This window comes from Nocardia sp. NPDC023852, from assembly GCF_040639505.1.
In the GTDB taxonomy this organism is placed as follows: Bacteria; Actinomycetota; Actinomycetes; order Mycobacteriales; family Mycobacteriaceae; genus Nocardia.
This window is the reverse complement of the sequence record NZ_JBFAAB010000034.1, coordinates 1-46,492: the sequence shown is the minus strand read 5'-3', so window position 1 is coordinate 46,492 and position 46,492 is coordinate 1. Positions and strand designations below refer to the sequence as shown.

General features: G+C 65.2%; 40 protein-coding genes and 5 pseudogenes. 19 read left to right on the top strand and 26 right to left on the bottom strand.

The features are described from left to right. Positions 1-4,494 (bottom strand): IPT/TIG domain-containing protein (locus AB0H00_RS29070; protein ID WP_357272509.1); only part of this gene is annotated, 4,494 nt, incomplete at its 3' end. Between the two features lie 222 nt (positions 4,495-4,716). Here AB0H00_RS29070 and AB0H00_RS29065 point away from each other — a divergent pair. Continuing rightward, on the top strand, positions 4,717-4,890 hold the full coding sequence (locus AB0H00_RS29065) for a hypothetical protein (protein ID WP_357272507.1): 174 nt from the start codon (positions 4,717-4,719) through the stop codon (positions 4,888-4,890). Between the two features lie 667 nt (positions 4,891-5,557). Here AB0H00_RS29065 and AB0H00_RS29060 read toward each other — a convergent pair. From AB0H00_RS29060 to AB0H00_RS29050, 3 genes and pseudogenes are all read right to left on the bottom strand, one after another. Then, entirely contained in the window at positions 5,558-5,959 is a 402-nt protein-coding gene (locus AB0H00_RS29060; RefSeq protein WP_357272505.1) for a MerR family transcriptional regulator, read from the bottom strand. A 3-nt stretch (positions 5,960-5,962) separates the two neighbouring features. Then, a pseudogene (locus tag AB0H00_RS29055) lies at positions 5,963-7,075 on the bottom strand (SulP family inorganic anion transporter); the annotation flags it as partial. Between the two features lie 157 nt (positions 7,076-7,232). After that, positions 7,233-7,679: an SgcJ/EcaC family oxidoreductase gene (locus AB0H00_RS29050; RefSeq protein ID WP_357272503.1), complete on the bottom strand. Its 447-nt coding sequence runs from the start codon at positions 7,677-7,679 to the stop codon at positions 7,233-7,235. Between the two features lie 262 nt (positions 7,680-7,941). Between AB0H00_RS29050 and AB0H00_RS29045 the strand changes: the two genes are divergently transcribed. The 3 genes from AB0H00_RS29045 to AB0H00_RS29035 all read left to right on the top strand — a co-directional run bounded on the left by AB0H00_RS29045 (position 7,942) and on the right by AB0H00_RS29035 (position 11,176). Continuing rightward, on the top strand, positions 7,942-9,951 hold the full coding sequence (locus AB0H00_RS29045) for a polyprenyl synthetase family protein (RefSeq protein WP_357272500.1): 2,010 nt from the start codon (positions 7,942-7,944) through the stop codon (positions 9,949-9,951). Positions 9,952-10,407: 456 nt separating this feature from the next. After that, positions 10,408-10,830: an HSP20 family small heat-shock protein gene (locus tag AB0H00_RS29040; RefSeq protein WP_357272520.1), complete on the top strand. Its 423-nt coding sequence runs from the start codon at positions 10,408-10,410 to the stop codon at positions 10,828-10,830. 34 nt (positions 10,831-10,864) lie between these two features. Then, positions 10,865-11,176 carry a hypothetical protein gene (locus AB0H00_RS29035; protein ID WP_357272499.1) on the top strand — a complete coding sequence of 104 codons (312 nt, stop codon included), beginning with the start codon at positions 10,865-10,867 and terminating at the stop codon, positions 11,174-11,176. 539 nt (positions 11,177-11,715) lie between these two features. Here AB0H00_RS29035 and AB0H00_RS29030 read toward each other — a convergent pair. After that, positions 11,716-11,772: pseudogene (locus AB0H00_RS29030) on the bottom strand (helix-turn-helix domain-containing protein); the annotation flags it as partial. 84 nt (positions 11,773-11,856) lie between these two features. Here AB0H00_RS29030 and AB0H00_RS29025 point away from each other — a divergent pair. Beyond that, the gene (locus AB0H00_RS29025) at positions 11,857-13,308 is read left to right on the top strand and encodes an amidase (protein ID WP_357272497.1); all 1,452 of its coding nucleotides are present in this window, start codon (positions 11,857-11,859) and stop codon (positions 13,306-13,308) included. Between the two features lie 393 nt (positions 13,309-13,701). On the opposite strand, the pseudogene AB0H00_RS29020 reads toward AB0H00_RS29025, so the two are convergent. From AB0H00_RS29020 to AB0H00_RS29005, 4 genes and pseudogenes are all read right to left on the bottom strand, one after another. After that, positions 13,702-13,839: pseudogene (locus AB0H00_RS29020) on the bottom strand (CBS domain-containing protein); the annotation flags it as partial. 945 nt (positions 13,840-14,784) lie between these two features. Further along, on the bottom strand, positions 14,785-15,066 hold the full coding sequence (locus AB0H00_RS29015; protein WP_357272495.1) for a hypothetical protein: 282 nt from the start codon (positions 15,064-15,066) through the stop codon (positions 14,785-14,787). A gap of 261 nt (positions 15,067-15,327) precedes the next feature. Next, on the bottom strand, positions 15,328-16,158 hold the full coding sequence (locus AB0H00_RS29010; RefSeq protein WP_357272491.1) for a hypothetical protein: 831 nt from the start codon (positions 16,156-16,158) through the stop codon (positions 15,328-15,330). Between the two features lie 209 nt (positions 16,159-16,367). Next, a complete protein-coding gene (locus tag AB0H00_RS29005) occupies positions 16,368-16,589 on the bottom strand; it encodes a hypothetical protein (RefSeq protein WP_357272489.1) in 222 nt (73 codons plus the stop codon). A gap of 275 nt (positions 16,590-16,864) precedes the next feature. Here AB0H00_RS29005 and AB0H00_RS29000 point away from each other — a divergent pair, with 275 nt between their 5' ends. Together AB0H00_RS29000 and AB0H00_RS28995 are read left to right on the top strand one after the other, a co-directional pair. Further along, positions 16,865-16,990 (top strand): hypothetical protein, encoded by a 126-nt coding sequence (locus AB0H00_RS29000; protein WP_357272488.1) that lies wholly within the window; start codon positions 16,865-16,867, stop codon positions 16,988-16,990. Positions 16,991-17,042: 52 nt separating this feature from the next. Further along, positions 17,043-17,234, top strand: coding sequence for a DUF3761 domain-containing protein (locus tag AB0H00_RS28995; RefSeq protein WP_357272518.1), 192 nt, complete (start codon positions 17,043-17,045; stop codon positions 17,232-17,234). Positions 17,235-17,362: 128 nt separating this feature from the next. Here the strand turns inward: AB0H00_RS28995 and AB0H00_RS28990 are convergent, their stop codons facing one another. From AB0H00_RS28990 to AB0H00_RS28960, 7 genes are all read right to left on the bottom strand, one after another. Then, a complete protein-coding gene (locus AB0H00_RS28990) occupies positions 17,363-18,112 on the bottom strand; it encodes a DUF1963 domain-containing protein (protein ID WP_357272486.1) in 750 nt (249 codons plus the stop codon). Between the two features lie 115 nt (positions 18,113-18,227). Beyond that, entirely contained in the window at positions 18,228-18,779 is a 552-nt protein-coding gene (locus tag AB0H00_RS28985; protein ID WP_357272484.1) for a hypothetical protein, read from the bottom strand. A gap of 766 nt (positions 18,780-19,545) precedes the next feature. After that, positions 19,546-19,875, bottom strand: a complete 330-nt coding sequence (locus AB0H00_RS28980) for a hypothetical protein (protein WP_357272482.1) — start codon at positions 19,873-19,875, stop codon at positions 19,546-19,548. A 121-nt stretch (positions 19,876-19,996) separates the two neighbouring features. Continuing rightward, positions 19,997-21,139, bottom strand: a complete 1,143-nt coding sequence (locus AB0H00_RS28975; RefSeq protein WP_357272480.1) for a phosphotriesterase-related protein — start codon at positions 21,137-21,139, stop codon at positions 19,997-19,999. Then, a complete protein-coding gene (locus AB0H00_RS28970) occupies positions 21,136-22,146 on the bottom strand; it encodes a DMT family transporter (RefSeq protein WP_357272479.1) in 1,011 nt (336 codons plus the stop codon). Before AB0H00_RS28970 ends, AB0H00_RS28975 begins: the two co-directional genes overlap by 4 nt. Positions 22,147-22,722: 576 nt before the next feature. Next, complete coding sequence (locus AB0H00_RS28965) at positions 22,723-22,929, bottom strand: heavy-metal-associated domain-containing protein (protein ID WP_357272475.1); 207 nt, start codon at positions 22,927-22,929, stop codon at positions 22,723-22,725. A 48-nt stretch (positions 22,930-22,977) separates the two neighbouring features. Next, the gene (locus AB0H00_RS28960; protein WP_357272473.1) at positions 22,978-24,387 is read right to left on the bottom strand and encodes an MFS transporter; all 1,410 of its coding nucleotides are present in this window, start codon (positions 24,385-24,387) and stop codon (positions 22,978-22,980) included. A gap of 543 nt (positions 24,388-24,930) precedes the next feature. Between AB0H00_RS28960 and AB0H00_RS28955 the strand changes: the two genes are divergently transcribed. The 3 genes and pseudogenes from AB0H00_RS28955 to AB0H00_RS28945 form a co-directional block, all read left to right on the top strand. After that, complete coding sequence (locus AB0H00_RS28955; protein ID WP_357272471.1) at positions 24,931-25,776, top strand: hypothetical protein; 846 nt, start codon at positions 24,931-24,933, stop codon at positions 25,774-25,776. A 144-nt stretch (positions 25,777-25,920) separates the two neighbouring features. Continuing rightward, positions 25,921-27,297, top strand: coding sequence for an MFS transporter (locus AB0H00_RS28950; protein ID WP_357272516.1), 1,377 nt, complete (start codon positions 25,921-25,923; stop codon positions 27,295-27,297). A gap of 79 nt (positions 27,298-27,376) precedes the next feature. Then, a pseudogene (locus tag AB0H00_RS28945) lies at positions 27,377-27,757 on the top strand (HAD family hydrolase); the annotation flags it as partial. Positions 27,758-27,974: 217 nt separating this feature from the next. Here the strand turns inward: AB0H00_RS28945 and AB0H00_RS28940 are convergent. Beyond that, positions 27,975-29,102, bottom strand: coding sequence for a cysteine hydrolase (locus tag AB0H00_RS28940; RefSeq protein WP_357272469.1), 1,128 nt, complete (start codon positions 29,100-29,102; stop codon positions 27,975-27,977). Positions 29,103-29,383: 281 nt separating this feature from the next. Between AB0H00_RS28940 and AB0H00_RS28935 the strand changes: the two genes are divergently transcribed. Then, on the top strand, positions 29,384-29,566 hold the full coding sequence (locus AB0H00_RS28935; RefSeq protein ID WP_357272468.1) for a hypothetical protein: 183 nt from the start codon (positions 29,384-29,386) through the stop codon (positions 29,564-29,566). Positions 29,567-29,665: 99 nt separating this feature from the next. Here AB0H00_RS28935 and AB0H00_RS28930 read toward each other — a convergent pair whose 3' ends face one another. From AB0H00_RS28930 to AB0H00_RS28890, 9 genes and pseudogenes are all read right to left on the bottom strand, one after another. Then, positions 29,666-30,232: an AAA family ATPase gene (locus tag AB0H00_RS28930; protein ID WP_357272466.1), complete on the bottom strand. Its 567-nt coding sequence runs from the start codon at positions 30,230-30,232 to the stop codon at positions 29,666-29,668. A 221-nt stretch (positions 30,233-30,453) separates the two neighbouring features. Then, on the bottom strand, positions 30,454-30,678 hold the full coding sequence (locus tag AB0H00_RS28925) for an ARMT1-like domain-containing protein (protein ID WP_357272464.1): 225 nt from the start codon (positions 30,676-30,678) through the stop codon (positions 30,454-30,456). A 69-nt stretch (positions 30,679-30,747) separates the two neighbouring features. Beyond that, a complete protein-coding gene (locus AB0H00_RS28920) occupies positions 30,748-30,990 on the bottom strand; it encodes a hypothetical protein (RefSeq protein ID WP_357272462.1) in 243 nt (80 codons plus the stop codon). Positions 30,991-32,021: 1,031 nt separating this feature from the next. Next, positions 32,022-32,777 (bottom strand): annotated as a pseudogene (locus AB0H00_RS28915) (ADP-ribosylglycohydrolase family protein); the annotation flags it as partial. Positions 32,778-32,831: 54 nt separating this feature from the next. Then, positions 32,832-35,243, bottom strand: coding sequence for an FAD-dependent oxidoreductase (locus AB0H00_RS28910; RefSeq protein WP_357272460.1), 2,412 nt, complete (start codon positions 35,241-35,243; stop codon positions 32,832-32,834). Between the two features lie 81 nt (positions 35,244-35,324). Then, on the bottom strand, positions 35,325-36,479 hold the full coding sequence (locus AB0H00_RS28905) for a polyprenyl synthetase family protein (protein ID WP_357272458.1): 1,155 nt from the start codon (positions 36,477-36,479) through the stop codon (positions 35,325-35,327). Then, entirely contained in the window at positions 36,463-37,875 is a 1,413-nt protein-coding gene (locus tag AB0H00_RS28900; RefSeq protein WP_357272456.1) for a family 2B encapsulin nanocompartment shell protein, read from the bottom strand. The genes AB0H00_RS28905 and AB0H00_RS28900 overlap by 17 nt, the downstream gene beginning before the upstream one ends. 63 nt (positions 37,876-37,938) lie before the next feature. After that, on the bottom strand, positions 37,939-38,145 hold the full coding sequence (locus AB0H00_RS28895) for a hypothetical protein (protein WP_357272454.1): 207 nt from the start codon (positions 38,143-38,145) through the stop codon (positions 37,939-37,941). A 26-nt stretch (positions 38,146-38,171) separates the two neighbouring features. Continuing rightward, complete coding sequence (locus AB0H00_RS28890) at positions 38,172-38,324, bottom strand: hypothetical protein (RefSeq protein ID WP_357272452.1); 153 nt, start codon at positions 38,322-38,324, stop codon at positions 38,172-38,174. A 730-nt stretch (positions 38,325-39,054) separates the two neighbouring features. Between AB0H00_RS28890 and AB0H00_RS28885 the strand changes: the two genes are divergently transcribed. The 8 genes from AB0H00_RS28885 to AB0H00_RS28850 all read left to right on the top strand — a co-directional run bounded on the left by AB0H00_RS28885 (position 39,055) and on the right by AB0H00_RS28850 (position 46,323). Next, positions 39,055-39,405 (top strand): DUF4158 domain-containing protein, encoded by a 351-nt coding sequence (locus tag AB0H00_RS28885; RefSeq protein ID WP_357272451.1) that lies wholly within the window; start codon positions 39,055-39,057, stop codon positions 39,403-39,405. Positions 39,406-39,581: 176 nt separating this feature from the next. Next, positions 39,582-40,820: a tyrosine-type recombinase/integrase gene (locus AB0H00_RS28880; protein ID WP_357272449.1), complete on the top strand. Its 1,239-nt coding sequence runs from the start codon at positions 39,582-39,584 to the stop codon at positions 40,818-40,820. 2 nt (positions 40,821-40,822) lie between these two features. Next, entirely contained in the window at positions 40,823-43,270 is a 2,448-nt protein-coding gene (locus tag AB0H00_RS28875; RefSeq protein WP_357272513.1) for a site-specific integrase, read from the top strand. Positions 43,271-43,341: 71 nt separating this feature from the next. Then, positions 43,342-44,298, top strand: a complete 957-nt coding sequence (locus AB0H00_RS28870; RefSeq protein ID WP_357272447.1) for an ATP-dependent DNA ligase — start codon at positions 43,342-43,344, stop codon at positions 44,296-44,298. Positions 44,299-44,668: 370 nt separating this feature from the next. Continuing rightward, positions 44,669-45,097 carry a hypothetical protein gene (locus AB0H00_RS28865; RefSeq protein ID WP_357272445.1) on the top strand — a complete coding sequence of 143 codons (429 nt, stop codon included), beginning with the start codon at positions 44,669-44,671 and terminating at the stop codon, positions 45,095-45,097. A gap of 165 nt (positions 45,098-45,262) precedes the next feature. Beyond that, positions 45,263-45,442 (top strand): chitin binding peritrophin-A domain-containing protein, encoded by a 180-nt coding sequence (locus tag AB0H00_RS28860; RefSeq protein WP_357272443.1) that lies wholly within the window; start codon positions 45,263-45,265, stop codon positions 45,440-45,442. Between the two features lie 109 nt (positions 45,443-45,551). Further along, the gene (locus tag AB0H00_RS28855) at positions 45,552-45,848 is read left to right on the top strand and encodes a hypothetical protein (RefSeq protein WP_357272441.1); all 297 of its coding nucleotides are present in this window, start codon (positions 45,552-45,554) and stop codon (positions 45,846-45,848) included. Between the two features lie 175 nt (positions 45,849-46,023). Further along, positions 46,024-46,323 carry a hypothetical protein gene (locus tag AB0H00_RS28850; RefSeq protein WP_357272439.1) on the top strand — a complete coding sequence of 100 codons (300 nt, stop codon included), beginning with the start codon at positions 46,024-46,026 and terminating at the stop codon, positions 46,321-46,323. Positions 46,324-46,492: the final 169 nt, after the last annotated feature.

The window sequence follows — 46,492 nt, the reverse complement described above, 5'->3', positions numbered from 1 at the left end:
AGTGTTTCCGCCGGTCTCGGGCCCGAAGCGCGGAGCCACGCTGGTGAGTGTCGGCGCCGGGCCATATCCGTAAGCCACCGCGTTGCTGGTACCACCGGTCGTGGTGACTGTTACCCCAACTACGCCGGCGGCACGCGCAGGGGCCACTGCGGTGACCTGGGTGTCGGAGACCACGGTGAACGACGTGGCGGGTGTCGTGCCGAAGCGGACGGCGAGGGTTCGGGTGAGGTTCGTACCGGTAAGAGTGACAGTGTTTCCGCCGGTCTCGGGCCCGAAGCGCGGAGCCACGCTGGTGAGTGTCGGCGCCGGGCCATATCCGTAAGCCACCGCGTTGCTGGTACCACCCGTCGTGGTGACTGTTACCCCAACTACGCCGGCGGCACGCGCAGGGGCCACCGCGGTGATCTCGGTGTCGGAGACCACGGTGAACGACGTAGCGGGTGTCGCGCCGAAGCGGACGGCGACAGTTCGGGTGAAATTGGCACCGGTAAGAGTGACGGTATTGCCACCGGTGACCGGCCCGAAACGGGGAGCGACCGTGGTCAGCGTCGGAGCCGGAGTGAAGCCGTAGAGAACACCGTTGCTCCTGCCACCCCGCGTGGTGACGGTGATCGCCACAGTGCCGGTGCGCGCGGGAGCGACAGCCATTATCTGGGTATCGGACACCACGGTAAACGAAGTAGCGAGCGTCGTGCCGAAACGAACCGCGATAGTTCCGGTGAAGTTGGCACCGGTCAGGGTGACCGTGTTGCCGCCGGTCTCCGGCCCGAAGCGGGGAACCGCACTGGTGAGTGTCGGGCGCGGCACGTAGGCGTAGGCCACCGGGTTGCTGGTGCCGCCGGCGGTGGTGACGGTGACATTCACCGAACCGATGCCCGCGGGCACGACCGCGGTGAGCTCGGAATCCGAGACCACGGTGAACCCGCCCGCGGGGTTCGCACCGAATTCCACCGCGGTCGCATCGGTGAATCCGCTGCCGGTGAGGATGACCGTGTTGCCGCCGGTTTCGGGTCCGGAGTTGGGGGCCACCGTGGTGAGCGTCGGGGCCGGAGCGTAGGCATAGCGGACGCCATTGCTGGTCCCGCCCGGTGTAGTGATCGTGACATCCACCGTGCCGGTCCCGGCTGGCACGACCGCGCTGATCTCGGTTCCGGAAACCACCGTGAAGGAAACCGCCGCCGCCGGACCGAAATCAACCGCACTCGCCCCAGTGAATCCGCCGCCGGTCAAGGTAACCGTGTTGCCACCGGTCTCCGGACCAGCGCCAGGATCGACGGAGGCGAGCGTCGGCGCCGGGATGAACTTGTAGAGGGCACCATCGCTGGTACCACCGACGGTCTCGACGGTCACCGCGGCCGTACCGGCACCCGCGGGAGCAACCGCCCTGATCTCGCTATCCGACACCACAGTGAACGCAGGCGCCGGAGCCTGACCGAAGATCACAGTAGTTGCGGTGGCCAACCCCGAGCCGATGATAGTGACCGGATTGCCACCGGCCTCCGGACCAGCATCGGAAACGACCGCCGCGAGCGCCGGCGCCGGAACATAGCTGTAAACCACCGGATTACTGACCCCACCCGCCGTGGTGACCGTAATATTCACCGAGCCCGTCCCGGCGGGCACCACAGCGGTGATCTCGGTGTCCGACACCACGGTGAACGACACCGCCGTGTTCGCATCGAAGTGCACCGCGGAAGTCCCGGTGAATCGCGTTCCGCTCAGGATCACCACGTTGCCGCCCGTCTCCGGACCGGAGTCGGGGACCACCGACGCCAGCGTCGGAGCCGGAACATAGGTGTATGAGACGCCATTGCTGTCACCACCCGGCGCCGTGACCGTGACCGTGACCGTGCCAGTCCCCGCAGGAGCCACCGCAGTGATCTCGGTATCCGAAACCACCGTGAAGGAAACCGCCGCTGTTCCACCGAAATCGACCGCGCCGGCCCCGGTTAACCCGGTGCCGGTCAGCGTGACCGTGTTGCCACCGGTCTCGGGACCGGAGCTAGGGACGACCGTGGTGAGTGTCGGCGCCGGAATGTAGGTATAGGTCACCGGGTTGCTGAGGCCACCAGCGGTGATGACGGTGACGTCGATCAAGCCGGTTCCCGTGGGCACGACCGCGGTGATCGTGGTGTCGGAGACGACGGTGAAAGAGACCGCGGTATTCGCGCCGAAACGCACGGCGGTGACGCCGGCGAGGTCGGCGCCGGTCAAAGTGACGGTGTTGTCACCCGTCTCGGGACCGGAGACGGGGACGATCGAGGCAAGCGCAGGTACCGGGACATAGGTGTAGCGCACCGGGCTGCTGACGCCGCCCGCGGTGGCGACGGTGACATCGACGATGCCGGTACCCGCGGGCACGTCGGCGGTGATCTGGGTATCCGAGACGACGGTGAACGAGATCGCGGTATTCGCGCCGAAACGGACGGCGGTCGCGCCGGTGAAATCGGTCCCGGTCAGGACGACGGTGTTACCCCCGGTCTCCGGACCGGAGTCCGGGACAACGGAGCCGAGTACGGGTGCAGGGACATAGGTGTAGGCCACCGGGTTGCTTGTGCCACCCGTCGCGGTGACGGTGACGGCCCTGCTGCCGGTACCTGCGGGGGCGATGGCGCTGATCTCGGTGTCGGAAACCACAGTGAACGAGGCCGCCGGGGTCGCGCCGAAACGGACGGCGCTGGTGCCGGTGAATCCGGTGCCCTGGACGACGACGGTGTTCCCGCCTATCTGGGGCCCGGAGTCCGGGGTGGTCGAGACCACCGTCGGTGCGGCGACATACGTGTAGAGGACCCCGTTACTGGTGCCACCAGCGGTGGCGACCGTGACGACGACGGGCCCAGCGCTCCCAGCGAGTGCCACAGCGGTGATCTGGGTGTCGGACACCACGGTGAACGAGATCGCCGGTGTCCCATTGAAAGACACGGCTGTGGCACCGGTGAGGTTCGTGCCGGTCAGGGTGACGGTGTTGCCACCGGCCTCGGGACCGGAGTCGGGGACGATCGAGGCGAGCGCAGGCGACGGAATGTAGGTGTAGCGCACCGGGCTGCTGACGCCGCCCGTGGTGGCGATGATGACATCGACGATGCCGGTACCCGCAGGCGCCAACGCACTGATCTGGGTGTCCGAAACGACGGTGAAAGCGATCGCGGTATTCGCGCCGAAACGGACGACGGTGGCGCCGGCGAGGTCGATGCCGGTAAGGACGATGGTGTTGCCTCCCGTCGCCGGACCGGAACTCGGGATGATCGAGGCGAGTGTCGGTGCTGGGATGTAGGTGTAGGTCACCGGGTTGCTGGTGCCGCCGGTCGCGGTGACGGTGACGTCGGCTGTGCCGATGCCGGCCGGTGCTATGGCGGTGATCTGGGTATCGGAGTTGACGGTTAAGGCCATCGCCGCTCTCGCACCGAAGTTCACCGCGGTGGTTCCGGTGAATCCGGTGCCGGTGAGGAGGACGGTGTTGCCACCGGTCTGTGGACCGGAGTTCGGGACAACCGAACTGAGTGTCGGTGCCGAGATATAGGTGTAGGACACCGGGTTGCTGGTGCCGATCGGGTTGGTGACGGTGACCGCGACCGTACCGGCGCCCGCGGGGACTACGGCGGCGATCTGCGTTGCGGAGAGCATCGTGAACGAGATCGCCGCAGCCGCACCGAATTTCACGGCTGTCGCACCGGTGAGATTGGTGCCGGTGAGCACAACGGTGTTGCCGCCCGCCGCCGGGCCGGAGTTCGGGACGACCGAGGTCAATGTCGGCGTGGTCAGATAGGTGTAGGTCACCGCATTGCTGGTACCACCCGCGGTGGTGACGGTAACCGGCACCGTTCCCGTCCCCGGTGGAGCGATCGCGGTGATCTGCGTGGGGGAATCCATGGTGAAGGTGGTCGCGGTCGAACCGAACCGCACCGTGGTAGGCCCGGTGAACCCGGAGCCGGTGATCACCACCGTATTGAACACGGACGGTGGCCCCGAACTCGGCGAAAGCGACGTGATAGTAGGACGGAATGGGACATAGATGTAGGGCAGCGGGTTGCTCATACCGGCCGGGGAGGTGACGGTCACCGCGACGATGCCGGTCCCTGGCGGAACGGTTGCGGTGATCTGGGTGTCCGACACGATCGTGAACGAAGTGGCCGCAGCACCACCGAAATTCACCCCGGTCGCGCTGGACAGACCTGAACCGTTGACGGTAACCCTGACCCCAGTCGGCCCTTGAGCAGGACTGATCGACCTCAAGGAGGGAACCGGCACATAGGTGTAGGGCAGTGCGTTGCTCGTGCCGCCCAGCAGTGCGGTGACAGTGACTGCCACCGTAGCGGTTCCGGCAGGTGCGATGGCCGTGATCCGGGTATCGGAGTCGATGGTGAATGTGGTTGCCACCGAGCCGAAACGGACAGTCAATGGACCGACACCACTGAATCCGGTGCCGGTGACCACCACACTATTGCCCCCCGACGCCGGCCCCGAAGTCGGCGAAAGCGACGTGATAGTAGGCATGGGGCTCCCCTCCCACAGTGACGCAAGATGAAAGTTCCCTGCATCGGCGCCGAGTTCGTTGTGGCACAGCTCTATCCAGTAACCCTCGAGCTACTACCACTTGGCAATGGAATCCCTGATCCGATTTTGTCCGTTATCGGCAGAGCCCGGTCTGGACCGACTGTCGATTCGAACGAAACCCGAATGATGCCGAGCCCCGTCCAAACAAGGTTGTAGAAGCTCATGCTGCTTCCGCGCGCTGATGTAGCTGGTTCGGTGCGATACGCCGAGACCGATGACGTCGAATCGATGGTGCTACTGACCGCCGATCCCGATATGGCCGAGATCGACTGGCCGCGCGATCTCGCGGTGCCGCTGTTCATCGCCTTGCTCACCGGCCGCTGCGGTCGACTGTAGGTCGGCGCCCGCCTGTTGCCTGATAACTATGGTTATCGGGCACTGCGGAAAGGTGTCAGTCCAAACCGCCTGCGGTTCCGAATAATTGCTGATGCAACGGCCGAATCTTTTGCCTCGCATCGCCGTCTGTCATCAGGACGGATTCTGATCCTGGCGTGAGGGGTTGACTGTGTCTGGTATCGGCAAGTATGCAGGTGAACCGTTTGTCCGGCGTGCTGTAACTGTCGCGGGTTCATTGGCAGTGGCCGCGACGGTGGCGGTGTCAGGCATGGCCTCGGCGACTGCGCAAACGATGCAAACCAACCGGCAAGCCTCCTCTTGCCCCGGAGGCTGGAACTACAGCCCTTGGTGGGGAGACTCGGCAGGGAGCAAGTGCTGGAATCCCGCTTACGTCAAAGGCTGGGTCGCAGACAGCTATAGGGACGGTAAATGCGTGCAAATGCGCTTCGACTGGTACCGGAACGGAAAGTGGGCTGGTACCAAGTACTCACCCCGCGTCTGCGACTCCGCCCATGCTAGGGAATTCGAGCTCACGTCGCCCGACCCGCATGCCGACTCGGTGAATTGGGACTTTTACCGCGTCTAGTGCGGTACCGAAGAGGCGACGGCACCCAGGCAACCGACGCCGGTATCAGCGCAAAGATCGATTAGTTGCCGTCGGTGGTGGTCAGGTGTGGGCGCGGGTGTCGAGGAGGTCGCCGAATTCGGCGGCGTAGGCGAGGTGGCGGCGGAGCCGTTCGGCGCTGTCGCGAGTCCGTTGCCGGCATTGCTGCAAAAACTCCCGTGCCTGCACGTGTTGTTCGCCGGTGGCGGTGGGGTCGTCGAGGACCTGGAAGGCGTCGAGGAGCTGCTTCATCTCCGCGAGGCTGAACCCGAGGGGCTTCATGCGCCGGATGATCAGCAGCCGGTCGACATCAGCGGTGGTGTAGAGGCGGAACCCGCCGGCCGAGCGCGCCGAGGGGGTGACCAGCCCGACTTCTGCGTAGTGGCGGATCGTTTTGATCGACAGTTCGGTGCGTTCGGCGACGTGGCCGATCTGCAGGAACCCTTCCCCGCCTGGTTCGCCCATCGGTCAGTGCGCTCCGGCTAGGTGGCCGGAGAGGCGGCCGTGGCGGGCTTCGGAGGCGGGGTTGAGGCCGATGATCTCCACGGTTTTGCCTTTGGCGGCGTATTTGGTGGTGATCGCGTCCAGGGCCGCGACGGTGGAGGCGTCCCAGATATGGGTTTCGGACATGTCGATGACGATATGGTCGGGGTCGGTGGCGTAGTCGAACCGGTAGACCAGGTCATTGCTGGAGGCGAAGAACAACTCCCCGCGCACCTTGTACACCCGTCGGCCCTGTAGGACACCGTCGTCGGTGATGGTGGGGTCGTCGAATCCGGTGACCTGGGTGAAGTGGGCGACGCGGTGAGCGAAGGCGACCATCGCGACCAGCACACCGACGATCACGCCGTAGGCGAGGTTGTGGGTGGCCACGGTGACCGCGACGGTGACCAGCATGACCAGGGTTTCCGCGATCGGCATGCGACGCAGGGTTTTCGGGGCGATGGAGTGCCAGTCCACGGTGCCCACCGACACCATGATCATCACAGCGACCAGGGCGGCCATCGGGATCTGGGCCACCAGCCCGCCCAGGCCCACGACGAGGATCAGCAGGAACACCCCGGCGAGGAAGGTGGAGATGCGGGTGCAGGCGCCGGAGACCTTGACGTTGATCATGGTCTGCTCGATCATCGCGCAGCCGCCCATACCGCCGAACAGCCCGGTCACCATGTTGGCCACACCCTGGCCCCAGCCTTCGCGGGTTTTGTCGGAGTGCGAATCGGTGATGTCGTCGACCAGTTTCGCGGTCATCAGCGATTCCAGTAGTCCGACCAGCGCCATCGCCAGCACATACAGGCCGATGATCTTCAGGGTGTCGAGAGTGAGCGGCACATCCGGGAAGAAGAACGTGGGCAGACTGTGGGGAAGTTCGCCCTCGTCACCGACATTCGGGACGTTGAGCGCGAACACCATCGTCGCCGCGGTCAACGCAACGATCGCGACCAGCGGCGCCGGGACGACGGTGGTCAGTTTCGGCAGGAACACCATCACCACCAGCCCGGCAGCGACCATCGGATAGACGAGCCACGGCACCCCGAGCAGGTGCGGCAGCTGGGCGGTGAAGATCAGAATCGCCAACGCGCCGATGTCGATAAAATGATCGGTTTACCGACATCCCTGAGCTGTCCGGGCAACGAAGTCTCCGAAGTCGATATCGGGGGATGGGAACCAAACCAAGCGAGGTCAGGCGAGTGGGTTGGTCGAGAAGTCGACCTGGCGGCGGGCGTCGGACAGCAGATCAGACTTTGACCGATCCAGCGATGTTGGTGTTGTGCACCGAACAGACCCACCATGCCTCGTTGCGCTCGAGCAGGACCCAGGTGCCTCGGTTGGCGACAGAGAATTCTGCGGTGTGCAGTGTTTGCTCGACGTTGACGACTGCGTGTTCGGGTGTCAGGAGACGTAGGGCGATGAGCTCGAAGTGGGCTCGCGCGTCCGGGCTGTCACCGAGGCGTTTGCGATGGTAGTCGTGCAGTTCGTCCCAGCCGCAGAAGATTGCGCCCGCCGGCGTGATGAAGACGACGTCTTCGGTGAATGGCTGGTCGAAGGCTGCTGCGTCTTTGGCTTCCAACGCGGATTCCAGTGTCCGGAACAGGGCTTCGATCTCGACAGTCGTGGCCGTGTCGGCATCGGAGATCCCGGCCGTGGGGCGGGTACTGGACGGGGCGTGCTCGCGAGAACTCACTCGCCGCACGCTACGCCGGCGTGTCTCCACCTCTGGCGTTCAGGCAACCCACGCGGTGGACCGCGTGGGCACGCTCTCCCCTGACGAATACCGGAGATGTCCATAGATCGTTCGCCTCCAACGGCACTCGCCAACCTACATCACGCGAGTTGTGGAACCATCAAAATTGGCTGATGCCAACCTCTTCCGCGCCGGGTGGTGTCGAATTGCCATTGATCGGCGGTGTTGTCGATGACCGATGTAACCAGTCAGGAGTGCCCGCGTGCCACACGAAATCGATCCGGCTGTCTTCCCGCATCTGGATGCGGACCTCGACCGCGTCCGGGATGTTCTCGGCCCCGTGCGGTTCGAGGGCCGCCCCGAGTTGACCGCACTCACCGACGAGGGCCTGGACACCTCGCGTCGATTGGTTCGTCCTACTTTGACCTTATTGTCGTACTACCTGCTCACCGATCCGGCGGCGCCGGCCGATGACCGGGCGGTGCGCGCCGCTGCCGCGGTGGAGCTGCTGCATCTGGGATCGCTGTATCACGACGACGTCATCGATCACGCGGACCAGCGGCGTGGCCGTCCCAGCGCCAATGCGGTGTGGGGTTCGCACATGGCCGTATTGGCCGGGGATGCCGTGACATCCTCGAGTACGCGCATGCTGGCCGACCTCGGCCAGCGTGAAGTTTCCGCGGCGGCGATCGTGAGTGAGCAGATGTGCGCGGGCATGGTGATCGAGGCCGCCGATCAGTATGTGGCATCCCGCAGCGAGCAGGCCTACCTGGACTCGATCGACGGCAAAACAGCGGCGCTGCTGTCGCTGGCCTGCCGGGTGGGTGCGATGCAGGCCAGTCGCTCCGAGGATCAGGAAGAGGCGCTGGCCCTGTTCGGTCGACAGTTCGGGTTGGCCTACCAGCTGTATGACGACATCCTCGATCTGACCTCGACCGCCGAAGAGATGGGCAAGCCCGTCAACGCGGATCTGCCCGAGGGCATCTACACCCTTCCCGTGATCCGCGCGGCTGCCCGTAACCGGGACCTTGCCCGTCTGCTACGCAGAACGATGACGGCCGAGGAAGCCGCACGCGCCCGGGAGCTTGTCATCGCGTCTGGCGCCGTACAGGAAGCACAGGCAGGCGCCGATGAATTCATGGCCCAGGCCGCTGGTCAGCTTGCCGCCCTGCCGGTTGACCCGAGCGCCCGCCACGCGATGATCGCCTACGCCCGATCGGTACTCGATCGCCGAACTCCGCGTCCTGTCGGCGTCCCGCAGTCGAGGCAGCCACGCACCGACAGTGAGGTGTTCGCGCCGCAGGTCATGTCCTGGCTGAGGAACTGGATGGCCGACACCGGCCTGATCACCTCCCCGGCCGAGTTCGACCGTCACCACCGGTGGGCAGGAGCATTCCGGTTCCCGAGACAGCTCGCCGCTGCGGCGGACTCGCCCCGTGAACAGGCCTTCGTCGGCATGTGCGCGCTGACCGTGGTGTGGGATGACCTGTTCGAGGATCCGCGATTGGGGGATCCCGAAGCCGTCACCGCCCTGCGGCAAGGACTGGTGGCCGTGCTGCGCCAGGATCCGCAAACGTCGCAGCGGCCCGGCGCGATCGCGACGGCGTGGGCGAGTCTGTGGCCGCGCCTGCGCGAGGGCCGCACTATCGGTTGGCAGCAGCGGTTCCTCGACAGCGTCGAAGAATGGTTCGACGCCTGCGAACGCGAAGCGCACCATCGCATAGACTGCTACATCCCCACCACAGCCGACCACCTGCCACTGCGGAAATCGACCTTTGGGACCGAAATCGTCCTTGCCTGCATGGAGGTCTACCAAGACCTCGAACTGCCATCGACGCTGCGAAGTCACCCAGTGATCCGCCGTTTCGAGGAGCTGCTGTTCTGGGTGACGGCCGCGGAGAACGACCTGGCGGGGCTGGAGCAGGACGAGGCCGACCATATCCCCTACAACCTGGTCAGGGCGATCCGCCACGAGACCGGATGTAGCCGCGAGGAAGCCGTCGAGCAGGTGCAACACCAGGTGGCCGAGAAACGCGCCCAGATCGACGCGGTCACCCGCTACATCCCCCCGCTGCTCCGCATGATTCCCGGTCTATCCGGCCGGCGGAAAGAGTACCTGTCGATCTACGAGAACAGTAAGGACACGGCGTTCGGGCTGCATCAGGCCGCTCGGTACACGCCGACCTCCGATTCCGCAGCGCCGGAGTTGGAACGGTTGCGCCGTGAGCTCTACCACTACCCGGCCGCCGATCCGGCGTATACCAGGGTGTAAGTCCCGCATTGCCGGCGAAAGCGGGTGGTCCCGAACGATTCACCAGGGTGCCCGTGCGGGACACCGTTCAATACTCGCCAGCTGTGTGGACACGCCGACGTGCGCGGGAGTGCGCAATGCGTGGTGACACGGTCACGCGCTCCCAGGCCTCGGCCTAATCCGGGCCGGATGCGGCGCAATACCGGAATCTACGCAGGTCAGGCCATGGCAGCGCCGGTTTACGCCGATGCCTGTCAGCTCGGCGGCCACCGAAATCGTGGAGACGGCCTGCCCCGATTCGGGCTGCTGGGCGTGTCGATCCGAACCCGTCACCATCCTCGCTGTCCTCTCGATCACATTATCTACGGACAATGCTTGCACTCTACTGTCGAGAGTGCTAAAAGTTATCTATGTCAGATGACATAAGTTATCTGAGTTACCTTCGATCGAGAATGGAGTGAACTGGAGGTGACGACCATGCTGATGCGCACCGATCCCTTCCGTGATCTGGATCGCCTGACGCAGCAGGTGTTCGGCACGCCCGCTCGTCCGGCGGTGATGCCGATGGACGCCTGGCGCGAGAATGACGAATTCTTCGTCGAGCTGGATCTTCCCGGAATCGAGCCGGACTCTTTGGAGCTGGATGTCGAACGCAACGTCTTGACCGTGCGGGCGTCTCGTCCGGAGCTGGACTCGGACCGGTCGATGATCGCCGCCGAACGCACCCGGGGTGTGTTCAGCCGCCAGCTGTTCTTGGGCGAGAACCTCGACACCGACGCGATCCGCGCCGACTACCGCGACGGCGTGCTGCGGTTGAGGATCCCGGTCTCGGAGAAGGCCAAGCCCCGCAAGATCGAGATTTCACACCACGACCACGAACGTCAGGCCATCAGCGCCTGACGGCCGGCCGACGCTGCCAGAAAGGGGGCCGGCAATGACCGCAATGACCGCATCGATCGGGACCAGAGCGGACGAGCTGTCCCGGCTCGATGCCCGGCTGCTCGTCCTCGATCCCGATCTCGAGGGCCTGTTCGCCGAGGTCGACGCCGCCTTGCGCCCGGCCCGCGAATGGCGGCCACCGCGGACCGCCGCGGTGCCCAGCCCGGGGTCGCGGCGCGCCGGTCATCGGCGAGAGCCTCCTCGGCGACAACGGCGCCCACCGGACCCGCTGCACCCCCGCCAGCGCAGCCCGCCCGGGCGCAGCGGAGCCCTACATGGCCAACCGGAAGCGAACAGAGCGAGGTGATGCCCGTTCCTGCAGAAAGCAAAAGGGGATTCCAGGGGCGGCGAACGGCGCCTGCGCCCGAGAGCATCCTCCGCGACCGTTCGGACCGCATGCACAGCCACCGGACGTGGCACAGCAGGCAGAACCCGTTCCCGCCCCTGGCAGAACCAAGCTGTCCAGTTTGACGATAGGTGAGCCCAAGTCGCGTGTGATGGCGGCGCAGTCCCGGCAGCTCGCTGCGTGGTCGTCGCGCCATCCGGGCAGCAGGCGCACACACGGCCGCAGCCGGGCAGCGGCCGTGTGTGCGCACCGCCCTGGTGTAGCAGGTCCGGCAGATCGGGCCTTCCCGGTTCGCGGCCTTGGCAGCGCGGCGGCCGCGGCGCCCGCAGCGGACGCAGTCGCGAACAAACCAGCGTTCGTACTGCTCTGGCGTGGCGTGTAGGCGGAGTTCGTTCCTCGGCGCGGATCCGGGCGCGTTTGGGCCGGATCGGGGTGGCCATGTCGACCACGTCGGCCTCGCCGGTGGTGACCTGGCGAGCCTGGTTCTCGGCCTTGGTGGCGATCAGTTGGGCCGGGGTGCAGTTGAAGATGTCGCAGAGTGCGGCCAGCACCGGCAGCGACAGCCGGACAATTGAGACATCTGTCCCGTTGTGCGAAGCGGCATTTTATGTCCTCTGCGGCAGATCGATAGCGTCGGATTCATGGAGTGGAATTTTCAGTCGGCCGAAGACCTCGCGGCTGCCTTGCGTGTCGGTGCGGTGACCTCGGTGGAACTGACCGACGAGGCGATCGCCCGTATCGAGCGCGACGACAAGGTGATCAACGCGATCTGCGTACCGGACTTCGACCGCGCGCGAGCCACCGCACGCGATGCCGACCAAGCGCGCGCCCGCGGCGAGGACCGGCCGCTGCTCGGCATTCCAGTGACGGTCAAAGAGTCCTACAACATCGCCGGGCTACCCACGACCTGGGGCATGCCAGCGCAGCGGGACTACGTGCCTGCCGAGGACGCGGTACAGGTGTCGCGGCTGAAGGCCGCCGGCGCGGTGCTGCTCGGTAAGACCAACGTGCCGTTCATGCTGCGAGATATCCAGAGCTTCAACGAGATCTACGGCACCACCAACAATCCGTGGGATCACGGCCGCACGTCGGGTGGGTCCTCCGGCGGTTCGGCGGCGGCCCTGGCGTCCGGGTTCGGTGCGCTGTCCATCGGCTCCGACCTCGCCGGTTCGCTGCGCACCCCCGCGCATTTTTGCGGTGTCTACGCGCACAAGCCGACACTCGGGCTGGTGGCGGCCCGCGGTATGGGCGCGCCGCCCGCGCCGGTCTTGCCGATCGACCTCGACCTCGCCGTCGTCGGCCCGATGGCGCGCACCGCCCGCGACCTCGCGCTGCTGCTCGACGTGATGGCCGGACCGGACCCGCTGACCCACGGCGTCGCCTACGACGTCGCACTGCCGCCCGCGCGCCACGAGCGGCTGGCCGACTTCCGTGTCCTGATCATCGAGGACCATCCGCTCATTCCGACCGGATCGGCGGTGCGGGCGGGCGTGAACCGGGTCGCCGAGGCGCTCGTCGACGAGGGCGCCCGCGTCGAACGGCGCAGTCCGCTGCTGCCCGATCCGACCGAAGCGGCGACGCTTTACATGCTGCTGATGCTGTCGAACGCCGCCGCAGGTATTTCCGTCGACGTGTACGAACAGCTGCAAACCCACGCCGCCGCCCTGAGCGCGGACGACCGGAGTCTCGATGCGGCGCGGCTGCGCGGCATGGTGCTCAGCCACCGCGACTGGGTCGAGGCGAACAACCGTCGCGAACTCCACCGCCACGGCTGGCGGCAGCTCTTCGCCGAGTTCGATGCCGTGGTGTGCCCCATCACGCCCACTCCCGCCTTCCCGCACGACCACAACGGAGGTCTGGAGAACCGGCACATCGACATCGACGGCGTGGAGTACCCGTACTTCGACCAGCTCGTCTGGGCCGGTGTGGCCACCATGCCCGGCCTGCCTGCCACCGCCATACCCGCGGGCCGGTCACCTGAAGGGCTGCCGGTGGGGGTGCAGCTGATCGGTCCGATGTTCGAGGACCGCACCCCGCTGCGGCTGGCCGAACTGCTCGAGCAGACGATCGGCGGCTTCCAGGCACCGAAGTAGGGCGTACTACCGCATGTCCGTCGAGGACGGGGGCCGATGACGAACAGCAAGCTGGTCGCACAGAGCACGGTCGAGGACCTCGACCGGTCAACCAGCACGACCGGCGACGGGAAGGCCGTGACGACCCTGCGGCTGTCGGGACGGTTGGCCCGATGAGTCAGTCGTCGTCGGCGCTGTCTGGGTCGCGTCGCGGCCGATGATTCCCGCTCTGCCAGGAGTTCGTGTTCCCCGGTCGTCTCGGCAGCACCGTTTTCGGCCTGGTCCCGTTACGCACGTTCGATGAGTCCCGCTCGGCGGGGCCTGGTTCGAAAGTACCGCGTTGCCGGGGACCGAGACCGCCGGTGTGGTCATCACTGCACTGACCGTGTCGTGGAGTGCACCGGCCCGCAGGAGGTCACCGCTGGTGAGGACTCCGATGAGGCGATCGTCCTGGTCGAGAACAGGCAACGCCGCATAGCCCGATTCGGTGAGCATCAGCGCCGCCCCGCGTGCCGTGTTGTAGTGCCGCACGGCGATGATCGGTCTTTGCATGACCTCGCACACCGGCAGGTTCTGCTGCCACATACCGAACGGTACGCGCATGGCCGGACTTCCGCGATTTGCGTTGGGCGAGCACCCATCATGGTGCCGGCGGTCTCCGCAGGGACAGGACGGCGGCTGTGTGGGGACGGCGCCGACACGCAGCGTGATGACCTTGACCGTCGATGTGATCAGGGCAGGCGCGCACTAGGGATATGCGCCCGATCGCGCCGCAGGCATCGACTGGTCGATTGATCGACGCCGGCGACAGGAGCCGTAGCGCCGACCGCACCTCCCATGGGGGAGCTGACAGTGTGCCTCGGTGCCGCCCGAAGCGCCCTGCGCAGCGGCCTTGGCAGTGTGGACTATCGTGCGGCGACCGCGGATGTTCAGGTGTGTTTTCCCAACGCGGACAGCGAGTCAAGCGGGATCTATTGACAGTTCCGTTCGTCGGATCCGTCGCCGCAGTCGTCGTCCCCATCGCACAGCCATTGTTTCTGGACGCATCTGTCGTTGTCACATCTGAATTCGTTCGGCTCGCACAGGAATGTTCCGCTGTGGCATTCATTGCGGGCTTCACCTGGGCCGAATTGGAAGGACAGCAGCGTCTCTGCGCCGACGGGTACGGCGAATTCGGCCATGGCCGGCGCCGGCGCCAGTGTCAGCCACACCGCGGCTATCCCTGAAGCTGTTGCGAGGACGGGAACGATACGCATGAGGAACCCTCTCCATAGTGAGATTCAGTCTCTTCGCGTGCGGAACTTCGGTCTCCAGCAAAACGATCGAGCGCTCGTATCCTGCCCACGATCGCACACCACCGCGCCGAACCGGTGCATTGTCGGTGGTCCGCATCCAGACGCGGGAACACGGAATCGATTTCAGAGGGCACGTGCACGCCTCCTGACGGTTAGACCGCAGCTGCTGCCCTGAGTGAGATCGGCCATCGGATGGCCTACATCAGGCCCGGCGCATGAACGCCAAAGTGTAGTAGACGTTCTCGATGTTCCGTTCGACCACGCTGACCAGCTCCCAGCCCTGAGATTCGAGCAGCTCGATTCCATTGACCAGGTGGACGACCGGATCGAAGATCGCACGCTGGTAGCCGGCCGAGCCGAACACGAAGCCGCCAGCCTGAGCCGAGCTCAGGACCAGGTTCCGGCGCGGATAAGACCGCAGGTCCACCACGCCGTTCAACACGGCGATCACATCGAAAACAGGCCCGGGTGCAGGGGTATTCACGTCTCCATCGTTCTGCATACCCGCCGAGTCGCACATAACGGAGGCAAACATCGAGTGCCCCTCGAAGATGGGGTACCGTTAACGGTCGTGTCACCTGGTACATGAAACTCTGCATGGCTAGGTAGTCGCCGGAATTACTCCTGTTCGGTCGCTGACGTGAGGTGACGGTGCAGTGATGTCTTGGGATTCCGGTCTTTGCTGGTGATTTCGCCGAGGCTGCTTCCTTGTTAGCACGGTGTCGCCGGGGCTGGTGGGTAGAGACTACTCGGTGGCTGTGCGGATTTTGTCGACCGCGCCGGCGGTCGCGTCCGCGATGACGGTGTTGGCTGCGGTCTGTGCTGCGGTCACGGTGTCGACACCCGCGGCGAGCGCTTGTTCGGGGTTGCCGGTCGCTGCCAGTTCCTGCGCTGCGGCATCAGGGGCTTGGAATGTGGCGGACAGGATGTGGTTGAAGGCCGGGAAGATGACCGCTGCGCCCACGTCGATCGCCGCCACCACTGCGACCTGCGCGGCGCCCTGCGGGGTGACGGTTGGTGTGGGGTTGGGCACGATGGGCAGGTTGAGCGCGGTGTAGGTGTCTTGGCGGGCGGTCTGGAGGGCCGTGGCGATCGCGGGCGGCCCGTCCGTGGCCGCGGGTACGACGTTGAGCAGGCCGACCACGCCGACCTCGAACGCGTTCAGTGCCCTGGGCGCCACTATGGTGCCGTCGGCGAGGATGGTCTGCTGTGCCGCGGCGTTCGTGGGCCCGGTGATCGATGCGGCGGTGATGCCGATTGCCTTCACCGGGTCGTTCGACTGCGAAGCGGTGAGGAACGTGCTCGGTGCCTGTTGCGTCGTGACGGAGGCTGTTACGGCGGTCTGAACGGCGAGCGGGCAGATGATCGAGCAGTAAATGACTTGATTCCGCAGGAAGCTGGTGATGAGACCGCCGGGCGGTACCGCCTCGGCCGCCGGCCCGACATCCTGCACCACGGTCGGCGGTGACTGAGGCTGAGTGACCGGGGCCGCGGATGCGGTGGCCATGGCGGGGATGCCCGCGACGGCGATCCCCGTGGCTACGACACCGGCGTGCAGGCAGATCGGTATCCGCATTGTGCTCCTCGAGTCGACGGTGACATAGAACCACGATTTGCGCGTGTGGCGCGGAGCAAACGTGTCCCCGGCAAGAAAATTCGAGGGTTGCGACGTGTGCCCCGACACCGGGCTCGCCCGTCTGCCCTACGGCCAGCCCAGCAACTCCTGGATGCCGCGACCTGCGGCGAAAACCCCGCCACGCACCGCTGACTGGGCCGAACACGGCTTCATGTGCCGGGTGACACGATCCTACGCTCGAGGTGGGTGTTGTAGGTCCGTAGCGTGCCCGCCGACAGCCGTGCCCGGACCTTCGGGATCACTTCGCCGAAGGTGAGGACCGCCGCGCCGACGGTGACGAGATCGGCAGGGGAGATGCCCATTTGGGTCAGCAGCAGTCGGGCGGCGGCGACGGTTTCGGCAGTGGCCGCAGGTTGGATGCGTGTCGTCATCGGCGCACCGCTTGGAGCATCTGGCCCTGGTTTGGGAGCGGTCGGAGGGCGGTATCCAGATGCAAAGACTTATGGGTTCCGACCAGGCCGACGCTGAAGATCCGCCACCCATCGGCCGCGCGAATCGGCAACCCCCTGACCGACCATGTTCCACTGTCGGCCAAGCAGACAGTTACGGTCTTAGAGGGCTCGGCGGTGCCAAAGACCCGAGGGAACTGTCCGGTGTTCGTCGTACTGTTCGATGGTGACGTGATCCTTGGAACTGGCAGATTCATTTGTCTCTCCGTACTTTCAAGGCCAGCGAAGTCACCCCCGCCAGCGGGGCGAAGAAGCGTGGCCAGGCTCGGCGCATGCGGACCGCCGTCCTGCTCGCGCTCGACGAGTTCGCGATGCAGCGCTGACGCGTTTCCGCGCCAATAGGCCAGGCGGACACGAAGATCCCCGTCGCCAGTCCTGATTGCTTGCGGCGCGGGTGAATACGCAAACGTGGACAACGACTGCGTCTCGCGTCCGGAGCAGGCTCCAGTCGCCCCGGACGGGGCAACCGACCAGTGCAAGGACGGTACCTACAGCTTCAGCCGACACCGCGCGGGCACCTGCTCGCATCACGGCGGAGTCACCCGATGGTTGGTCAGCCTGCCGTAACCCGTGGTACCCCGTCTCCTTCGTTCTCGACCCGCCCGACGAACTGGGCGCTTCGAGATCACCTGTCCCCACCCAGGATTTCGATCCTCGTTGCCCGCGTGACCTGCGACGCGGACCAAGTTTTCGTACTACATGCAGTTCCAGGTGTATTGAACGGCGGAGAAACGGCGGGCCGACAGGTCGTCCTCGGACATGAAGAAGTGAGCGGCGCCGCCGTCGCCCCATTCCATAGACCCTCCGTCGGAGTCCAACTGGAGCAGCAGCACGTCCTTGGCGGGGTCTCGGTCGTCGTACTGACACAACCAGGGATAGCCGCCTACCCGGCTGCCCAGCTTTTCGCTCACACCGTAGGTGATGTCTTCTTTGGGTGCGTCTGGGAAGAGCGTGTCGAACCGGTCATCGCCGTAGAGCACTGGCATGCGGTCAAGAGTGCCGGTCACCGCGAGCCCCTCTGAGGGGCGGTAGAGCGGAGTGTTCTCCAGTCCTTCCAGGGCCGGCAGCGCACTGCGAGGACTCCAGCCGGCCTCGACGGTGGGATGAAAGCGGATATGGAATTGGTCAGGCGATTCACCGAACCCCAGCCCGAACACATCGTCGGCTCCCACGAAGAATTGCAGCAAACCCGCAGAAGGGTAGCCGCTCAGCGGCGGGAGATCGGCGAAGTTGAGCTGGATGAGGAAGGCCATCTGCTCGCCGTGGCGATCTCGCGGGAACTCCGCGGCGTCAACGAGGTACGGCTGCCCCCCGACCTGGGTCTGCCAGGGCTGAGCCGGGGAGGTATCGGCGATATCGAGACGGATGAACTCTCGCTCGGTGGCGATCAGTTGATCGCGCAGCAGCCCGTGGTCCGGATCCAGTCCTGAATAGTCGGGTGGCACTCCCTGACTTTAGGCTCTTCTTCCCAACGAACGAGCTACTCCCCGGCCAGCCCTGCCCAGGACTGGCTGCGTCCATGATTACGAACCGCGCTTGTCCGTTGGGTCGTGACTGCTCTCACCTGGCTGGGGTGAAGGAATGCTGTTCGGCGTTCTGCAGGTAGCCCAGGTACTTGCTGGGCTCCTGGCCGCGGAGCAGGCGCAGCAGGAAGCTCGTCGCCGTACCCGCATGGAATTCCCAGTCTTGGCCACGGGCGGATTCGAGCGCGATCTGCCACGAGGCGGGGTCGTTATCGGGCCTGGCGACCCAGTGGAGGTAGTAGCCCAGGCTGGAGTAGGCCCATAGGACGGGGCGAACGCCGGGTTCGTTGAAGATCAACGGTTTCGTCTGGTCTTCGGGGTCGTCGTCTTCTTCGTCCTCCCAGATGATCTCCAGTCCGCGCATGCGCTCCTGGTGGATCAGCACCTGATCGTAGTTCTTATCAGTCGCGTACGGCTGCAAAAGGACCGTGTCATTGCCGATCAGGCCCGGACCCAACGCATTGACCAACGCTCGGAAATCGCTGGGGATGCTCGCTCCCAGGGCTTGGCTGGCAGCTTCCCAGTCGGTCGGTGTGCTGCGGTACGGCTGGACTCCCAGGAGGTCGCGGATATCGTCGAGGTCGCTCATTCGTGTCCTTCATATGGCTGTCCGAATTCGTGGACACTACCCTTGTCCGATTTCGTGGTGCCGTCCAAATTCCTGGACAGGCGCCGTCCAGATTGGTGGACGTAGCCACCAGGACGTGCCGACCAGCCAGCGTCTCCACCACGCCCTCTGACAGCCGACGTGCTGTCGTTTTTCGTTTGCACTAATCGCCACCCGGGACGCCGAACGACGCCCAAATTCACCTGGAGTTGCCGCCGGAATTCACCCTTCTAGCCGCGTGGCGAGGCACGGGTGGTCCGGTCAGTTCCTTTGCCTTGCGGCTGACTTCTCGATCCAGTCCATGACGACCTCGTTCGAGAAGGCCGTGCGCACGAGCCGGTCGATCAGCGCAGCGAGCCGCAGTAGGCAGCACGTGATCGCCCTGCGGAACGACGAAGATCGGTTGTCCCAGAAGGCCATTAGGCCGGGCCGTGGTATGCCAAGATTTCGCTGCCAACATCACGCCTAGCCCCTGGAGACACTCGTGACACTCGCCTATCCAGATCTCGAGATCCCGCTCGAGCTTCTCATTGACATGGCCTCTGGCCCGCAGGACGACGACGCTATAGCCAGCGATGACGAGCAGGAGGTCGAAAGCGGCCCAGACCCAATCTGATCTGACGTCGTAACGGTCCGCCGGTTATCGGGCGGACCGTCACACACCCTTCGAGCTGAGTTACCGCTGTTGGGCCACGCCGAGGGATGCCCTCTCTGTCCCACTCGAGTGCTCAGCTGATGTGCGATTCAGCTACTTCTGGACATTAAGGCTGGTCACATTGGTATTGACGGTTAGCGCGCGACTGCCGATGGTGACGCCGGTCCCTTCTTCGGGTGAGAGAGGTTCAACGCTGATTCCGTCCTTGGCAACCGCCGCGGCGGTGTACGCCGCGATCGTGTTTCCCGAGTCGTCGACGACCCGTAGGGCGGCCGGGGCGGCGCTTCCTCCACTGAGTTTCAGGACCGGGACACCATCGGTATAAGTGAGTTCCAGAGTGCCCACGTCATCGGGCTCGACCTGTGATATCGGGGTCAGAACCAGTTCGGTGCTTTCGGGTGTGACGCCTTGTTCCTCGGTCATGTCTGCCTCCTCGGTGACGTCGACACGATGCCGACCATGAAGGCAATCCTAAGGCGAAGAATCCGGGCAGAACTCCGAATCTGCAGGCCGGCGCTAACGAGTTACCGCGCATAGTTACTCGCTATGCGCGCTCTTCGGAGGACAAGTCGCCCGGTCCCCGCTTGGCGAGTTCCCCGCTTCGGCAAAGGTCCGAACTGAGGCCGCACGCTATGTTCAGGGTCTCAGTCTGGTTGTGGCCGGTCAGCATCCGGGCGGGGTTGTCTTGCAGCAGTGTGTTGATCAGTGTGGGGTTGATTCCTTGCGCGGTGAGCATGCCTGCGAAGGCGGTCGGGATGAACACGAATCCGTTTCCGCCGTTGCGGGTCCACATTTGTTTGAGGAAGACGTCGTGGCTGAGCAGGATTTGATCCGGGTGCCGTGTCACGAGGTCCGCGACCGCGGCTGCGATGAGATCGGGGTCCGGTGAGCGGCCTTCGTGAGGGAAGGTGATGTCCATGCCGATCATGTCGAATTCGAGCCAGACTCCGCGTTCGGCGACGCTGAGCTGGTAGGTGGTGTCGGCGGCGGACGGGTCCATGTGGGCCAGGACGACCCGTTGTGGTGCTACCCCGATCTGGTCGACCACGATGTCGAGTACCTCGTGCGCGCGTCGCTGCCATCCCGGGAGGTGGATCATGAGGGCGCGGGTGGGATGGTCGAGTTGTGCCAGCGCTGCGGCGCGCAGCGAAGCGTGTTCGGCTGGGGTGAACCCGGGGGAGACACCGATTTCGCCGATGATGCCGGGTTTCACACTGTCGGGTCCGACGCCGTGGGCCAGCTCGTCGGCGATGGTGTATGCCAGTGCATCGACGGTGGTGGCTGTGATCCGTCGCCCTTCGAATTTCTCGAGGTATGCCCCGCAACCCATCACGATATTCAGCCCTGTTCGCCGCGCGGTCTTCACGAGAGCGTCCGGGTTGCGTCCGATGGCGGCGCTGGATGTGGCGTCGACGATGGTTCTCCCGCCGAGATCGGCGAACTTGGTGATCTCGGCGACGACTTCGTCAACGGGTTTAGCGGTCAGGTTGTCGAGGCAACAGTACGGGTCGTGGCGCAACGCCCACGCGGCAGCGGCGGCGACGGTGCTCGTGGTGAGGAATTCGGTGAACTTGTGGCTCGGTTGATCCCGAGCACCGGCCAGCTCGTTGAACAGGTGCTCATGCGGCAGCACCATCCCGAGTTCGCTCACCGGCACCGGGCCGGTGACCGTCTGCACAGTGGTCACCGGGCTGCTCCTGCGCGGTGACCATTGGTGCGCGCCGGAATCGCGGCGATCCCAGCAGCAGCGAGCGCCAGGACGGTCCCGACCACTGTCACGACATGAAGCGGCGCATAGGTTCCGGGCACGGCTCCGTTGAACAGCAGTGAGCCGAGTAGCTGGCCTGCGATCGAGGCCAGGCCGAGCAGCAGCAGCCCGAGGCCGCGCACCAGCAGCGCCATCAACCCGATGGACAACAACCCGAGTGCTCCGCCGGTGTACATCCACCACACGGCTGGCAGGCTGAAATGCGCCGTCCCCACGCCCAATCGGATCAGCAGACCCGCCGACAACACGACGAAACCGACAAGAAAGTTGAAGGCTATCGCGACGATCAGTGATCCGCTGTGCTGGGCCACCGCCGCGTTTCCGGCGGGCTGCCATCCCGCCAGCAGCCCCGCGCCGAAGGGCAATGCCACAAGAAAGATCGCATGCGGTACATGGAAGTTCGGGGAGATCGCCACAGCGGTCGCTACGACGGCCAAGCCGGCTCCCAGGATCCGAACACCGGACAGCAGCTGCGGTACCGCCGTCGTGACACCGATCCGGTCGCAGACCACGCCGGAAATGATCAGTCCGCAGATCAACGAGATCTGGAACACGGCCACACCGAGCGATCCCACCGAGACACCTTCGGACAGAACGACCGCCGCCCCGCACAAGCCCGCGAGGTAATTCCACCAGCCCAGGGTGCCGCTCCGCATGAGCTGGGGAAGCCTCAGCGCCTGGGCGCGCCATCGCCGATGAACACTCACGACAGCGGTCATGATCAGCAGCCCGGTACCGAAGGAAACGACCGCCGCAGCGTTTCCGTCCCCCACCGTGCTGCCGAGCGCCCCGTTGACAGCCGATTGCAGCGGACTGAGCGTTCCCGCTGCAACCGTCGCGACCAACAGAACGGCAACACGAGATGCATTCCACACCACAGCACTGGGATTCGCGGGCACCACAACAGATTTGGCGTGCTCGGACACAGGTCGGTCTCCCTTCGGGTGATCGTTCATGATCGCCCGCGCCCCCATCCGGGCCCGGCTTCAGCGCATTCCCATCGACGGGGGCCACAGACGAGCTCGCACGCGATCACCACACAAGATGAGGCGGTCTAGGGGGCGCGGTAGTGCTCGCCGAAAATCGGAAGTATGCCACCTGTCGAGCGCTCGGAGTGGTGACAGCCCCAGCTGGCACGTTGGAAAGCGGAAAGTGTTGTACCACTGCGGTTCACCTCCGTCACCGGCCCAAACGAACGCGTCAGAGGGGAACCAGACCCAGGCCATGACCGGGGCGCCGCCAAGGCGCTGGCAGCGTGGACAGGAGCACAGTTCCTGTCAAGTACTTCTGTTCAGATGCGGCGACTGGGCGCAGGGTCATTGGTCACAGCGGAAATACATTCGGACAGAGTGGGATTCGCGTCCCTGCACGTCAGGGGTCGGGTCAGGAATTACAACGGAACCCCGATACGGACGTTCTGCCGGTTCTGTCTCCCTGTGGAACTGAAGCGACCCGGTGACATCCGCCGTTTCGGGCGGGTGTCACCGGGTCGGCGCGCGTGTTCACTCGGCGAGGCGGAAACCCGCCTCCTGGACCGCGGTGGCGATCGTGTCTCGTCGGATCGGCTTGGTGGCGGCGATGGTGACCAGGCCTTCGGCGATGTCCACGTGGACGGTTCGGACGCCGGCGATCTTGCCGGCTTTGTCGCGTACCTTGCCGGCGCAGCACCCGCAGGTCATACCGGTGACGTTGTGCGTTGTCGTGTTCATCTCGGGTCCCCTTCTCGTTGAGTCGATTCGGTGGTTATGCCGGACGGGCTACGTCGCCGGTTCGGTGCGGCGCATGGTTGCCGCGGTGACGCCGGCGCCGGCGAGAGCGATGACGGCGGCGCCGATGAATGCTGCCGAGAACCCGTTGGTGAGATCCGGCACGCTGTCGATGCGGTCGGCGCCGAAGGAGGCGGCGACGGCGGTCATCGCCGCCAGGCCCACTGCGGAGCCGACCTGGTAGCTCACGTTGACGATGCCCGATGCCAGGCCGCCCTCCTCGGGACGCGCCGCGGAGATGGCGGTGCCCAGCGACGGCACGAAGGCCAGCGACATTCCTGCGGCCGCGACCAACGAGGCCGGCAGGACGTCCACCCAGAAGTTCCCGGTCGGACGCACCAGCGACATGATCGCCAGACCCAGCCCGAGCACGGTCAGTCCGGCCACGATCATCGGTTTGGCGCCGAATCGCTGCATGGCGCGGGGCGCCAGCACGATCATGCCGAGCATGATCAGGGTGGTCATCGGCAGCAATGCCGAGCCGGCGGGGAAGGCGCTGTAGCCGAGTACCTGCTGCAGGTACAGGTTCAGGAAGAACCACATCGGCACCCAAGCCGCGCCGAGTAACAGCTGGGCGATATTGGCCGCGGCGAGATTCGGTGCGGTGAAGATGCCCAGCCGCATCAGCGGCTCGCTGCGCCTCGCCTGGATCAGCACGAAGGCGGCGAGCAGTGCGGCGGCCGCGCCCAGGACACCCCACGTCTGTCCCGACGCCCAGCCCACCTCCGGCGCGCGGACGATACCGTAGACGGCCGCAGCGAGACCAGCGGCGACCGTCACCGAGCCGAGCAGATCGACGGAGCCGGAACGGGCCGGCGCGTCGGGCATGAGCGCGGGGACCGCGATCAGAGCCAACAGCGCGATCGGGATGTTGATGTAAAACACCCAGGGCCAGCTGATGTACTCGGTGATGACCCCGCCGAGGAACACGCCGGCGGTGCCGCCCGCGGGGGCCGCCGCGCCGTAGATGGCCAGCGCCTTGGTCAATTCCTGTGGCGCCGTGCCGAACAGCATCATCAGCAAGGTCAGCGCCGAGGGTGCGATCAGGGCCGCGCCGCCACCCTGGATCGCACGCCCGGCCAGTTCGATCGCGACATCGCCCGCTGCGCCCGCGATGACCGAACCCGCGAGCAGGACCGCCCACCCGGCGGCGAACACACGCCGCGCACCGAGCAGATCCGACAACCGTCCGCCGAGCAGCAGCAACCCGCCGAAGGCGATGACATAGGCGTTGAACACCCAGGTGAGGTTCTCCTGGGAGAACCCGAGATCGGTCTGCATCTTCGGCAGGGCGATCCCGATGATCGAAGTGTCCATGATGACCATGAACTGGGCGGCGGCGATGACCGCCAGGGCCCACCACTTTCGTGTGGTGGTGGCGGTGCGCGTCTGCGTACTCATGACATTCCCGTCCTTTCGGAACCTTACGGAGGGCAGATGCCCTACCCCCCTGGGGTATATATCCACTGGGGTATATGTCAACACACGCGGGTGGATGCCCGCCGAAGGTTTACCCTCGGGTGGTGTGACCGTCTCGCCGGGTTATGGCCGTGGCGACGAGTTCCTCCGGCTCGGGCGCCCGTCGGCCGGGGTCGACGGAGTCGGGTGCCCGCCCTGTGGCCGACCATGTGGAGTGAACCGCGAAGAGGTGGTCGGGGCCGGCGCCCGTCCGCGCGGGCCGTGGGCCGCGGCAGTCTCGATGGGGCGGGTTTGTGGCGGGATCGAGAAGTGCGGCGCGAACGCGGGGCCGGGATCGAGTGGCCGGCGCAGGATGTTCCGGCGCCGTGGCACCCGACCCGCGTCACGATGAGAACTCGGCGACATAGGCCGGATCCTCGACGGAACCGTGAGTGAGCCATGTCATGGACGCCCACCTTGCATATACCCCCCAGGGGTATTATGTTTTCGGGTGTCCACCACAGCAGGATCGGAAAGGCCGCGACAATGACCACTCGGACTCACTCTCATCACCATGGCGAGCACGCCGCTCATCTCGGTCACGGTCATCACGCCGAGCACGCGGCCGCGTCCGCCCACGCCGGTCACGGAGATCACGCCGCGCACGGCGGCGGAGCGCCAGGCGGGCTCCAGATCACCCAGGACGGGTACACCTTGGAGTTGGCGGAACCCATCACCGAGCCGGGTGAGATCGACTTCCGGTTCCGGATCCTGGGACCGGACGGGAAACCGGTCACCGATTACACCGCCATCCACGACCGCAACCTGCATCTCATCGTGGTGCGGCGCGAACTGACCGGGTTCTGGCATGTACACCCCGAACTGGGCGCCGATGGCACCTGGGCGGTGCGGCTGAACCTTCCGGAAGCGGGCGCATACCGCGTATTCACCGATATCGCCCCGCGCGCGCTCGGGAAGACCATCACCCTCGGTGCGGATCTCGCCGTGGCGGGTCCGTACCGACCGCAACGCGCTTCGGAGGCCGCCCGCACCGCGGTCGTGGACGGATACGAGGTGAGCCTCGACGGTGATCTCGTGCCCGGTGAGGGCCGCCTGCTCACTCTCACCGTGCGCGAGGCCGGCGCACCGGTCACCGATCTGCAGCCGTACCTGGCCGCCTACGGGCATTTGGTGATCCTGCGGGCGGGCGATCTGGCCTATATCCACGTGCATCCGAACGGTGAACCCGGCGACGGTGTGACCGCGCCCGGACCGGATGTCACCTTCCACACCGCCGTACCCGGACCCGGCACGTACCGCCTGTTCTTGGATTTCAAGCACGGCGAGGTCGTGCGCACCGCAGCCTTCACCCTGCCCACCGTTACCCACTGATTACCGCACACCGGTGAGCGGGCGCATGGTGCGCCCGCTCACCACTACCGGCGAAGGAGCCCGACATGTGCGAGTGCTGCTGTCGAAGCACCCGTGACCCACCCCAACTCGTCCGAGGAAGTATTTGCGATGCTCTCCGCGCCCATGACCAGCTCACCGTTCCACAACCACGACTACCTGCGCCTGTTCACCGCCCAGGTGACCGGCCTGTTCGGCACCGGGTTGACCACCGTCGCACTGGGATTGCTCGCCTACGAACTCGCCGGGTCCGCCGCGGCCGCCGTCCTCGGCACCGCCCTGACCATCAAAATGTTCGTCTACGTCACGGTCGCGCCGATCGTGGGCGCCTACGCCGACCGCTTCCCCCGCCGATTGTTCCTGGTGTCACTGCATCTGATTCGCGCCGCCGTCGTGCTCGCATTGCCGTTCATCGACCAGACCTGGCAGATCTACGTGCTGATCGCCGTACTCCAAACCGCTTCGGCCGCCTACACTCCGACCTACCAGGCCGTCATCCCCGACATCCTGCCCGATGAGCGCGAATACACCCGGGCCCTGTCAGCGACCCAGTTTGCCGCCACCATGGAGACCCTTCTGAGCCCCATGCTCGCCGCGGCCGCGCTGACCGTGATGAGCTTCCACTGGCTGTTCGTCGGTACCGCGATCGGATTCGCCATCTCGGCGGCGCTGGTGATCACCACCCGCATACCGAACGTGACCGCCGCGACCGAGGGCTCCTTCCGCGAACGGATCACGGTGGGCATGCGCATCTTCGCGGCCACACCGCGACTGCGCGGCCTGCTCGGATTGAACCTCGTTGTCGCCGCCGCCGGATCGGTGGTGATGATCAACACGGTCAACTACGTCCGCGACACCCTCGGTGGCACCCAGTCCGGCGTCGCGATGTTGCTGGCCGCCAATGGTTTCGGCACCATGCTCGTCGCCCTGTCGCTTCCCCGCGTGCTCGATCGCCTCGGCGCCCGACCGGTCATGCTCACCGGCGCGGCCACCCTGCTCGCCGGACTCGGTTCGGCCACCGCCCTGTCCTTCGCCGAGGCCGGTGGTTGGCGCTGGGCCGCCGCGATCGCGGTGTGGGCCACCGTCGGTATGGGCACTGCGGCGATACTGACACCCACAGGGCAGGTACTGCGCCGCTCGTCCCGGTCGGCCGACCGCCCCGCACTGTTCGCGGCCCAGTTCTCGCTGTCGCACCTGGCGTGGCTGCTCACCTACCCGATCACCGGATTGCTGACCGCCGTCGCCGGTTTCACCACGACCTGGGTGGTCCTCACCGTGCTCGCGGTTGCGGGAATTGCTGTGGCACTGCGGATGTGGCCGCATCACGATCCGGAGGTCATGACCCATCTGCACGAGGTCGGCACCATCGATCCGGCTCGACTGATCGACGCCGTACGCGTGGACGACCGCTTCTACCGGCACACCCACGCCTACGTCATCGACGCCGAACACCCACGTTGGCCGACAACACAACAGCGGCTGGTCGAAACCGCCGCCGCCTGAACAACCCCATCGAACCCATGCACCTGGTGGCCACCCGAATTCCGGGTGCCCACCATGGGGTCGGCCCACCTACGGCCCGCAGTTCACCAACTGGCAGTGGCTCTCGCTCACACTGGCCGCACCGGTCGTGGTCTGGGGTTCCCTGCCGTTCCACAAGGCAGCCTGGACCAACCTGCGTCACGCCACCGCCACCATGGACACCCTGGTCGCGATCGGCACGCTGGCCGCGTTCGGCTGGTCGCTGTATGCCCTGTTCTGGGGCACCGCTGGCACGCCCGGCATGACCCACCCGTTCGAATTCACCATCTTTCGGAAACGGCTGCAGGCCCAGGGCAAGGTGGTCGCCATGGTCGGCGACGGCGTCAACGACGCGGCCGCACTGGCCCAGGCCGATCTGGGGCTGGCGATGGGCACCGGCACCGACGTCGCGATCGAGGCCAGCGACCTGACCCCTGGTGCGTGGTGACCTGCGGGCGGCCGCGGACGCGATCCGACTCTCGCGCCGCACCTGTGCGCCGACGATCGGAAGACTCGGGACGGCGTTGGGACGGAAACTCTGTCTCTCGGGTATCAAGCCGCTGTGATCATCGAGGCTCATTATTGTCACGCCGACCTGCTCCGCGTCACCGTCGTCCTGGGCGGCGACAGAGACGCCCGCTCGGACCCGGCTTGTGTTGTCAGCTTGGTTCCGGGATGCCGATCTCTTCGCTGAGTGCCGGGGTGAATACGACCATCACGTCGTCGAGGCCGAGCCAGAAGTTGTAGCCGGTTCCGGAGGGGCCGGACGTGCCTGCCGCGATCCATACGGCCTTGTCGTCGATGCCGAGACGGATGGCCGCTGGGTATCGGATTCCGTCGTCGGGATGGTTGTCCCAACAGATGTCGGCTGTGACGATCGGTTTGTCGACCAGATCGACCCAATACTGACCGACGGTTGCCGGTACCGGCTTGATGCCGCCGAGGTCGAGTCGAAGGACCTCGGACATCGGTTTGCGGACAATCTCCATCCCGTATTCGGTGAAGGCATCGGTGGTTCTCGCCGAGTAGTGCCGGCCGCTGTCGGTGATCAGTTCGACGCCCATCCGCGGTTCGTCCCAGCCGGGATACTCCCATTCATCGACATAGATGTCCTCATCGTCGGTGGTCAGCAGGTAGTACACGACCTCGGTGATGCGCTCACCGCGCAGTTCGGCAACGATCGCCGTCAGTGATTCCTCCGCGCATTGGATTGCCTCCCGTGACATGCGTTGCGGTGTCGGTGACGGCAGCCATTCGGCGCAGGTGACAACCTCGAAACCGCGATTGGGGAAAACGGTAACCATGAAGAAGTCGTGCATTGTCGGTTCGGCGTCGGCGCAGCCGTCGCGCAGAACGATCACCTGGTAGTCGCGGTCTGCTGCGTCGTAGCACGTTGCAGCTACCATTGCGCTGGTGGCGACACCTGCGATCGCGAGCGTGTCGACACCGTTCGCACGGAGTATGAGGTCGAGATCGGTGCCTGCGAATGCGCTGACACGGCGCTTGGACACGATGACATCCTTTGCGGCGACCGGCAATTCGATCTCCGTTCCGGGTGCCCCCTCATGAAAGGCGTCGCCCGCTTCGTGGAAGGTTCGGAACAACTCGCTGTGTCGCGGCAAGTCGATTCCATCGGGGCGCAGGGCAAATCGCACGAACACTACAAGCGTGCCGACCTCGCGAACTCGGGGGAGCAGTTCGTACAGTGGGTCCACCACCTGTGCGGCGAATGGATAGTTGGCCGTGATGCCCCGCTGGACGTCCCCGATGATCAGTGCTGTGTTCACGATTGACCCATCTTGCCCGACTTCACCGCTGGAAGTTGAAGGGAATGGCTTATTTTGAGTTCAGACCTCGCCCAGGACAACACATACTCGGGTATCAGTAGCGGTCGGGCATCCTGCCCGCGTGGGCTGGAAGGGGAAGGTTTCAACTGAGGTGGAGCCCGGACACCGAAGCCGACCTGGATGTCATTGCCGCGAACCGGGAGCTGTTGCGCTACAACGCCTCCGCCGCGTGGTGCGCGGCGGAGGTCGCAGCCATCTACGTGGACGTTTGGTCGGAGTGTGTGAGGACCGCCGGGCTGCTGAGCGGCTGGTCGCTGGAGGCACCGGCTTGCCCGCAGGCGGACAGCTTGTGGCACTGCGACGGTCTGCGCCCATTGCAGGATCTGGGCGTAGAGCTGCTCGGATCGTTGGTGGTGCAGGCGCTGGTGGAGAGGTACGAGCTGGGTGCCCTTGAACGAGGCTGAACCTGGGCCTGGTTGGTTGTCATGTGCCCGAGACCAGGGGTGGGAGCTGGGAAAAGATCCGCGCTGTGGCCTGACAGTGCTACAGCGTGCGTGCTCCTGTCAGCCGTTGGTTGAGGCGCTCTGGTGCGGTTGTGTGGCGAACTTCGTGATCGTGTCGAGGTCGGGCCGGTAGCCGTTGCTGGTGTCCACGGACAGTGCTGGTACGTCGAGGTTGATCGGGTCGAAGGATTCGATGGGTGATTGGGCACTGGTGGCGATCGCCGTGACGAGACCGCTGTCGTTGTGGGCGTGACGGTGGCGGTCGGTGACGCGGTCGTGTATCAGTGCTGTTGGTGCGGTGCAGTGGATGACGCGAATGTCGGCGACCTTGATGAGAGGTGCCAGGTTTGGGAACCAGAGCTTGTGCTGGAAGGCGGCTTCAGCGACGACGCTGACCTTGGCGCGGGCCAGGACTGTGAGTACGTCGAAGAATGCGTTGAGTGCCGGAATGTTGAGGGTGTCGTATCCCTCGTCGGGGTGTTCGGGGGCGGCCAGGACCATGCCCTGTTTGATTTCGTCGCGGACGACTGTCGGGCAGCCCATCCGATCGGCAAGGGCGTGCGCGAGTGTAGTTTTGCCGCTTCCTGGTGGTCCGCTGATTACGGTCAGGATCGGTTTGGTCGCCATGCATCATTGTGGCATTCCGCTCACGTGCCATACGCCGAAGAGGTCGCTGACCACCGCGGGCGGCGTTCGGTGGCGGCTTCGATCATTGCCGTGTCGCGAGCGGCGATGGTCGGGAGCCCCGGAGAGCGGCGCATTACCTGGTGGATTGCGGGGACCGCTGCCTGTGGTGCGGGTCAGCATCGCGGGCGCTGTGACTTGACCCGTGTGATCGGACAGTCCGATCAGCTGCTTTGGATGACGGTGTATTCACCGTTGGTCCGCCAGGCCGGTCGTGTCGAATCGAGTTGCTCGACGTGTGCGGGTGTGAGGCCGACGATGACGTCGGATTTGAGGGTACGCAAGGCGGTGACCGGTGACGGGAAGTAGGCGACGAGCTCGTCGAATTCGGTTGTTGGGGGCCAATGGTTGTCCCCGACGAGCCGCCGGCAGTTGAGGTCGCCTTTCAAGATTGTTGTTGTTGGGGTAGCGAATTCGGTAGCTTAGTCAGCGGGCTGGCCCGGCATCGAACGAGGCGATCAAGGACCTGGAGACATCAGCTCGACCCAACTCGATGGGGCGTTGTTCCTGGCCCGCAACGGGTCGGTGCGCAACCCGAGCAACTTCGGCCGGACCTGGCCGGGCGCGCGGGGGAGAAGTTCTCCTGGGTCACCCCGCGGACCTTCCGCAAAGGCGCGGCCACCGCGGTCGATCACGCCTACGGTGACGCCGAAGGTGCCGCACGCCAGCTGGGCAACACCCGCGCCGTGGTCAAAGCTCACTACATCGATGTGCCCGAGACGGTTCCGGACAATCGGGACGTGCTCGAGCGCTGGGCGCTCGGCGCGAGCCCGAAAATATGAGATTTTGGCTGGCTCGGGTCGAATTCGGGCCCTTGCCCATGAACGGGAAACCCCTTCCGACTCTGGTCGGAAGGGATTTTTGCGGTCGGGTTGACAGGATTTGAACCTGCTACCACTTGACACAGGTTCAAATTCACTGAACCTATCCTGACGCTTCTAAAAATGCCTGATCAGCACACTATTTGCCAAAAGTCGAATGCTCGAGACACCCCAGCGAATTCGGACATTTTCCCATCGAAAGTGTGAGATTTTGGTGAGATGGATCGAAATCGGCCTGCTCATGGTCGGAACGCTCTGGCACCATCGCAAGCGGCTTGGTACACGGCCCATCGGCGTCCAATGAGCCCTCGCGGAACCGCTTGTCAGCAAGGTCGAGACCAGAAGCGCAAATCCGCGTATCCGACCCGTCACGGCGTGTCGCCGACAAGACGCACCGGCTATCCCGACGCAATAGCTACTTTTTGGCAAATATAATGGCCCAGTCCCCGTGGTATAAGTGTGTACCCGAGCCATGTCAGAACTTGGCCCCGCAGCAGCCCTGGCAGCGGTCGGCGTTCCGTGACTCGGCGCTCGGATGGGCATGGAACTGATCGGCGGGCGGCGTGGGTCGTCATGCCGGGAGTGGGAGTCGACCACTACGCACACGTGCTTCATCGACGACGGGTACTGACCCTGGCGTAGGTGCCCGACTGCCATGTCCCCTCTGATCAATGATCCGGCCCTGCTGGCCGCCTTCGATGCCGAAGGGATGCGAGTGATGACCTCTCCGTAGAGTCGACGCGATGCGGTCCGTGTAAGCGTCGAGCCCGTGGGCCTGCGTCGTGGCCCGTGGCCGGACTCGGATCGGCGATGGCGATAACCCGATCGGCGACAACATTGCGGCCTGACGATTGGTCCAGGTGGACCGAACCAGCGGGGTGATGACAGTGAGATCGACCGGTTGGCTATCCTCACGACGTGCCGGATAGCCATCGTCGAACGCGGGCGGATGCAGAATTTTCGCGTCGTCGTGTTCGTCGGATCGGGTTGAACCAGCCGGGCAACGATTCTCGCGCGGCAAGCCAGGTGTGCGGCACTCCGACGATCGGACCAGCGCTGCTGGTGCCGGTGTAGGCGGCGACGATCCCGCCGACGATGGCGCTGGTGGTGTCGATATCTCCGTCTGCCGCGATACATGTGGTGATCGCGGCCGGGTAGTCGTCCAGATGTGTTGCCGCGACCCACATCGTGAACGGCACCGTGTTCTGTGCGGTGACCAGAGATCCGTTGCCGAGTTCATCCGCGGCCTCCTTCGCGGAAGCTCCGAGCAGGGTGCGAGCACGGCGAATCAGTCGGCTCGTGTCACCGTCGTCGAGGCGGTCGAGGACGGCGGTGATGAATTCCCATGGTGTGGGCCGACTCCCGAGCAGGCGGGCATGAGCGGCCTGACCGGCCGCGAGCGCCACCGCGACCGCGCCGAGGACACCTTCGGGATGCAGATGCGTCACCTGCGCCGACCGGACCGCTTCGGCGGCACCCCTTTCCGGATCGTCGGCGTAATAGGCACCCAGCGGGGCGACTCGCATGGCCGCACCGTTGCCACAGGAACCCTGGTGATCGAACACGGCTTCCGCCGCCTCCCGCCAGTGCACGCCGTCCCGAATTCGACGCAGTGTGTCGACCGCTAGAAAGCCGTAGTCACGGCTCGGGTCGAACCGGCGACTATTCCACCGTCGTGTCCGGGTTTGAAGGCGATGATAAGCATGATCGCGATTCTCTGTTCATCGATGAGGCGCTGAATCGGATTGATCGTAGATGTCGATCGGGGGCAGCCCAGGGTAGATGTCCTGCCAGCGGCAGCGGCGGCAGACGAAGTGCCAGTACACGTAGCCGGTCAAGAAGCGGTCTAGGTGCGGGCGTTGCTCGTCAGTGGCGAGATCCAGGATTCGGCGGTAGGCGGCCCGGCCGCCGTCGAGGCTCCGGCGGTAGGCGGCGAGGTAAGGAATATTCTCCTGTACCGAGCGGCGATAGATCCTGCTGACGAGGAAGTCCTCACCATGCACCGCCTCCTTGTAGAAGGACAGGACGTCATTCATGTCGCTGAGAAACGCCTCACCGGAGCTCAGCGCCGCCGACCAGAATGCCCGATTGCGGTGGGCGCTCAAGCAGGGGTCGATGAACTGAAGTGAGGTGAACCAGAACTGGCCGTAGCCGTTGAAAGTACGGACGAAGTCACTGTCGATCTCGTCGGACGCTTCCGGCGTGAACTCTGCCTCCATGAGGACGCCGGTAATCGCGTTGTAGAAGAAGGTCTTGAAGACGGCTAGGAATGTCGGATCGCAGAACCGCGCGACTTCGGTGAACATGTGCTGGATGTATTCGGTGTACGACGATGATGCGGACTGCCCAGCCAGTATGCCGTCCCGCATGATGGCTTCGGCTTCCACGGGATCGTGGCAGCACACATCGTCGACGTTGAGGGTGAATACCCAGAGGCGGTCGAGGGCAAGGGCGAGCGCGTCGTCGGCGACGGGCACCAGCAGGGCGCGCATCAGCGTGAGGTCCCTGGTGGTGGCAGCGGGAACGGTGACGCCGAAGGCCGCGAACTCCGTGGTGAGCATGTCGACGTTGGCGCGGACCTTCGCGAGGTCGATGGGCGGGTCGAAGCCCGCGGTGCGGGCGATCATTTCGTCGACCAGGCCGGAGGCCAGGACGCCGGCGACCATCGCGCGGTGGCCGGCGTCGGGGACGGCGGCAAGGGCGCGGCGCCCGGAGAAGTGAAGGACGTCAAGGCCGGGCGGGCGAAGGTGTCTGATCGGGGGGCGGCCTGTCGACAGGAGGTGTACCGCGCGGCCCCGTGGCTTGGGCCGGGACCGGTCCGGGGTTCGATTCGCGGTGTGGTGCACGCTCGTGGATGCTGCTTCCTTGAACGCCGCTTCCTTGAACAGGGTCTCGGCGTCCTTGCCGGTGAGTGCCTCCGCCGCCGCTACCCCCGAGGCGCAGCCGGATTCGTGGAAGCCGTCGCCGTGGTAGGAGCCCGCGAAGGCGAGGACGTGATCGGACAGCGCGGGCAGGCGGCGTTGGGCCGTGGCGGACCGCAGGGTCATGGTCGGGTGGCGGAAGACCTCACGGGCCAGCGCACTGGCCGGATTCACCGGAGTGAAGGGGTCGTAGGTCACCCAGTACGTCGTGGACGATGTCTCACCGCGCATTCGATTCATGTTTGCGTGGGCAGTGAGCGGCGGCAGATGTGGGTTGGCACAGGACAGTTGGATCGTGACACCGGCGTTGCCTGATCCGGTGGGCAGCATGCTGTCGTCCGTGTGCAGCACCGCCTCGAGCGGCGTGTAGTCGAACGCGTTGAGTACGGACCGTTGCTCGGCGGTGGGTTCGGTGAGCAAGGCGAGCGCCTGCGGGGCGTGCACGGCCAGCACGGCCTTGTCGAAGTGGTGGATGTTCCCGGCGGCGTCCCGGATGGCGACTCCGTCGCCGGTACGGCTGACCGCGCGTACCGGTGTCGAGGTCTTGATCGAGGTCACGGTAGCGGCGATGCGCTTGATGTAGGCCGCACTGCCTTCGGCCAGCACGTACCAGGATCGGAATGCCTCGGCACCGCCGAGGAGCCCGTAGCGGTCCAGCACGTTGGTCAGATACCCGATGGGCGTGTACCTGAGGTCCGTCAGGAGCCATACCCGCAACCGGGGGTAGACGAAGTGCTGAGCGAAGTAAGTGGAAAACTCTCCCTCGAGCAGAAACTGCTCGAGGGTGGTGTCCGGCTCGGCGTGAATGGCCTCTCGCAGGTGCGACACGAATCGCTTGGAGTCCTCGACGCATCGGTGCCAGACGTGTTCGCTGACGCCAGGTGGGCGGCACGGGAGGCTGGCCAGCTCCATGGGGTCGTCGCTGCGGTGAGCGAATCCACAGTCGGAGCAGAACACCTCCGTGGACACGTCCACTGGCTTGGTCGCGACTCCGAGGTCCTTCAGTAGCCGGGTGAAGTTCGGGTAGTGGATGGTGCTGGAAATCGCGAACGCCATCTCCGCAGGCCAGCCGGGTTCGGGATGCCGGGTGTCGACGTGACCGCCCAGGCGGGAGTCTGCCTCGAACACGGTGACCTCGAACTTGTTGCGCAGCAGGTAGGCCGCAGTCATGCCGGACACACCGGAGCCGATGACCGCAACACTCGGAGCCATCTGTATTCCTTCCATATCGTCGAGCGCGATGGGGGTCACGCGTGAGCGGATATCGGCCCGATCAACGAAACCCACGCCGAACTACAGAGCAGAGGTAGTCACCGTCGCGCGCCTGCCAACAGCTTGCCGTGCGGTGGCGGTGCCGAAACCGTTGGGGCGCACGGGGATCGCCGCAGTGATGTCGGTGATATCCAGTGCCGTCGTGTTAGGCCCAGTCGTGTTAGGCACAGTGCTGAGCCGTTGCGCGATGGACATTAGTTCCGCTGCGGCTTTCGACTCCGGATTCGCCGCCCGTAGACACTCCAGGGCCGCATCGCGTTGGCGCTGCGCTTCCGCACGTGCCCAAGAGCGTCCCCCAGCCTGCTCGATGAGCTCGGCGCAGGTCCGCAGATCGGCATCGTCCAGCGGATCGGCGCGATAGTACAGCTGGGCCAACCGCCTGCCGGCGCTGTTGCCAGTGACCAGGGCGGCCACCACTGGCAGTGACTTCTTGCGGGTACGTAGGTCGGACAGTACGGGCTTGCCGGTGGTGGCCGGATCGCCCCAGATGCCGAGGAGATCGTCGACGAGTTGGAACGCGAGGCCGAGGTGCTCACCGAACTGGCGTAGCTGCCGGACTCGTTGTGGCGTGGCTCCGGCGGCAATCGCGCCAAGCTCGCACGCGGCGGCGAACAATGAGCTGGTCTTGTTGCCGGCCATCTCGATGCACTCGTCGAGCCGCACGTCAGACCGGCCTTCGAACGCCATGTCGGCGACTTGGCCGTCAACCACCCGCAGCAGTGCCGCATTGAGTCGAGGCACCCCCTCGGTGGCCAGCGGCGGCCCGTCTGCGATGAGAGCCTCGGTAGCCAGTGTTACCAGGGCGTCACCGGCGAGGATGGCTGCGGGTATGCCGTAGACCGTCCACGCGGTGGGGCGGTGGCGCCGGGTGCGGTCGGAGTCTATGACGTCGTCATGCAGCAATGAGGAGTTGTGCGCCAGCTCGACCGCGATGGCCGCGTTGGTCGCGCGTTCGGCGGTGCCGCCGACGGCCCGCGCCGCGAGCATCGCCAAAGCGGGCCGCACCGCCTTGCCCGCACCTTCTGCCTGGGGACGGCCCTGTTCGTCCCACCAGCCGAAGTGGTAGCCGATGACCTGGCACGTCGCTGGGTTCATCCGGTCCACCGCTGCCTGTAGGCCGGGGGTGATCAGCTCACGGGCGCGCGCGAAGGGGTCCGCATCAGCGGTGGGGGCCATGGGCGCTCCCGAGCTGAACGTTCTCCAGTACGCCCAGGGCGTCCGGCACCAGCACGGCCAGCGAGTAGTAGCAGGTGATCAGGTAGTTGACGATCGCCTTCTCGTCGATGCTCATGAACCGCACGCTCAGGCCGGGCTCGTACTCGTCGACCAGGCCGGTCTTGCGCAGACCGATGACGCCCTGTTCCGCTTCGCCGGTGCGCACCACCATGATCGACGTGGTGCGCCGATCGCTGATCGGGATTTTCCAGCAGGGATAGATGGGCACACCGCGCCATGCGGACAGTCGACCGCCGGGGACGTGGATGGTTTCCGGGGAAATGCCCTGTCGGGTGCACTCGTCGCGGAAGGCGGCAATGGCATCCGGATGGGCGAGAATGAAACTGGGGTTCTTCCAGACGGTGTTGAGCAACTGATCCATGTCGTGCGGAGTGGGCGGGCCGCTACGGGTGTAGATCCGTTGGCTGAAGTCCGCATTGTGCAGCAGGCCGAATTCCTTGTTGTTGACCAGCTCGTACTCCTGACGCTCCCGCACCGCTTCGATGGTCAGTCGCAGTTGCTGCTCGAGCTGGTCGATCGGTTCGTTGTAGAGGTCGGAGACCCGGGTGTGCACTCGAAGGATGGTCTGCGCGATGTTCAGCTCGTATTCGCGTGGCTTGAGTTCATAGTCGACGAATGTGCCTGCGATGGGAACCTCACCGCGATGACCGGACATAACGTCGACACCGGCCTCGCCATGAGCGTTCTGCGATTTTCCTCTGGTCGCTTGATAGCGCTCCAGCTGGTCGCGCAGTGCCTCGGACTGTTCGAGCAGCTCCTGAAAGGCCGACTTTGGCAGTGACATCACCGTGCAGGCTGTGGTGGCCTTGATCGAGTAATTCCAGGCACTCTCGGGGCCGATCAATGCTTCGTTGCCGAAATAGTCACCGTCGGCGATGATTTCCAGGATCGACTCTTCCCCGAACTCGCCTTCGCTGAGTTTGGTGAGCCGTCCGTGTACGAGCAGATGGAGCTGGTCGGCTCGAGTGCCTGCCGCTACCAACACTTCCCCCGGTTCGTATTCATGTTGGGTGAATCTGTCGGCAAGGGCTTGCAACACGTCGGTATCGGCGAAATTCCGCAGCCATGGGAGTTCGGTCAGCTCGGCCGGAATGACCTGTACCGCATTGCCGGTGGCGTGGAAGTTCAGTCGCCCGTCGCCCAGCGTGTAGTTCAGCCGCCGGTTGACCCGGTACGCACCACCCCTGGCCTCCACCCAAGGCAACTGGTCAAGCAGCCAGCGCGGGGTGATGCCCTGCATCTGCGGTACGGACTTGGTCGTCGACGACAGCTTGCGCGCGGCCGCTGTGCTCAGACTGAGCTGCCCGGCGCCGTTGTGCCCGTTGAACTCTGGCACGACTCACCACCATTCACAATAGACAGATATAGACGGGACAGACAGTGTCACAATGACGTGAGCTCAGCAAGATCGCCGGTGTGTTGCAGGCGATTCGAGCCGATCCCAGTGGGTGTCGGTGTAGGCGAGATAAGGCTGTTCTCGCTGACGAGGATTCACGCCGCGGCCGGCCAGCAATCGCCGCACTTCCGAACTCAGCAGACCGGACGCGTCGTCGAATCCTTTGAGCAACATCCGGGTGTGCGCCTCGCGGGCTTGGTTCTCGCTCATCCAAAAGCGCAACAGGACAGCCTTCGTCAGATCCCGAGCCGAACCGTCGAATCCGGTTCCGACAGCGTCGTCACCATCCGATGCAGCGCAACCACGTACTTCTCCGCAGTGTTGCTCGCTCCGATGCCGCCTTGAGGATGGGTGTTCGCGACCAAGCCGACAGACAGGTCGTAGGCCAACAGCGGATTTCGGCAACCTCGACGAACGGGACCGCAGCGGTGTATCCCTCCGCGACCCACTTGTAGAAGGCCGACAGAATGCCCATGTGCAGGTTCCAGGTCGACCCGTCCCACCGGTCGGCCAACTCCCCGGCGAAGCGATGCTCGGCGTACATACTCAGCGCAGTCAGCAGATCCTTCCGATGACCCAGCGGCGCAACATACTTCGATTGCAAGAACGTCAGCCACCGGCACAGCGATCCAGCGCTAGCGCCAATGCCGCGCGGTTAGCGCTGTGGGCGGCCTGTCAAGCAGATCATGGTGGAGTGCTTGGGGTGTTGTGAATTGGGACAGCGGAACTGCTGGTAGAACGGTTCGTCCGCCAAGACCAACCATTTCCCAGGAGTTCCGCTGTCTGCTCAGTCTGTCCCACCACGTCCGGACGATGGCAAGCCACACAGCTCTATAGGGGTGCAGCCAAGGTAAGCCCAAAAGGGGCCACGAGTTGATCTTGCGATGAGTTGTCGCAGCCCGGAGGCATTGTCTGGCGGATGATCGTCTTCCTGGTACCGTCGGCGCGACCTATACGGGTGATCTTGTTGGTTCGGGTGGGTGACGCCGGTGGCTTCGATCGAGCGGACCGCGTATCCGCGCATCAAACGGTTCATCTCCGCGCGGGAGCTGCACGTGTTCTACACGCCGCAGCCGGAGGAGATCGCTTGGGTGCGAGGGATCTGCGGTACCGACCGAGGTGGAGCCGGTGTACTCCTCGAAGCGCACGGCCAAGCGGCATCGGACGTTGATCCGGGCGCGCAGCGAGGTCGTGTACGACCCGCCGGCGGCGCGGAAGGTCGCGGCCGAGGCGATCGTGGAGGCCGCCCGGCGCAAGAACGACCCGGCCGACCTGATCAACGTCGCGTTGGAGCGGCTGGTGGAGGGCTCGTTCGAGCTGCCGGCGTTCCGCACCCTCAACGACCTGGCCGTCGACATCCGCGGCAAGGTCAACGCTGAGATCTTCGCGATGGTGGTGGGTCTTGCCGCAACAGCGCGGGGGCTCTGCCGGCCGGAGCAGGTCGACGGGGCCGGGCATGGATGTGATTGATGCGCGGGGCGTGCCAGCCCAGCCTGGCGGCCTGCTCGAGGAGACCCAGGACTCGGGGCGTCGGTGATACTGCGAGCTGTTGACCGGACTACCGCAGCGGTTTTCGGTGGTTCAGGTATCGCTCGATCGCGCGGCCCGGTAGACCTCTGTGGTCGACCGGGAGAGGTGATGAGGGCTTGAACGATGACGGCGCGCGGGATATCCGGGAACTCCGGCTTCCGAAGTGGGGCAAAGTTGTCGAGCTAGAGGGCTTGGTGCCGTTCCTGGTCGTGGACGAGCAGGAAGTGCCCATAGCGCCGATCCGGCGGTTCCTCACCGACTTCCTCGCGCAAGGCAACAGTCCGCGTTCGGTGCGCAGCTACGCCTACGCGCTGCTGCGGTGGTGGCGGTGGCTGCGCGCGGTGGGGGTGGACTGGGACAAGGCAACTTCTGCCGAGTGCCGCGATCTGGTGCTGTGGCTGGGTCTTCACGCCAAACCCCGAAACACGCCCCGTACCAAATCCCGCGACACTGCCGGCACGGTCAACCCGATCACTCGCAAGCGTTACCTCGATGACCGCTACGCCGCGCGCACGATCCGGCACTCGAACGCGGTCGTGCGCTCGTTCTACGAGTTCTGGATCGAGATCGGGGAAGGTCCGCTGCTCAACCCGGTGCCCTTGAGCAGTCGCGGCTGGCGCAGCCACGCTCATCACAATCCGCTCGAACCCTTCCGCAACGGCGGCTGCCTGCGCTACAACCCCAAGCTGCCCAAGCAGCGGCCCCGCGAGATCCCCGATCCGCAGTGGGCACAGTTGTTCGCGGCCCTGCGCCACAACCGGGACCGGGCGCTGCTGGCGTTGACGGTCAGCACTGCGGCCCGCGCCGCGGAGATCCTCGGATTGCGTCTGGTCGACTTGGATTGGGGTGAGCAGCTGATCCGGGTGACCCGCAAGGGAAGTGGCGCCAGCCAATGGCTGCCCGCCAGCGCCGAAGCCTTCGTCTGGCTGCGGATCTGGATCGCCGATCTGGAGACACCGCCCGAGCCGAACGATCCTCTGTGGCAGACACTTCGGCGTCGAGACCGCGGCCAGGGCCTGTGTCGGCAGCCGATGACCTATGACGCGTTGCGCAAAGTCCTCACCCGCGCCAACGAGGTGCTGGGGACGAATTGGTCGATGCACGACCTGCGCCACACCGCCGCCCTGCGCATGGCCCGCGACGAGCATCTGAGTGAACGCGACGTGCAAACCATCCTCGGGCACGCGCACCTGTCGACCACCATCGAGATCTACCTGGTCCAAGACGAGGCCGAGACCATCGCCCGGGTCCGCCGCCACCTGGCCGAGCTCGCCGACCCCGACCGCCCCGCCCCGGCCCCCGCGCCTGGATACGACGAGAGCGATCTGACGGTGCTGTTCGGAGGCCCGCTGTGAGTATGGATTTCGAGACCGCGGCCGTGGCGGAGCCTCAGGTGCGTGGACCGCGGCGGCGGTTGCCGGTGGTGGTGTGGCACGAGGAATTGGCCGAGGCCCAGGAGGTGGCGGCCAGCGGGGCACGTGATGACTGGCCGATACCGCAGATCCTGAAGATGATCCCTGAGTTGCCGTGGTGGTCAGAGCCCAGCACCACCAATCGACGCATCCCCGAAGGCGCGGGCGACATCCTGGCTTGGCTTTCTCGCACCGGCGCCGAGGGGTGGCAGGCGCGCTGGCTGGCCTCGGGCGCTGATGCCGGCACCGACTGGATCGATGGGCTGGTGCGGGCAGAGCACCCACTGCCACCGGATCGGCAGCGCTTCCAGCTCTTCGGCGGCCTGAGCGCCCTGATCCTGCTACGGATCGTGTTTCCGAGCTACGACCTGCTCAACGGGTGCGGGTCCTCGCGGATCTACAGCAAATACCGGCGGCTGTGGCGCCCGGATCTCTACGAACAGCTCGCCCAGCGCGGCGCCGAGCGCGGTATCGATGCGATGCATTGCCGGGAAGCGCTGACCACGATCAGCAAGGTCGCCACCCGCACCGGCAAGGACCCCGATCAGCTCACCGCCACCGATCTGCTGACCTACCGTGCCTGGCACCGCCGCGATGGCAAACAGGTCCCGGCCGGGTTGTCGCTGGGATGGTCACTGCTAGCCGGTATCGCCGACCTCGGCGAGCACGACAGCCTCGACAAGGCCACCCGCCGCGGGCAATTGAGCGCTGCGGAGATCGTCGAGCACTACCGGGTGCAGGCCCCGCAGGTCCGGGAGGTGTTCACCCGCTACTTCGAAGAACGCCGCTCCGCGCTGGACTACTCGACCTGGGCGAGCATGGCCACCTTGCTGCTCGATACGTTCTGGTTCGACATCCAAACCCATCATCCCGACCTCGACAGTGTGCAGCTGCCGCGCCAGGTCGTGGAGGACTGGAAGATCCGGCTGCGGACCCAGATCACGCGCTTGGGCGGTGCCCGCAGCGAGGACAGCTACTTCCAGACCCTGATCGCCGTGCGCGCGTTCTACCGCGACATTCAGGACTGGGCCGTGCACGATTCCTACTGGGCCCGCCACAGCGTGGCCAACCCCATCCGCAAACACGACACCGGCGGGGCCGCCAAAGCCGACCGCAGACGCCAGGCCGTGATCGCCCAGCGCATCCGTGAACGCCTGCACCACCTGCCGATCCTGGTCGAGACCGCCGAACGCTATCGCGGCGAGCAGACCGCGCTGCTGGCCGCAGCCGCGGCGACCCCGGCCGGCGAGGCCTTCACCCACGAGGGGCGGCGGTATCGGCGTCCGCTGCCGGGGGCGTATCAGGACCTGGAGCGGCTGGCCACGCGCCCCGACCTCATCGAGGACCTGGCCACCGGCACCGTCCTCGACATCGGCAAGACCGAGCACGAGGCGTTCTGGGCGTGGGCGATCATCGAGGTACTGCGCCACACCGGTGTCCGCATCGAGGAACTGCTCGAGATCACCCACCTGGGTTTGGTCGCCTACACCGTGCCCGCCACCGGCGAAGTCGTGCCCATGCTGCAGATCGTGCCCTCCAAGAGCAACGAGGAACGGCTGCTGCTGGTCAGCCCGGAGCTGGCCAGCGTGCTCGCCGCGATCATCTCCCGGCTGCGCGCCCACCACGACGCCACCGTCCCGTTGACCGCCCGCTACGACGCCCACGAGAAGGTCGTCGGCCCGCAGCTGCCGCATCTGTTCCAGCACCGCACCGGATGGATCTGGAAGACCTTCAGCTACGCCACGGTCCAGAAGTTCCTGTGCGACACCCTGACCCGCGCGGGGCTCACCGACGCCGCGGGCTGGCCGCTGCGCTACACCCCTCACGACTTCCGCCGCTTGTGGGCCACCGACGCGGTCGGCAACGGCCTGCCGGTGCACCTCGCGGCGAAACTGCTGGGGCACCGCAACATCAACACCACCCAAACCTATGTCGCGGTCTTCGACGAACACCTGGTGCGCGCCTACCGGGCCTTCCTCGACAACCGCCGCGCCCTGCGCCCGCAAGCCGAATACCGCGATCCCACCGAGCAAGAGTGGCGGGAGTTCCAGCAGCACTTCGAGCTGCGCAAACTCGAACTAGGCACCTGCTCACGCCCCTACGGCAGTCCCTGCCGCCACGAACACGCTTGTATCCGGTGCCCGAGCCTGGAAATCGACCCACGCGCCCGCGCGCGGCTGGTCGAGATCGTCGCCAACCTGCGCGACAGGATCGCCGAAGCCAAAGCCTACGGCTGGACCGGGGAAGTTGAGGGACTGCGCGTCAGCCTGCACGCCGCCGCGGCGAAGCTGGCGAGCCTGGACAAGATGAGTGAACGCAGCGCCCGAGCGCCGTCGCTGACCAGCCTCGGGCTGCCCGGTGTTCGTGCGGAAACCTCACCTGCTCAGCCTTGACGGCGACAGGGAAGCCAGCCGAAACCCACCCTAGAAACCGATCGGTTTGTTATATCGCTAGGCTACCGATCATGGCGCGCGTTCCGGCGCCGATGCTCGCGACGGCAGGCCCGGTTCCCGCCGATGACGACCTGCGGTACGCCTACGAGTTCAAATACGACGGAATCCGTTGCCTTGCAAGGGTTTCCAGCGATACCTGTCATCTGATCACCCGCAACGGCAACACGATCACCCACAGTTTCCCGGAGATCGCCCAGGCGCTGATCGAGCTGGCGGCGGGCCGGGTCCTGATTCTCGACAGCGAGATCGTCACCCCCGACCGCGGCGGGGTGCCGCGCTTCGGGTTGATGAGCCGCCGTCTCGGAGTGATGCGACCCAGCGCGACGCTGCTGCGCTCGGTGCCCGCGCAGATGTATGCCTTCGACCTGCTCGGCGTCGACGGGCACGACCTGCGAGACCTGCCGTACCTGGACCGCCGCGAGCACCTGGCCGGCCTCGGTCTGCCACACGGCCCGATCCGAATCAGCCCCTACTACCTCGATGTCCCGGTCTCGCGGATGCTCGAAGTCGCCGCCGAGCACGACCTCGAGGGTGTGGTCGCCAAACGCGTCGACGGGTCCTACCGCAGTGGAAGATCTACGGCCTGGCTCAAGCTGCCTCTGCGCCGCACCACCGAGGTGGTGATCGTCGGGTGGCTGCCCACCCGCGCGAATCCATTGTTCGGGTCTTTGCTCATCGCCGCCCACGACACCGACAACCGGTTGATCCTCCTCGGAGGAGTCGGGACCGGGTTCACCAACACCGCCCGCCGGGCGCTGCACCGTGAACTGATCGGCTTGTCTACTCCGGCCCCGCCGGTCGCCGGTAGCGTGCCTGCCTCACTGGCCGGGGCCGCGCGGTGGGTGAGCCCGCGGCTGGTCGGTGAAGTCACCTACCGGGAGCGCACCGCCTCGAGCTTGCGGCACCCCAGCTGGCGCGGATTACGCCCCGACCGCGAGATCTACGAGGTCAAACTCCCCGGTAGATAGCTAGAACAATCGTGCTGGCCCACGCACCATAATGCCGATTACCGGGTATGCCCGGACGCGGAAACTGCCAATCATGCTTGCGCGGAAAGCCAACGCAGCAAGCTGGCCCCTAGCTCTGGTTGGCTGGCCGCCACCAACACCACGACAGGCCACCCGCCCTGTCCGAGCTCGCCCAACCCGCGCGGTTGCCAGGCAGCGCAAGCCTTGGCAAAAGTCAACGGGCAGAGCCCATCTCGGCATCAACAACGCACCGACTCTTGTCTCCGCGAATATTGAGCAAAAGACGCGGCGCCCTGAGACGATTTATGTTGTCCGACGAAGGCCCGGCAGCTGCTGCGGCCTTCGATGTCGTTCAAGGAGAGGGCTGTTCATGCCGGAAACCCCATCGCCTACCGAGGGTGTAACCAGCGAGTTGTCGGACACACAGGTCGTCTCGGAGACCACCCCCGATGAGATTCTCGCTTCGATCAAGGCAGATGTTCAACGGATCATCGCCACCACGGCGTTCGAACCCAACAACCAAACCCGTTGGCAAGTCACGAAATCGGGGATTTCCTCCTACCTCCAGCAGCGCTACAGGCAAGGCGACCTGCACGGAGAGACTTCAGATCAGGCGTACTGGGTCAAAGTTGGCCTCGGCGCGACGATGACAGAACAAGACGTCGCCGAGGGCCGGATGATCGTCGAGCTCGGTGTACTTCTCACCGCCGCTGACGTCCAGCCGAGCGGGCGTGCAGTCGGCATCAAGCCCAGCGACTACACGACCTTGACCTTCACCGAGGGCACGGGCGCAGATTGACCGATCTGGGTCCCTTCCCAACCGCGCTCGATCAACCCGGTGTCGCTTGCCACGGTCTGCGGCGGCTTGTCCGGCACCGTTGTGACCTACCAGAACGGCTGCACCGACGTTAGTCAGCGCCGATGTGAGTGTTTCGTCAGTCCACCACCGATGAAGGGATAGAGCATGTCCGATCTGCCTGCGGATTTCTGTGAAGGCTTGGAAGCCGGCGATCATCCTCACCCGACCGATCCCACCAAGTTCGTCGTCTGTAGTGACGGAAAAGCACATGTGCGCTCGTGCCCAGAAGGGATGCAATTCAACCCCGCATTGAACCGCTGCGACCTCCCGGAGAATATCCGCTAGCTCTCAGATAGCCGCCGACCAACTGCATGACCTGCACACTCAGCCAGAAGGCCCTCGAAGGCTGCTTCGTTCGATAGCCCGGGAAATTTCAACCGAAAGGAATCATCTGATGACCGACGACCCTTACATGCTCGGTCCCGGCCAGCAGGCCTACTTCGACGCGCTTAGAGCGGCCCGTTCGTTCGGCGGCAATCTCGCGAAGGTAAGGGACAAGAACCTAGAGGCAGCCGTGGCGTTCCTCAAGATTTCGGAATTGGGGGACAACTCGGTGGTGTGGATCGGGTCGTGGAACATGCAGGAGTACACCGACGACCATAAGGCGTGGGTGCTGGAAACCGTCGACGGGACGACTAAGCCCGCACTCCGACCGAGGAACGACACCTATCACTACCTCGTAGAGTTCTGATAGTGGCCGGGCGGACAGCCGAATTGAGTACGCCGAGCGGTTGGTTGCCCTGTTCAAATCTGCCGAGGTACGCGGCCGTTGTCGTTGTCGAGGCAGATAGAGGGCGCAGACTCAGACGGTCGTACGGCGGGAAGTCATCGACTGCCAATGATGAAGGCCGACAGGAGGACTGCTCATGACTGAGTCACAAGCCGAGCCCGAAGGCACCAGGCTGGTTACGATCCCGGCAACAGAAGTGAAGCCGCAGGACATCGGTTCGCTGTCGGTGCGGTACACCGACGGTGTACCGGAGTTGGTCCTCACAGGTGGGAACTTTGCCCCACAGTCCATCCCGATCACCGATGGGGCGGGACGGCTGCTCGCTACCTACACCGCGACCGCCGCACCGGCGGCGGACTCTTCGGGGCTCACCGCTCGCAGCGGCGCTTACACCGGCCAGGTCAATATGGTGTTCGACGCAGTAATCGAGGCGTAGCGCCGGATCCGGTTCGAGTGCTGGCCGCTGGGAGGGAGACTTCCAGCGGCCAGTTCCCAACGTCCCATAATGCCTGCGGGCTCAGGCGGTCAACGCAACACCTCTTCGAGTGCTTCTGATGGTGTGCGGAATCCGAGAGTTTGTCGAGGGCGCCCGTTGAGTTCGTCGG

Excerpts from the sequence above, each read along its gene's own strand:
- AB0H00_RS28980 (WP_357272482.1), bottom strand. The coding sequence starts at position 19,875 with ATGACCGAGGAACAAGGCGTCACACCCGAAAGCACCGAACTGGTTCTG.
- AB0H00_RS29005 (WP_357272489.1), bottom strand. The coding sequence starts at position 16,589 with ATGACGACACGCATCCAACCTGCGGCCACTGCCGAAACCGTCGCCGCC.
- AB0H00_RS29025 (WP_357272497.1), top strand. The coding sequence starts at position 11,857 with ATGGAGTGGAATTTTCAGTCGGCCGAAGACCTCGCGGCTGCCTTGCGT.
- AB0H00_RS29065 (WP_357272507.1), top strand. The coding sequence starts at position 4,717 with ATGCTGCTTCCGCGCGCTGATGTAGCTGGTTCGGTGCGATACGCCGAG.
- AB0H00_RS28850 (WP_357272439.1), top strand. The coding sequence starts at position 46,024 with ATGACTGAGTCACAAGCCGAGCCCGAAGGCACCAGGCTGGTTACGATC.
- AB0H00_RS28960 (WP_357272473.1), bottom strand. The coding sequence starts at position 24,387 with ATGAGTACGCAGACGCGCACCGCCACCACCACACGAAAGTGGTGGGCC.
- AB0H00_RS28905 (WP_357272458.1), bottom strand. The coding sequence starts at position 36,479 with ATGGCCCCCACCGCTGATGCGGACCCCTTCGCGCGCGCCCGTGAGCTG.
- AB0H00_RS28860 (WP_357272443.1), top strand. The coding sequence starts at position 45,263 with ATGTCCGATCTGCCTGCGGATTTCTGTGAAGGCTTGGAAGCCGGCGAT.
- AB0H00_RS29060 (WP_357272505.1), bottom strand. The coding sequence starts at position 5,959 with ATGGGCGAACCAGGCGGGGAAGGGTTCCTGCAGATCGGCCACGTCGCC.
- AB0H00_RS29010 (WP_357272491.1), bottom strand. The coding sequence starts at position 16,158 with ATGCGGATACCGATCTGCCTGCACGCCGGTGTCGTAGCCACGGGGATC.
- AB0H00_RS28875 (WP_357272513.1), top strand. The coding sequence starts at position 40,823 with ATGGATTTCGAGACCGCGGCCGTGGCGGAGCCTCAGGTGCGTGGACCG.
- AB0H00_RS28965 (WP_357272475.1), bottom strand. The coding sequence starts at position 22,929 with ATGAACACGACAACGCACAACGTCACCGGTATGACCTGCGGGTGCTGC.
- AB0H00_RS28855 (WP_357272441.1), top strand. The coding sequence starts at position 45,552 with ATGACCGACGACCCTTACATGCTCGGTCCCGGCCAGCAGGCCTACTTC.
- AB0H00_RS29035 (WP_357272499.1), top strand. The coding sequence starts at position 10,865 with ATGACCGCAATGACCGCATCGATCGGGACCAGAGCGGACGAGCTGTCC.
- AB0H00_RS29040 (WP_357272520.1), top strand. The coding sequence starts at position 10,408 with ATGCTGATGCGCACCGATCCCTTCCGTGATCTGGATCGCCTGACGCAG.
- AB0H00_RS28985 (WP_357272484.1), bottom strand. The coding sequence starts at position 18,779 with ATGAGCGACCTCGACGATATCCGCGACCTCCTGGGAGTCCAGCCGTAC.
- AB0H00_RS28895 (WP_357272454.1), bottom strand. The coding sequence starts at position 38,145 with ATGAGCGAGAACCAAGCCCGCGAGGCGCACACCCGGATGTTGCTCAAA.
- AB0H00_RS28865 (WP_357272445.1), top strand. The coding sequence starts at position 44,669 with ATGCCGGAAACCCCATCGCCTACCGAGGGTGTAACCAGCGAGTTGTCG.
- AB0H00_RS28950 (WP_357272516.1), top strand. The coding sequence starts at position 25,921 with ATGACCAGCTCACCGTTCCACAACCACGACTACCTGCGCCTGTTCACC.
- AB0H00_RS28870 (WP_357272447.1), top strand. The coding sequence starts at position 43,342 with ATGGCGCGCGTTCCGGCGCCGATGCTCGCGACGGCAGGCCCGGTTCCC.
- AB0H00_RS28930 (WP_357272466.1), bottom strand. The coding sequence starts at position 30,232 with ATGGCGACCAAACCGATCCTGACCGTAATCAGCGGACCACCAGGAAGC.
- AB0H00_RS28910 (WP_357272460.1), bottom strand. The coding sequence starts at position 35,243 with ATGGCTCCGAGTGTTGCGGTCATCGGCTCCGGTGTGTCCGGCATGACT.
- AB0H00_RS28955 (WP_357272471.1), top strand. The coding sequence starts at position 24,931 with ATGACCACTCGGACTCACTCTCATCACCATGGCGAGCACGCCGCTCAT.